At 66.7% G+C, this 56939-nt stretch carries 51 protein-coding genes (2 of these 51 running past the window's edge); 27 read left to right on the plus strand and 24 right to left on the minus strand.

Annotated elements, in window-relative coordinates:
• Positions 1 to 366, minus strand: partial view of an MFS transporter gene (locus G3A50_RS14820; RefSeq protein ID WP_163075986.1) — the start only. 954 nt of this gene lie to the left of the window's left edge; the window shows 366 of its 1320 coding nt (coding positions 1-366); its start codon is at positions 364 to 366; its stop codon lies off the left edge, out of view.
• Between the two features lie 197 nt (positions 367 to 563).
• Here G3A50_RS14820 and cyoA point away from each other — a divergent pair, with 197 nt between their 5' ends.
• The 5 genes from cyoA to G3A50_RS14845 are packed head-to-tail and all read left to right on the plus strand — an operon-like array spanning position 564 to position 5560.
• On the plus strand, positions 564 to 1775 hold the full coding sequence (gene cyoA / locus G3A50_RS14825) for a ubiquinol oxidase subunit II (RefSeq protein WP_163075987.1): 1212 nt from the start codon (positions 564 to 566) through the stop codon (positions 1773 to 1775).
• Between the two features lie 8 nt (positions 1776 to 1783).
• The gene (cyoB, locus tag G3A50_RS14830) at positions 1784 to 3793 is read left to right on the plus strand and encodes a cytochrome o ubiquinol oxidase subunit I (protein WP_246251729.1); all 2010 of its coding nucleotides are present in this window, start codon (positions 1784 to 1786) and stop codon (positions 3791 to 3793) included.
• Positions 3790 to 4422 carry a cytochrome o ubiquinol oxidase subunit III gene (cyoC, locus tag G3A50_RS14835; protein WP_163075988.1) on the plus strand — a complete coding sequence of 211 codons (633 nt, stop codon included), beginning with the start codon at positions 3790 to 3792 and terminating at the stop codon, positions 4420 to 4422. The genes cyoB and cyoC overlap by 4 nt, the downstream gene beginning before the upstream one ends.
• Positions 4419 to 4802, plus strand: a complete 384-nt coding sequence (gene cyoD / locus G3A50_RS14840) for a cytochrome o ubiquinol oxidase subunit IV (RefSeq protein ID WP_163075989.1) — start codon at positions 4419 to 4421, stop codon at positions 4800 to 4802. The genes cyoC and cyoD overlap by 4 nt, the downstream gene beginning before the upstream one ends.
• Positions 4799 to 5560, plus strand: a complete 762-nt coding sequence (locus G3A50_RS14845) for an SURF1 family protein (RefSeq protein WP_425483412.1) — start codon at positions 4799 to 4801, stop codon at positions 5558 to 5560. The genes cyoD and G3A50_RS14845 overlap by 4 nt, the downstream gene beginning before the upstream one ends.
• Before the next feature lie 43 nt (positions 5561 to 5603).
• Here the strand turns inward: G3A50_RS14845 and G3A50_RS14850 are convergent, their stop codons facing one another.
• The 3 genes from G3A50_RS14850 to G3A50_RS14860 form a co-directional block, all read right to left on the minus strand.
• The gene (locus G3A50_RS14850; RefSeq protein ID WP_163075990.1) at positions 5604 to 6830 is read right to left on the minus strand and encodes a nickel/cobalt efflux transporter; all 1227 of its coding nucleotides are present in this window, start codon (positions 6828 to 6830) and stop codon (positions 5604 to 5606) included.
• A 6-nt stretch (positions 6831 to 6836) separates the two neighbouring features.
• Complete coding sequence (locus tag G3A50_RS14855) at positions 6837 to 7118, minus strand: metal-sensing transcriptional repressor (RefSeq protein WP_163075991.1); 282 nt, start codon at positions 7116 to 7118, stop codon at positions 6837 to 6839.
• A 630-nt stretch (positions 7119 to 7748) separates the two neighbouring features.
• A complete protein-coding gene (locus G3A50_RS14860; protein WP_163075992.1) occupies positions 7749 to 9071 on the minus strand; it encodes a UDP-glucose dehydrogenase family protein in 1323 nt (440 codons plus the stop codon).
• 384 nt (positions 9072 to 9455) lie between these two features.
• Between G3A50_RS14860 and G3A50_RS14865 the strand changes: the two genes are divergently transcribed.
• The 8 genes from G3A50_RS14865 to G3A50_RS14900 are packed head-to-tail and all read left to right on the plus strand — an operon-like array spanning position 9456 to position 20433.
• Positions 9456 to 10586, plus strand: coding sequence for an ABC transporter substrate-binding protein (locus tag G3A50_RS14865; RefSeq protein WP_163075993.1), 1131 nt, complete (start codon positions 9456 to 9458; stop codon positions 10584 to 10586).
• Positions 10587 to 10643: 57 nt separating this feature from the next.
• Positions 10644 to 11816 (plus strand): YncE family protein, encoded by a 1173-nt coding sequence (locus tag G3A50_RS14870; RefSeq protein WP_163075994.1) that lies wholly within the window; start codon positions 10644 to 10646, stop codon positions 11814 to 11816.
• Positions 11817 to 11874: 58 nt separating this feature from the next.
• Positions 11875 to 13077, plus strand: a complete 1203-nt coding sequence (locus G3A50_RS14875; RefSeq protein WP_163075995.1) for an isochorismate synthase — start codon at positions 11875 to 11877, stop codon at positions 13075 to 13077.
• Positions 13074 to 14717 carry a (2,3-dihydroxybenzoyl)adenylate synthase gene (locus G3A50_RS14880; protein ID WP_210255146.1) on the plus strand — a complete coding sequence of 548 codons (1644 nt, stop codon included), beginning with the start codon at positions 13074 to 13076 and terminating at the stop codon, positions 14715 to 14717. Before G3A50_RS14875 ends, G3A50_RS14880 begins: the two co-directional genes overlap by 4 nt.
• Before the next feature lies 1 nt (position 14718).
• On the plus strand, positions 14719 to 15351 hold the full coding sequence (locus G3A50_RS14885) for an isochorismatase family protein (RefSeq protein WP_163075996.1): 633 nt from the start codon (positions 14719 to 14721) through the stop codon (positions 15349 to 15351).
• On the plus strand, positions 15351 to 15641 hold the full coding sequence (locus tag G3A50_RS14890) for a phosphopantetheine-binding protein (RefSeq protein ID WP_163075997.1): 291 nt from the start codon (positions 15351 to 15353) through the stop codon (positions 15639 to 15641). Before G3A50_RS14885 ends, G3A50_RS14890 begins: the two co-directional genes overlap by 1 nt.
• A 5-nt stretch (positions 15642 to 15646) precedes the next feature.
• Positions 15647 to 19675, plus strand: a complete 4029-nt coding sequence (locus G3A50_RS14895) for a non-ribosomal peptide synthetase (protein ID WP_163075998.1) — start codon at positions 15647 to 15649, stop codon at positions 19673 to 19675.
• Positions 19657 to 20433, plus strand: coding sequence for a 2,3-dihydro-2,3-dihydroxybenzoate dehydrogenase (locus G3A50_RS14900; RefSeq protein WP_163075999.1), 777 nt, complete (start codon positions 19657 to 19659; stop codon positions 20431 to 20433). The genes G3A50_RS14895 and G3A50_RS14900 overlap by 19 nt, the downstream gene beginning before the upstream one ends.
• Here the strand turns inward: G3A50_RS14900 and G3A50_RS14905 are convergent.
• Both G3A50_RS14905 and G3A50_RS14910 read right to left on the minus strand, forming a co-directional pair.
• A complete protein-coding gene (locus tag G3A50_RS14905; protein WP_163076000.1) occupies positions 20400 to 21230 on the minus strand; it encodes an ABC transporter ATP-binding protein in 831 nt (276 codons plus the stop codon). The genes G3A50_RS14900 and G3A50_RS14905 overlap by 34 nt on opposite strands.
• The gene (locus tag G3A50_RS14910) at positions 21230 to 22297 is read right to left on the minus strand and encodes a FecCD family ABC transporter permease (RefSeq protein ID WP_163076001.1); all 1068 of its coding nucleotides are present in this window, start codon (positions 22295 to 22297) and stop codon (positions 21230 to 21232) included. The genes G3A50_RS14905 and G3A50_RS14910 overlap by 1 nt, the downstream gene beginning before the upstream one ends.
• A gap of 197 nt (positions 22298 to 22494) precedes the next feature.
• Here G3A50_RS14910 and G3A50_RS14915 point away from each other — a divergent pair, with 197 nt between their 5' ends.
• Positions 22495 to 23391 carry an alpha/beta hydrolase gene (locus G3A50_RS14915; protein ID WP_163076002.1) on the plus strand — a complete coding sequence of 299 codons (897 nt, stop codon included), beginning with the start codon at positions 22495 to 22497 and terminating at the stop codon, positions 23389 to 23391.
• Between the two features lie 119 nt (positions 23392 to 23510).
• Entirely contained in the window at positions 23511 to 24035 is a 525-nt protein-coding gene (locus tag G3A50_RS14920; RefSeq protein WP_210255147.1) for a disulfide bond formation protein B, read from the plus strand.
• Between the two features lie 3 nt (positions 24036 to 24038).
• On the opposite strand, the gene G3A50_RS14925 is transcribed toward G3A50_RS14920, so the two are convergent.
• From G3A50_RS14925 to G3A50_RS14940, 4 genes are all read right to left on the minus strand, one after another.
• The gene (locus G3A50_RS14925; protein ID WP_163076003.1) at positions 24039 to 24596 is read right to left on the minus strand and encodes an HNH endonuclease; all 558 of its coding nucleotides are present in this window, start codon (positions 24594 to 24596) and stop codon (positions 24039 to 24041) included.
• A 126-nt stretch (positions 24597 to 24722) separates the two neighbouring features.
• On the minus strand, positions 24723 to 25388 hold the full coding sequence (locus tag G3A50_RS14930) for an alpha/beta hydrolase (protein WP_163076004.1): 666 nt from the start codon (positions 25386 to 25388) through the stop codon (positions 24723 to 24725).
• The gene (locus tag G3A50_RS14935; protein WP_163076005.1) at positions 25388 to 27361 is read right to left on the minus strand and encodes a M23 family metallopeptidase; all 1974 of its coding nucleotides are present in this window, start codon (positions 27359 to 27361) and stop codon (positions 25388 to 25390) included. Before G3A50_RS14935 ends, G3A50_RS14930 begins: the two co-directional genes overlap by 1 nt.
• A gap of 270 nt (positions 27362 to 27631) precedes the next feature.
• Positions 27632 to 28939 carry a PHB depolymerase family esterase gene (locus G3A50_RS14940; protein WP_163076006.1) on the minus strand — a complete coding sequence of 436 codons (1308 nt, stop codon included), beginning with the start codon at positions 28937 to 28939 and terminating at the stop codon, positions 27632 to 27634.
• Between the two features lie 308 nt (positions 28940 to 29247).
• Here G3A50_RS14940 and sdhC point away from each other — a divergent pair, with 308 nt between their 5' ends.
• The 5 genes from sdhC (at position 29248) to gluQRS (ending at position 33662) form a co-directional block, all read left to right on the plus strand.
• A complete protein-coding gene (gene sdhC, locus G3A50_RS14945) occupies positions 29248 to 29640 on the plus strand; it encodes a succinate dehydrogenase, cytochrome b556 subunit (protein ID WP_163076007.1) in 393 nt (130 codons plus the stop codon).
• Between the two features lie 3 nt (positions 29641 to 29643).
• Positions 29644 to 30042: a succinate dehydrogenase, hydrophobic membrane anchor protein gene (gene sdhD / locus G3A50_RS14950; protein WP_163076008.1), complete on the plus strand. Its 399-nt coding sequence runs from the start codon at positions 29644 to 29646 to the stop codon at positions 30040 to 30042.
• Positions 30043 to 30049: 7 nt separating this feature from the next.
• Positions 30050 to 31897, plus strand: a complete 1848-nt coding sequence (sdhA, locus tag G3A50_RS14955; RefSeq protein ID WP_163076009.1) for a succinate dehydrogenase flavoprotein subunit — start codon at positions 30050 to 30052, stop codon at positions 31895 to 31897.
• Positions 31898 to 31981: 84 nt separating this feature from the next.
• Positions 31982 to 32764, plus strand: a complete 783-nt coding sequence (locus G3A50_RS14960) for a succinate dehydrogenase iron-sulfur subunit (protein ID WP_163076010.1) — start codon at positions 31982 to 31984, stop codon at positions 32762 to 32764.
• Positions 32765 to 32783: 19 nt separating this feature from the next.
• Positions 32784 to 33662, plus strand: coding sequence for a tRNA glutamyl-Q(34) synthetase GluQRS (gluQRS, locus tag G3A50_RS14965; protein ID WP_163076011.1), 879 nt, complete (start codon positions 32784 to 32786; stop codon positions 33660 to 33662).
• Positions 33663 to 33742: 80 nt separating this feature from the next.
• On the opposite strand, the gene G3A50_RS14970 is transcribed toward gluQRS, so the two are convergent.
• The 5 genes from G3A50_RS14970 to G3A50_RS14985 form a co-directional block, all read right to left on the minus strand.
• Entirely contained in the window at positions 33743 to 34687 is a 945-nt protein-coding gene (locus G3A50_RS14970; RefSeq protein ID WP_163076012.1) for an AEC family transporter, read from the minus strand.
• Between the two features lie 8 nt (positions 34688 to 34695).
• On the minus strand, positions 34696 to 34989 hold the full coding sequence (locus G3A50_RS14975) for a hypothetical protein (protein WP_163076013.1): 294 nt from the start codon (positions 34987 to 34989) through the stop codon (positions 34696 to 34698).
• A 192-nt stretch (positions 34990 to 35181) separates the two neighbouring features.
• Positions 35182 to 35769, minus strand: coding sequence for a disulfide bond formation protein B (locus G3A50_RS14980; RefSeq protein ID WP_163076014.1), 588 nt, complete (start codon positions 35767 to 35769; stop codon positions 35182 to 35184).
• Positions 35770 to 35779: 10 nt separating this feature from the next.
• Entirely contained in the window at positions 35780 to 35935 is a 156-nt protein-coding gene (locus G3A50_RS22405) for a DUF5993 family protein (protein WP_170308642.1), read from the minus strand.
• Between the two features lie 117 nt (positions 35936 to 36052).
• The gene (locus G3A50_RS14985) at positions 36053 to 38269 is read right to left on the minus strand and encodes a primosomal protein N' (protein WP_163076015.1); all 2217 of its coding nucleotides are present in this window, start codon (positions 38267 to 38269) and stop codon (positions 36053 to 36055) included.
• Positions 38270 to 38426: 157 nt separating this feature from the next.
• Here G3A50_RS14985 and G3A50_RS14990 point away from each other — a divergent pair, with 157 nt between their 5' ends.
• The 3 genes from G3A50_RS14990 (at position 38427) to G3A50_RS22855 (ending at position 40104) form a co-directional block, all read left to right on the plus strand.
• A complete protein-coding gene (locus G3A50_RS14990) occupies positions 38427 to 39416 on the plus strand; it encodes a tyrosine recombinase XerC (RefSeq protein ID WP_163076016.1) in 990 nt (329 codons plus the stop codon).
• 5 nt (positions 39417 to 39421) lie between these two features.
• On the plus strand, positions 39422 to 39856 hold the full coding sequence (locus tag G3A50_RS14995) for a VOC family protein (RefSeq protein WP_163076017.1): 435 nt from the start codon (positions 39422 to 39424) through the stop codon (positions 39854 to 39856).
• Between the two features lie 116 nt (positions 39857 to 39972).
• Positions 39973 to 40104 (plus strand): hypothetical protein, encoded by a 132-nt coding sequence (locus tag G3A50_RS22855; protein ID WP_281355816.1) that lies wholly within the window; start codon positions 39973 to 39975, stop codon positions 40102 to 40104.
• Positions 40105 to 40197: 93 nt separating this feature from the next.
• Here G3A50_RS22855 and lpdA read toward each other — a convergent pair whose 3' ends face one another.
• From lpdA to zapE, 8 genes are all read right to left on the minus strand, one after another.
• Positions 40198 to 41598: a dihydrolipoyl dehydrogenase gene (gene lpdA, locus G3A50_RS15000; RefSeq protein ID WP_163076018.1), complete on the minus strand. Its 1401-nt coding sequence runs from the start codon at positions 41596 to 41598 to the stop codon at positions 40198 to 40200.
• Positions 41599 to 41628: 30 nt separating this feature from the next.
• Entirely contained in the window at positions 41629 to 42270 is a 642-nt protein-coding gene (locus G3A50_RS15005; protein WP_163076019.1) for a LysE family translocator, read from the minus strand.
• 28 nt (positions 42271 to 42298) lie between these two features.
• Entirely contained in the window at positions 42299 to 43543 is a 1245-nt protein-coding gene (gene odhB, locus G3A50_RS15010; protein WP_163076020.1) for a 2-oxoglutarate dehydrogenase complex dihydrolipoyllysine-residue succinyltransferase, read from the minus strand.
• A gap of 70 nt (positions 43544 to 43613) precedes the next feature.
• Positions 43614 to 46580: a 2-oxoglutarate dehydrogenase E1 component gene (locus tag G3A50_RS15015; RefSeq protein WP_163076021.1), complete on the minus strand. Its 2967-nt coding sequence runs from the start codon at positions 46578 to 46580 to the stop codon at positions 43614 to 43616.
• Positions 46581 to 46803: 223 nt separating this feature from the next.
• Positions 46804 to 47532 carry an FkbM family methyltransferase gene (locus tag G3A50_RS15020; RefSeq protein ID WP_163076022.1) on the minus strand — a complete coding sequence of 243 codons (729 nt, stop codon included), beginning with the start codon at positions 47530 to 47532 and terminating at the stop codon, positions 46804 to 46806.
• Positions 47533 to 47857: 325 nt separating this feature from the next.
• Entirely contained in the window at positions 47858 to 48823 is a 966-nt protein-coding gene (gene mdh, locus G3A50_RS15025) for a malate dehydrogenase (RefSeq protein WP_163076023.1), read from the minus strand.
• Positions 48824 to 49076: 253 nt separating this feature from the next.
• A complete protein-coding gene (locus G3A50_RS15030) occupies positions 49077 to 49796 on the minus strand; it encodes a DUF1003 domain-containing protein (protein WP_163076024.1) in 720 nt (239 codons plus the stop codon).
• Positions 49797 to 49880: 84 nt separating this feature from the next.
• Entirely contained in the window at positions 49881 to 51104 is a 1224-nt protein-coding gene (zapE, locus tag G3A50_RS15035; RefSeq protein WP_163076025.1) for a cell division protein ZapE, read from the minus strand.
• Positions 51105 to 51483: 379 nt separating this feature from the next.
• On the opposite strand from zapE, the gene G3A50_RS15040 reads away from it, so the two are divergent.
• From G3A50_RS15040 to G3A50_RS15055, 4 genes are all read left to right on the plus strand, one after another.
• Positions 51484 to 52293 carry a trypsin-like serine peptidase gene (locus G3A50_RS15040; protein WP_246252480.1) on the plus strand — a complete coding sequence of 270 codons (810 nt, stop codon included), beginning with the start codon at positions 51484 to 51486 and terminating at the stop codon, positions 52291 to 52293.
• A gap of 185 nt (positions 52294 to 52478) precedes the next feature.
• Positions 52479 to 53177 carry a GNAT family N-acetyltransferase gene (locus G3A50_RS15045; RefSeq protein WP_163076027.1) on the plus strand — a complete coding sequence of 233 codons (699 nt, stop codon included), beginning with the start codon at positions 52479 to 52481 and terminating at the stop codon, positions 53175 to 53177.
• Between the two features lie 97 nt (positions 53178 to 53274).
• Entirely contained in the window at positions 53275 to 55836 is a 2562-nt protein-coding gene (locus tag G3A50_RS15050) for a DUF3772 domain-containing protein (RefSeq protein WP_163076028.1), read from the plus strand.
• 57 nt (positions 55837 to 55893) lie between these two features.
• On the plus strand, positions 55894 to 56514 hold the full coding sequence (locus G3A50_RS15055; protein WP_163076029.1) for a CAP domain-containing protein: 621 nt from the start codon (positions 55894 to 55896) through the stop codon (positions 56512 to 56514).
• Between the two features lie 22 nt (positions 56515 to 56536).
• Here the strand turns inward: G3A50_RS15055 and G3A50_RS15060 are convergent, their stop codons facing one another.
• Positions 56537 to 56939, minus strand: partial view of a CobW family GTP-binding protein gene (locus G3A50_RS15060; RefSeq protein ID WP_163076030.1) — the final stretch only. The gene runs 725 nt beyond the window's last position; the window shows 403 of its 1128 coding nt (coding positions 726-1128); its start codon lies beyond the right edge, outside the window — the gene reads right to left on this strand; it ends in the stop codon at positions 56537 to 56539.

Consider the following 56939-nt stretch of genomic DNA (forward strand, 5'->3'; position numbering starts at 1 on the left):
CTCATAAGTGGGCAGGAAGGCAATCGCCACGGTGGACGTGCCGAGCAGGAAAAGTGCGGCGGTCAGCTTGGCGCCGCGCCCGTGGTGGCGGTCGATCGCCATGAACAGCGTGGTGCCGAACGGGCGGGCGATGAAGGCCAGCGCAAAGATCGCGAAGGAATAGATCGTCCCCGTGAGCGGGTCGACGAACGGGAACACCAGCTTTGGAAACACCACGACGGAGGCAATGGCATAGACGAAGAAGTCGAAAAACTCCGATGCACGACCAATGACGACGCCCACTGCAATCTCGCCCGGATCCACATCACCGTCATGGGCGTGGATTTGCCGGGCGTTCTGCTCAAGAGTCGTCACTGGCGTCGTCATAGATCTTACCAAAACTGGAATGAATATAAGTCGTATCTGAAAGCCAATTCGGGCATTCCGGACGTGTCATGTACGCTTATCACCGTTGATAAGGGGTCGGGATGCGACACTTCGACATCATTGTCGTGGGTTGATATTACGATTGCTGCGGTGCACCTAGTGCGGCAACGATTCAAACCTAACGGGTGTACCTTCCGTTGCGGCGTCTTTATCTTTTAGCACTGCTCCCACTGGTGACCGCTCTTGGCGGGTGCAACTTCGTTGTACTCGATCCGACGGGCGATATTGCGGCCCAGCAACGCGACCTCCTGGTCATTTCCACGGCGCTGATGCTGCTGATCATCATTCCGGTGATGGCGCTCACCATCTTCTTCGCGTGGAAGTATCGCGCCTCCAACAAGGACGCGCGCTACGAGCCGGAATGGAGCCACTCCACGCAGATGGAGCTGGTGATCTGGGCGGCGCCGCTGCTGATCGTCATCTGTCTGGGCGCGCTGACCTGGATGGGCACGCATCTGCTCGACCCCTATCGCCCGCTCGACCGCATCGCCGCGGGCGAGCCGGTGCCGGACAGTGTGACGCCGCTCGATGTCGAAGTGGTCGCGCTGGACTGGAAGTGGCTGTTCATCTACCCCGACCAGGGCATCGCGACCGTCAATGACCTCGTCGCCCCCGTCGGCCGGCCGATCCGCTTCCGCATCACCTCGTCCTCGGTGATGAACGCCTTCTACATCCCGACGCTCGCGGGCATGATCTACGCCATGCCGGCGATGCGGACCGAGCTGCACGCGGTGGCCAACACGCCCGTCGATACGCGCGGCTTCTCGTCCAACTACAGCGGGGCCGGCTTCTCCGGCATGTATTTCCGCTTCCGCGCGCTCGACGAGGCCGGCTTCGAGAGCTGGGTCGCCGAGGCCAAGGCGAGCCCGGAGCCGCTGACCCGCCAGGCCTATCTCGATCTGGAGAAGCCGAGCGAGAACGTGCCCGCGCGCCACTTCGCCGATGTCGACCCCACCCTGTTCGACGCGATCCTCAATCTGTGCGTCGAGCCGGGCAAGATGTGCATGCACGAGATGATGGCGATCGACGCCAAGGGCGGGCTCGGCATCGAGAGCGCGTCGAACGTGCTGCCGCTGACCTATGACAAATACGCGCGCCGCGGCACGGTGTTCGGCGGCACTGCTGGCTTCGTCGTCGGCATCTGCACCCCCGAGGAACTGGCCAACGCGCTGGCGCTCACCGCCACGGCTCCGGTGTCGCGGGCGTCGAGCGCGCCGGTGCACGGGGCGGGTATGGCGCTGCCGGCGTTCACTCTGCCGGCACTGTCCCGGCCGCTGTCGTTCCTCACTCCGACCCGCCTGCCGCCTGACGAGGCCCTCTCGGGCCCGCGGCGGCCCTCCAACTCCTGACGGCGCCCATGACCGAATCTCCGATGATCGAACCGAACTTCCTGTTCGGCCGCTTCACGCTTGAGGCGATCCCGTACCACGAGCCGATTCTGGTCGCGACCTTTGCCGTGGTGGCGGTCGGCGCCATCGCCGTGCTGGGCGCGCTGACCTATTTCCGGCTGTGGGGCTATCTGTGGCGCGAGTGGTTCACCAGCGTGGACCACAAGAAGATCGGCATCATGTACATGGTGCTGGGCGTCATCATGCTGCTGCGCGGCTTCGCCGACGCCATCATGATGCGGCTCCAGCAGGCCATCGCCTTCGGTGGCAGCGAGGGCTATCTGCCCGCCCACCATTACGACCAGATCTTCACCGCCCATGGCGTGATCATGATCTTCTTCGTGGCCATGCCCATGGTCACCGGCCTGATGAACTTCGTGGTGCCGCTGCAGATCGGCGCGCGCGACGTCTCGTTTCCGTTCCTCAACAATTTCTCGTTCTGGATGACGGTGTCGGGCGCCGTGCTGGTGATGACCTCGCTGTTCGTGGGCGAGTTCGCGCAGACCGGCTGGCTGGCCTATCCCCCGCTGTCGGGCATCGGCTACAGCCCCTATGTCGGCGTCGACTATTACATCTGGGCGCTGCAGATCGCGGGCGTGGGCACGCTGCTCTCGGGCGTGAACCTCATCTGCACCATCGTGAAGATGCGCGCGCCCGGCATGACGATGATGAAGATGCCGGTCTTCACCTGGACCGCGCTTTGCACCAACGTGCTGATCGTCGCCGCCTTCCCGATCCTGACCGCGGTGCTCGCCCTGCTGGCGGCCGACCGCTATATCGGCACCAACTTCTTCACGAACGACTTCGGGGGCAACCCGATGATGTACGTGAACCTGATCTGGATCTGGGGCCACCCGGAGGTCTACATCCTCATCCTGCCGGCCTTCGGCATCTTCTCGGAGGTGACCTCGACCTTCGCCGGCAAGCGCCTGTTCGGCTATACCTCGATGGTCTACGCCACCGTCGTCATCACCATCCTGTCCTATCTGGTGTGGCTGCACCACTTCTTCACGATGGGCTCGGGCGCCAGCGTGAACTCGTTCTTCGGCATCACCACGATGATCATCTCGATCCCGACGGGCGCGAAGATGTTCAACTGGCTGTTCACGATGTATCGCGGCCGCATCCGGTTCGAACTGCCGATGATGTACACGGTCGGCTTCATGCTGATCTTCGTCGTCGGCGGCATGACCGGCGTGCTGCTCGCGGTGCCGCCGGCCGACTTCGTGCTGCACAATTCGCTGTTCCTGATCGCCCACTTCCACAATGTGATTATCGGCGGCGTGCTGTTCGGCATGTTCGCGGGCATCGCCTTCTGGTGGCCCAAGGCGTTCGGGTTCCGGCTCGACCCGTTCTGGGGCAAGATGTCGTTCTGGTTCTGGGTGGTGGGCTTCTTCTTCGCCTTCATGCCGCTCTACGTGCTCGGCCTGATGGGCGTGACGCGCCGCCTGCGGGTGTTCGACGACCCGTCCCTGCACATCTGGTTCGAGCTGGCGGCGTTCGGCGCCTTCCTCATCGCGCTCGGCATTGCCTGCTTCCTGATCCAGATCGGGGTGAGCATCCTGCGCCGCGACACGCTGCGCGATCTCACCGGCGATCCCTGGAACGCGCGCACGCTGGAATGGGCGACCTCCTCGCCCCCGCCGGCCTATAACTTCGCCTTCACCCCCGTGGTGCATGATCTCGATGCGTGGTGGGACATGAAGAGCCGGGGCTATGTGCGCCCGCTGGAGGGCTTCAAGGCCATCCACATGCCGCGCAACACCAGCGCCGGCATGTTCCTGGCCGGCTTCAGCTTCGTGCTCGGCTTCGCGCTGATCTGGTACATCTGGTGGCTTGCGGCGCTGGCTTTCGCCGGGCTGCTGGTCACCGCCATCGGGCACACCTTCAACTACAATCGTGACTTCGACATACCCGCCGACGAGGTCACCCGCACCGAGGACGCGCGCACCAAGATGCTCGCGCAGTTGAACCCATGAGCAGCGCGACCATGACCGAAGCCTCGGGCGAGGTGCCCGTGTTCTACGAGGTCGACGAGCACCCGCACCCGGAAGGCCACAGCACCTCGCTGGGCTTCTGGATCTACCTGATGAGCGACTGCCTCATCTTCGCGGCGCTGTTCGCGATCTACGGCGTGCTGGGCGGCAGCTACGCCGCCGGCCCCGGCCCGCGCGAGCTGTTCGATCTCAACCTGGTCGCGCTCAACACCGCGATGCTGCTGTTCTCCTCCATCACCTATGGCTTCGCCATGCTGACCATGGAGAAGGACCGTGTGGCGGTGACGCTGGTGTGGCTCGCCGTCACTGGCCTGTTCGGCCTCGCCTTCCTCGGCATCGAGCTCTACGAGTTCCACCATCTCATTTCCGAGGGCGCGACGCCGCAGCGCAGCGCCTTCCTGTCGGCGTTCTTCACGCTGGTGGGCACGCACGGGCTGCATGTCACCTTCGGCCTGATCTGGCTGACGACGCTGATGGTGCAGGTCGCCCAGCGCGGCCTCGTCACCGCCAACAAGCGCCGGCTGATGTGCCTCAGCATGTTCTGGCACTTCCTCGACGTGATCTGGATCGGCGTTTTCACCTTTGTCTATCTGATGGGAATGCTGCGATGAGCGCGCACGACATGGGCGCCGCCCACGGCCACCACGACACGCACGGTGCGGAACCGCACGGCTCGCTGCGCGGCTACGTCATCGGCTTCGTGCTCTCTGTCATTCTCACCGCCGTTCCGTTCTGGCTGGTGATGAGCGGGGTGCTCGACAATGCCACCGCCACCGCCTTCGCCATCATGGGCTTCGCCGTGGTGCAGATCGTGGTGCACATGGTGTTCTTCCTGCATATGAACTTCCGCTCGGAAGGCGGATGGACCATGCTGGCGCTGGGCTTCACCCTGATCCTGGTGGTGATCACGCTCGCGGGGTCGCTGTGGGTCATGTACCACCTGAACACCAACATGATGCCGAGCCTCCACGACATGAGACAGATTCCGTGACCTCCCGCCCCGACGGGGCGTTGGGGGAGCGGGAAACCGAGCACGCGCCCGTCTCCGGTGGGGCGCGCATCGCGCTGCTGGCGCTGTGCGTGGTGGGCGTGGCGCTGTTCACCGGGCTCGGCGTCTGGCAGGTCAAGCGCCTGTTCTGGAAGCTCGACCTGATCGCGCGCGTGGAGGCGCGCATCCACGCCGATCCGGTGGCCGCGCCCACGCCCGAAGCCTTCGCCGCCGAGGCCGCCAGTGAGGCGGAATATCGCCGGGTCGGCCTCTCCGGTCATTTCCTCAACGATCGGGAAACGCTGGTGCAGGCGGTGACCGAGCTTGGCGGCGGCTTCTGGGTGCTGACGCCCTTCGTCACCACACGCGGCTTCATTGTTCTCGTCAATCGCGGCTTCGTGCCCCCGGAAAAGCGCGCGCCGGAAAGCCGCGCGGCCGGCACCATCGAGGGGCCGACCTCCCTCACCGGACTGTTGCGGCTGAGCGAGCCGGGGGGCGGCTTCCTGCGGCGCAATGACCCCGGTCATGAGCGCTGGTATTCGCGGGACGTCGCCGCCATTTCGGCGGCGCGCGGGCTGGACGGCGGTGCGGGCTATTTCGTCGACGCCGACCGGGCGGCCGGCATGGCGGGCTTTCCGGCCGGCGGGCTTACCGTGACCCGCTTTTCCAACAACCACTTGGTCTATGCGCTGACATGGTTCGCGCTCGCCGTCATGAGCGCCGTGGGCGCTTACCTGGTCTGGCGCAAGCGCGCGAGGTGAGGGCCGGGGCGCGTCTCGCCCCGGCACGGGATGGGTCAGGTATTCAGCCCGTATAGGGCGCGGCCAGCGCGGCGGTCGGTGCCGCGTTCAGCGCGCGGATGCCGCTGTAGCCGTGCCATCCGACATAAAGCCCGACCGCGACCAGCAGGGCGCCGGAGAGATAGGGCGCGCGGCGTGCGGCGCCGGAGAACCAGCTCCAGCGCTTGGTGGCATGGCGCACGCTCAGCGCCGCCACGGCCCCGACCGCGACCAGGGTGATGGCAAGGCCGATCGAGAAGCACAGCACCAGTCCGAAGCCGAGCGAGAGCTCCTTGAGCTGAAGGCACAGCAGCAGCACGGTAATGGCGGCCGGGCAGGGGATGAGCCCGCCGGTGAGGCCGAACAGCACGATCTGCCAGGTGGTGACCTCCCGATCGGCGAACCGCCGGCGGATGTCGTTGGCGTGAGCCAGCTCGTGGGCGTCCTGATAGCCGTCCGTGCCGACATCCAGCCCGCGCAGTTCCTCGTGCAGATGGTCGTGGCCTTCGGTGCTCTTCAGGAACGACACGTCGAAGTCGTGCGAATGGTTGCCGTGGCCAAGCGCGAGGCGGACCATGAAGTCGAACGGGGCCGGGATCGCCTCGACGCTCTCGATGTAATCCCCGCGTTCGGCAAAGGCGAAGCTCTGGACGCGGCCATCGGCCCGTTCGGTCGTCAGCTTCACCTCGCCGGCCGCCCATGGCTTGCCGCGCTCGGGACGGAAGCGCCAGTGCGCGTCGCCATGCCCGTGGTCGTGCAGTTCCAGCTTGTGCAGGCCATGCCCGGTATCGATCATCCGCACGTCCGACGCCGCATGTCCGTGCTCGTGGCCATGGTCATGATCGTGATCATGCCCGTGGTCGTGGACCGCCCCGTGATCGTGCCCCAGCGCGGCCTTGGCGCGCTGCTGGTCCTCATGGGTGCGCCAGAGCATCCATGACGCCATGGCGATGATGATGACGGCGGAGACGAACTGGAGGTAGGGCTCGAAGGTCTCAGGGGCGATGCCCTGCCACAGATACATGCCGCCGAGCGCGATGGCCCAGACCACCATGGTGTGCGACACCGTCGCTGCCAGCCCGAGCAGCACGGCCTGTGTGACCGTGCCCCGCACCGCGACGATGAAGGCGGCCATCATCGTCTTGGAATGTCCGGGCTCCAGTCCGTGAAGGGCGCCGAGCAGGATCGCACTGGGGATGAACAGCCAGGCGTGAGTGGTACTTTGCTGAATCAGCTCGGCGAATGTTGGCATGGATCCTCAGAGATATTTGATGATGTCCTTGAAATCGTCGAGCGAGCGCCGCTGATCCCCTTCAAGCGGGGACACCACGTCATCAAGGCAATGGTCGAGATGGTCCTGGATCAGGGTCTTCTTGGCCTGACTGATCGCCTTCTCCACCGCGTGGAGCTGCTGGGCGATGTCGAGACAGGTCCGACCCGATTCCAGCATCTCGATCACGGTGCGCAGATGGCCGTGGGAGCGCTTGAGGCGCTTCACGATCTGCGGGTGGCTGGCGTGGACGTGCAGGTGCTCGCTCATGTCTCTCTCCTATCCCCCCTGGGGGGTTATGTACATCCCCCCAGGGGGGATAATTTGCGTGGATGCGGCCGGCAGCGCCGGCGCGTGTCGGGTGCACATAACCCGCGCACCGGACCTGCCGCCACTTTCCCGGTGACGAAGGGCACCAGGGGCCCGCAAACCTCTGTGACTATGTAGGGGTGGGGAGGCGCCGGCCGTGCGCAGGCGGGGCGCGCGTGCGGGGGCATGGTTGAGGACGGCTCAAGGTCTCTCGCGCCCCCTCGCGCGCCTGTCGCTCTCCGCCATAGGGCGGAGCAACCCGTGCCGGGTTGTCAGTGGGGCGGTATCCCGGAAGGCGAGGGCGCCTAACCAGGAAGGCGCTTGCCGGCCGTGCGCCGGGCGCCGTCTCGCGTGGCCGCCAGTTGGCCCGGCGCGGGGTATCCGTTGCCGCTCACGCCAACGCTCAATCCGCGATGCGGGATGCGGGATGCGCCCGCGCGCGGTGCTGCCGTCAAATTGGGGCGCCGGAAAGTCGGGCGCCGGCCTGTGCCCGCACCGGCAAGTCGGGTCCGAGGCTCCGGAAGGGACATCCCCGGATCCCGCCCGCTTTTCCGGCCCGGCCGTCGGCCGAGCGGTTCGGCCTCCCGCCGATCAGACGGCGATGGAGCTGCCGCGGCCGACGCCGATATATTTGAAGCCGCGGCTGGCAAGGTCGGCGGGTGGGTAGATATTGCGCAGGTCCACCACGGTCGGCGTCTTGAGGATCGTCTTCAGGCGGTCGAGATCGAGCGCGCGGAAGGCATCCCATTCGGTGATGATCACCAGGCAGTCCGCGCCCTCGGCGCATTCATAGGCGCCGTCGGCGTAGATCACGCTGTCGGGCAGCACCTTTCGGGCCTCATGCATGCCCACCGGGTCGTAAGCGCGCACCTTGACCCCGCGGTCGAGCAGCGACTGCACGATGTTGATCGCCGGGCTGTCGCGCATGTCGTCGGTGTTCGGCTTGAAGGTCAGGCCGAGCACGGCGACGGTGGCGCCACGCGGGGGGCAGTCCAGCGCTTCCAGCACCTTGCGGCCCATGGCCGCCTTGCGGGTCTCGTTGACCGTGGTGACGGTCTCGATCAGGCGGATCGGCGCGCCGGCCTCCTGAGCGGTGCGCGTCAGCGCCAGCGTGTCCTTGGGAAAGCAGGAGCCGCCATAGCCGGGGCCGGCGTGCAGGAATTTCGAGCCGATACGCCCGTCGAGGCCGATGCCGCGCGCCACTTCCTGCACGTTGCCGCCGACCTTCTCGCACAGGTCCGCCATCTCGTTGATGAAGGTGATCTTCATCGCCAGGAAGGCGTTGGAGGCATATTTGATCAGTTCGGCGGTGTTGCGCTCGGTGAACAGGATCGGCGCCGCGTTGAGCGAGAGCGGGCGGTAGAGCGCCGCCATCACTTCGCGGGCGCGCGGGTCGTCCGTGCCGATCACGACGCGGTCGGGACGCTTGAAGTCCTCGATCGCCGCGCCCTCGCGCAGGAATTCCGGGTTGGACACCACGGCGATGTCCGCCTCCGGCGCCGCGTCGCGGATGATGTGTTCAAGGTCGGAGCCGGTGCCGACGGGAACCGTCGACTTGGTCACGACCACGGTGAAGCCCTGCGCCACGGCGGCAATCTCGCGGGCGGCGGCGTGGACATAGGACAGGTCGGCATGGCCGTCGCCGCGCCGCGAAGGGGTGCCGACGGCGATGAACACCACGTCGGCGTCACGCACGGCCTGGGTCAGGTCGGTGTCGAACTGAAGACGCCCGGCCTCCACATTGCGGCGCACGAGTTCATCAAGGCCGGGTTCGAAGATGGGGATCTCGCCCTTCTTGAGCCGCTCGATCTTGGAGGCGTCCTTGTCGATGCATGTCACATCGTGCCCGAAGTCGGAAAAACAGGTCCCGGAGACGAGGCCAACATAGCCGGTACCAATCATCGCAACGCGCATAGAGAACCCTAACCTGTTCCTGATCTGCCGTTATCCGCCCATGAGGCGGCAATGCCGGCCCTGCTTATCAATTAACCGGTTGGGCAGCGAGTCGCTGGCTCGCGGGTGCGGTATTTTGTTTGCACTGCGACAATCTTGCAGTGGCCGGCGAGCGGCCGTCAGCCGCCGCCGGAGAAGCGCCGCGCGGCCCCTCGAATCCAGGTCGCCGGTAGTCAAGCTTCCGCGAAGTAAAGTAAAAGAGTTCGTATCCGCAATATATCCAAAATTAGACTAATTAAAAAGTAGCTGCCACAAATTGTTTAGTTGACATCATGCGGCATGAGTACGATTAGGCGACGGCAACATAGTTCCTGAACCTGCCCACTCTGGCCAGTTGTCACGTCCATGCATCTCCATTTCCAGTCCAGCCTGCGCGCGGTGACCAAGCTCGGTGTGCTTGTGTGCGCGGTTGTTGCGCTGCTGGCAGGTGCTCGCCCGGCGGCGGCGGACATCGCGCTCACCGACGTGACCGGCCGCGAGGTCCATATCCAGGCGCCCGCGCACCGGCTGCTGATCGATGACGGCCGCTTCCTCATCGCCCTCGCGCTGATCCATCCCGACCCGGTGAGCGTGCTGGCCGCATGGCCGCGCGACATCAATCGCATCGGCACGCGCACCTTCGAGGCATACCGGGCGAAGTTCCCCGCCATTGACGATCTGGCAAAGGTGGCGAGTTCGGCCGGGGCGCTGTCGGTGGAGCAGGTCATCGCCGCCCGCCCGGACCTTGCCGTGTTCTCGCTCGGCTCCCAGCCCTCGGAAGAGGAGCGCGGGCGCATCGAGGCCGCCGGCATTCCGGTGGTGGTGATCGACTTCTTCACCCACCCGCTGGCCAATCTCGAACCGAGCCTGCGCCTGCTGGCCGCCGCCACCGGGCGCGAGGCGCAGGCCGACGCCTTCCTCGCCTTCCGCCGCGCGCGTCTGGACGCGGTGAAGGCCCGGCTCGTCGGTCTCACGGCGGAGGAGCGCCCGCGCGTCTTCCTTGAGCCGCATGCCGCGATGACGGCGGATTGCTGCAACTCGCCCGGTCGCGGCAATGTCGGCGACATCATCGAAGCCGATGGCGGCACCAATATTGGCGCGGCGGTCATCGCCCGCGCCTTCGGCAAGCTGAACCTCGAATATGTCGTGGCGCAGAACCCGCAGGTCTATGTCGCCACCGGCGGCAGCCACATGGAAGGCACGGCCGGTCTGCTGATCGGGCCGGAATACAGCGTCGAAAAAGCGCGGGAAACGCTGGCGCGGGTGGTCTCGCGACCGGGCTTTTCCGGGTTTGCGGCGGTACGCGAGGGGCGGGTCCACGGCCTGTCGCACCAGATGCTGAACTCGCCGCTGGACATCTTCACCGTCGAGATTCTGGCGAAGTGGATCCATCCGGAGCGCTTCGCCGATCTCGATGTCAATGAAACCGTGCGCGAGGTGAATGAGCACTTCCTCGCGGTGCCCCTCGAAGGCCCGAACTGGGTCGATCTGAAGTGATGCGCGCCGGTCGCCGGGGCCGCCGCGCATTCCTGTTTCCTTCAACGGAGAAACGCCATGCTGATTGACGCGACTTCCGCCCGGCTTCGTCCGCGGCTCTTTGCTTCCACCGCCTTCGCCGCCGCGGCCCTTGTCGCGCTGGCCGGCGCCGCGTCGGCCGAGCCGCAGTTCGTCACCTCGGCCAAGCCCGGTCCGGGCCTGTACGAGCTGGTCTTCAGCGCCCCGATGAACCGCGTCTATGTGGCCGCCGCCGGCTCGCGCGGGGCCACCGACACCAGCGTGGTCGCGCTCGATCCGACGACGCTGGAAACCAAGGAGACCATCGCGCTCGGCGACAATCCGGTGTTCGGCCTCGCCATCAACAACACGACCAAGACGCTCTACGGCACCCAGACGCGCGACGGCCACATCGCCGTGGTCGATCTGGCCTCCGGCAAGGTGGTGGCCGAGATCGCCAATGGCGAGAAGGCGCATGTGCGCGAGCTCGCCGTGGATGAGGGCGCGAACCGCGTCTACGTCACCGTTACCGGCCGGCGCGACACGCCGAGCGCGGTGTGGATCATCGACGGCGCGACTAACAAGGTCGTCGGCACCATCGACGACCTGCCCGGCTCCGTCACCGGCATTTCGCTCGATGCCAAGGGCAAGCGCCTGTTCCTCTCGGCGATGGAGAGCAACGAGGTCCACATTGTCGATCTCGCCACCAACAAGCTGGTGAAGTCGTTCCCGTCGGGGGGCGAGAGCTCGATCAACCTGACCTATGACGCCAGCGGTGATCAGGTGTTCGTGGCCAATCAGGGCTCGGACAACGTCACCGTGCTGGACGCCAAGGACGGCACGCTGATCAAGACGCTGCCCACCGGCGGCGGCGCGCTGAGCCTCGCCATCGATCCCGAGCGCAGCATTCTCTACGTCGCCAACCGGCAGGGCGGCTATGTCTCGCTGGTGGACACCAAGACGCTGGAGCCGATCGCCAATGTCGTGACCGGGTCGATGCCGCAGACCATCGCGGTCGATGCCGCCTCCGGCAATGTCTATGTCAGCAACAAGCTCAAGGTGCCGATGCGTCCGCGCCCGCCGGCCCGGCCCGCCGACGGCGCACCGGCCGCCGCCCCCGGCGCCACGCCTGTTGCCGCCTCGGCCGGCAGCCCGCCTCCGGCCGCGCCGCGTGGACCCCGCGTGCCCATGATCGACCCGTTCGGCGACACCGTCTCTCTGATCAAGCCCTGATCAGAGAGGCCAGACACGGACCTTCCCGATGACAGCTCGACCTCAGGGAGCGACGCGGATGCGCGATGCCGAAGAGCAGGCGGCCTTTGCCCCGAGCCTGCCTTTCGCGCTGGTGTCCGACCGCGAGACCGTTGTCGGGAAGGGGTGCCTGGGCATCGTGGCGCCCGGTGCGGGCGCGCTGGAAGGGCGGGTGCGGGGCTATTTCGCCGCGCGCCCGGAAGGCCCGCGCCTGCTGCTCGGCGCGTTGCCGTTCAGTGCCGGGGCGCGGGAGCATCTGTACCAGCCCGCCGATGTGGTGCGCGGGGCCGGGCGGGCCGGCTTTGCCGCCGCTTTCCCCCCGCCCGCCCTGGTGCGGAGCCCGGTTCCCGCCCGCACCTGGACGGTGGTGCCTGAACCCCCGGTGGCGGCCTATCGCGCCGCGGTGGCGCAGGCGCTGGAGCATCTGGCGCGCGGTGATGAGGGGCTGCGCAAGGTCGTGCTGTCGCGCAGCCTGCGCCTCACCTCCGACCGGCCGATCGACTGTTTCGAGGTGCTTCGCGGCCTCGCTGAAGATCCCGCCGTCACCGCCTATTGCGTGCCGCTTGCCGCGCGCGATGGCTCGCCTGCGAGCGCACGCGTTCTGGTGGGGGCGACGCCGGAGCTTCTTCTGGCGAAGGACGGTGCGAGCGTCACCTCACGCCCGCTGGCGGGTTCCGCCCGTCGCTCGGCGGATGCGGGCGCCGACCGCGCCGCCGCGCAGGCGCTTTCCGCATCCGACAAGGACCGGCGCGAGCACCGGGAGGTCGTGACCGCCATTCTCGACCAGCTCGCCCCCTATTGCGCCGAGCTGGGTACTCCCGAGGGCACGAGCCTGACCTCCACGGCCTCGATGTGGCATCTGGGCACGCGCATCGTCGGCCGCCTGCGCGATGCGTCGGTGTCCAGCGTTGAACTGGCGGCGCGGCTGCATCCCACCCCGGCGGTGTGTGGCACGCCGCGCGCGGCGGCGGCGAAGCTGATCGCCGAGCTGGAGGGTTATGATCGCGGTTTCTATGCCGGCGCGGTCGGCTGGTGCGAGGAAGGCGGCAACGGCGCCTGGCATGTCGCCATTCGCTGCGCCGAGATCGAGGGCGCCGGGGCGCGGCTCTATGCCGGTGCCGGCATCGTTCCCGGTTCCGATCCGGCTGGCGAGGGCGAGGAGACCGCGGCCAAATTCGCCGCGCTGCTGCGGGCGCTGGGTGTCAGCGAGCAGTACGCGGCGGGGGTGGAGGACGCGGCATGACGTCCACCACGCTGAAGCCGCTGGCGCAGGTCTGGCCCGCCGCCTTCGCCGAACGTTATCGCGCCCGCGGCTACTGGCGCGGCGAGACCTTCACGCGGATGCTGCGTGAGAGGGCGCAGCGCCTGCCGGACCACGTCGCCGTGGTCGGTGGGGAGCAGCGCTGGACCTATGCCGAGCTGGAGAGCCGCGCCGCGCGCCTCGCCGCCGGCTTCATCGCCCTCGGTTTCCGGCCGGGTGACCGCGTGGTGGTGCAGCTGCCCAACATTCCCGAATTCCTCTCGGTGGTGTTCGCCCTGTTCCGGGCACGGCTGATCCCGGTCTACGCACTTCCCGCCCATCGCAGTGTCGAGATCGTTCATTTCGCCCGCACCGCGCAGGCGCGGGGCTACATCATCGCCGCTCGCCACGACGGCTTCGATTACCGCACCCTGGCCGGGCAGGTGCTGGCCGAAGTGCCGGAGATCGCGCATGTCGTGGTGGTGGGCGAGGCCGGGCCGTTCACCGCTCTGGACGCGCTCTCCGGGACGGCGGCCGCGCTGCCGGAGGACGCCGACCCGTCCGAGGTGGCGTTCCTGCAGATTTCCGGCGGGTCGACGGGGCTTTCCAAGCTGATCCCGCGTACCCATGACGACTATATCTATTCGTTCCGCGCCAGCGCCGAGATCTGCGGCCTGACGCCGTCCAGCGTCTATCTCGCCGCGCTGCCGGTGACGCATAATTTCCCGATGAGTTCGCCCGGCGTGTTCGGCGCGCTTTATGCCGGTTCGCGGGTGGTGATGAGCCCCTCGCCAAGCCCGGAGGTCGCCTTCGAGCTGATCGCGCGCGAGAAGGTGACCATCACCGGTCTGGTGCCGCCTCTGGCGCTGCTGTGGTTGCAGGCGGCGGCCACGACGACGCACGATCTTTCCTCGCTGGAAGTGCTGCAGGTCGGTGGTGCCAAGTTCATGCCGGAGGCGGCGCGCCGCGTGCGCCCGGTGCTGGGCTGCACGCTCCAGCAGGTGTTCGGCATGGCCGAGGGGCTGGTGAACTACACCCGGCTCGACGACCCGGAGGAGACCATCGTCTCCACGCAGGGGCGCCCGATCAGCGCGGATGACGAGGTGCTGATCCTCGATGACGCCGGCAACCCCGTGGAAGAGGGCGAGCCCGGCAATCTGCTGACGCGCGGGCCCTACACCATCCGCGCCTATCACAACAATGACGGCGCCAATGCGCGTGCCTTCACTTCGGACGGCTTCTACCGCACCGGCGACGTGGTGAAGCGCACGCCCGAGGGCTACCTCGTGGTGCAGGGCCGTGCCAGCGATCACATCAACCGCGCCGGGGAGAAGATCTCGGCGGAAGAGATCGAGGACCATCTGCTCTCGCACCCCAGCGTGTTCGACGCCGCCGTGGTTTCGCTGCCCGACGAGTATCTGGGCGAGCGGTCCTGCGCCTTCGTCATCGCGCAGGGCGAGAAGCCGAAGGCGGCGGCGCTGAAGGCGTGGGTGCGCGGGCGCGGCCTCGCCGATTTCAAGGTGCCCGACCAGGTGGTGTTCGTGGACGCCTTCGAGACCACGGCGGTCGGCAAGGTGTCGCGCAAGGAGCTGCGTGCCAGCCTGCGCCGCCGCTTCCTCGAAACCGCCGACATGGAGGGCTAGCATGGGCCTGCCGACCATCGCCCCCTACGACCTGCCGCGCGCGGACGACCTGCCTGCCGCGCGTGCGCCGTTCCGGCTGGAGCGCGCCCGCGCGGCGCTGCTCATTCACGACATGCAGAACTACTTCCTGCGTGTCTTCACCCCGGACGTCGCGCCCATCGCCCCGGTGATCGCCAACATCGCGCGGCTGGCCGCCGCCGCGCGTGCCGCCGGCGTGCCGGTGTTCTACACCGCGCAGGAGGGCGGGCAGGACCGGCGCGATCGCGGCCTTCAGGCGGAACTGTGGGGGCCGGGCATGAGCTGGGCGCCCGAGCACCAGCCGATCGTCGGCGCGCTTACCCCCGAGACGGGCGACATCGTGCTGGTGAAGCACCGCTACAGTGCCTTCCAGCGCTCGAATCTCGAGACGTTGATGCGCGCGCGCGGCCGCGACCAGCTCATCGTGTGCGGGGTCTACGCCCATATCGGCTGCACCCTGACCGCCGCCGACGCCTTCATGCGCGACATCGAGCCTTTCCTTGCCGCCGATGCGCTGGCGGACTTTTCCCGCGCCAAGCACGACCTCGCCCTCTCCTATGTGGCCGATGTGTGCGGCGTGCCGCTGACCACGACGCAGATAGTGGAGCTGCTGTGATGGCGATCGAACCCGCCGACATCCGCCGCATCGTCACCCCGGTGGCGCCGGTGACGCGCGAGAAGATGCGCGCCGACATCGCGAAGATGCTGCACGAGGACCCGGACGAGATCGGCGACGACGACAGCCTGATCGATCTCGGCCTCGATTCCATGCGGGCGATGAACCTCGTGCTGATGTGGAGCGAGGGCGGGCTGGAGCTGGAGTTCTCCGAATTTGCCGAGAACCCGACGCTGTCTGGCTGGTGGCAGCTGGTGGACGCCCGGCAGCGCGCGCGGGCGGGCGCCTGATCTTGATGGAACAGGGCGCCGCATCGAGGGAGGGGGCGTATCCGCTGACCGAGGCGCAGTCCGGCCTGTGGTACGCGCAGCGCCTCGACCCGGCGAACCCGCTGTTCAACACCGGCCAGTTTATCGAGCTTCACGGCACGCTCGACCGGCCGGCCTTCGCGGCGGCGCTGGCGCAGGCGGTGGCCGAGGCCGGGGCGTTGTCGCTGCGCATGGTCGAGACGCCGCAGGGGCCGCTCCAGTTCATCGACCCTTCGAGCCGGCCGGCGCTTGAGATCATCGACGTCTCCACCCTGCCGGACCCTCGGGCTGCGGCGCTGGAGGCGATCGCCCGCGATATGGCGCGCGCCATCGATCCGGTGCGGGAGCCGCTCGCGCGCGAAGCGCTGTTCGTGCTCGGCCCGGCGCATCACATCTGGCAGCAGCGCGTGCATCATCTGGCCATCGACGGCTACGGGATGATCCTGCTCACCCAGCGCGTCGCCGAACTCTACAACGCCCACCGGCGCGGGGCGCCCGCCGGCAATCCCCCGCCGGGCGTCGATGTGGTGCTGAAGGAGGACGCGGACTACCGCGCCTCGGCCCGGCGCCAGACGGACGGCGATTACTGGCGCGCCCTGTTCGCGGACCGCCCGGACGTGGTGAGCTTCACGGCGGGGGCGCCGGCCAGCGCCTTCTCGTTCCATCGCGCGGCGGCCGAGATCGATCCGCCGGCCTTCGCGGCCCTGCGCGACATCGCCGGGCGTACCTCGATCCCCTGGCCCGACATCGTCACCGCCCTGGCGGCGGCCTATCTTCAGCGCCATCTGGCGACGCCCGAAGTGGTGGTCGGCGTGCCCTACATGGCGCGGCTCGGCAGCCCGTCGGCACGGGTGGCGGCGATGCTCATGAACGTGCTGCCGGTCCGCGTGGCGGCGCCGGGAAACCTGGCGCTGGACGCGTATCTGGCCACGGTGGCGAAGAGCCTGGTGCGCGCGCGCCGTCACGGGCGTTACCGCAGCGAACAGCTGCGCCGCGACCTCCGGCTCATCGGCGGGCAGCGCCGTCTTCACGGCCCGCTGGTCAACCTGCTGCCTTTTGACGAGACCCCGCGCTTCGACGGGCTGGACAGCCGCCTCGAAGTGCTCTCCACCGGGCCGGTGGAGGACATTACCTTCACCTTCCGTCTGCACGGCGCGGAAGGGCTGCGGCTCGAAGTCGACGCCAATCCGGACCTCTACGGGGAAGCCGAGGTCGAGGCCCACGCGGCGCGGCTGAAGGTGTTCATCGCGCGCGCGCTCGGGGCCGACACGCTCGACGCCGTGCCGCTCGCCACGCCCGAGGAGGCCCATCGCCACGTCGTCACGCTGAACGCCACCGGCCATGCGCTGCCCGATGTCACGCTCGCCGCGCTGATCGAGCGGGCTCTCGCGGCAACGCCGCAGGCCCCGGCGCTTCGTTTTTCCGGCCGGACGATGAGCTATGGCGAGCTTGATGCCCGCGCGGGCGCGCTTGCCGGCGCGCTGGCCGAACGCGGGGTGTCGCGCGGCGACATCGTCGCGGTGGCGCTGCCGCGCTCGTTCGAGCTGGTCGTCGCGTTGATCGCGATCCTGCGCGTGGGCGCGGCCTATCTGCCGCTGGATCTCACCCATCCCGATGAGCGGCTCGGGCGCATTCTCGTCTCCGCCGCGCCGCGCCTGGCGCTGAGCCGCGCACCGGACCTGCCGCGTTTTGCCGGCAGGGTCGATGTCCTCGCCCCGGAGGACTGGCCGGCCGCGCCCTCCCTTGGAACGCCCGCCCTTGCAGCGCCCGCCCTCACGCCGCCGGAGCCGGACGACGCGGCCTATGTGATCTACACCTCGGGCTCGACCGGGGAACCCAAGGGTGTCGTCATCGAGCACCGGGCCATCGTCAACCGGCTGGAATGGATGCGGGCGCATTACGGCTTCCAGGCCCATGACCGGATTCTGCAGAAGACCCCGGCAACCTTCGACGTCTCGGTGTGGGAGTTCTTCCTTCCCTTCCTCGCCGGCGCCTGCCTCGTCATCGCCCCGCCCGACGCCCATCGCGATCCGGTGGCGCTGGCGCGGCTGATCGTCGACGAGGGCGTGACCACGGCCCATTTCGTGCCGTCCATGCTCGCCGCCTTTCTCGCCGAGCCAAGCGTCGCCGAGCCAAGCGTCGCCGAGGCCAGCGTCGCGAAGCCACCCGTGAAGGGGTTTGGCCTGACGCGCGTGTTCTGCTCGGGCGAGGAACTGCCGGCGGAGCTGCGCGCGCGCTTCCACCGCACGCTGGCGGCGGAGCTGCACAATCTTTATGGGCCGACCGAGGCGGCGGTGGATGTCAGCTACTGGCCCGCGGGGCCGGACGATCATTCCCGCCCGGTGCCGATCGGCTTTCCGGTGTGGAACACGCGGCTCTATGTGCTGGACGATCGCGGCCGGCCCCAGCCGCCGAATGTGCCCGGCCATCTCTTCCTGGCCGGGGTGCAGCTCGCGCGCGGCTATCTCGGCCGGCCCGATCTCACCCGCGAACGCTTCGTTCCCGACCCCTTCGTGCCGGGCGAGCGGATGTACCTCACCGGCGACCTCGCCTTGTGGCGGACGGACGGCGCTGTGGTGTTTCTCGGCCGCTCGGACCACCAGATCAAGATCCGGGGCCTGCGCATCGAGCTTGGCGAGATCGAGGCGGCGGTGATGTCCTGCGCGCGGGTACGGCAGGCCGCGATCCTTGCCCGCGAGGATGGCGGTGTGAAGCGCATCATCGCCTATGTCGTGCCTGAGCCCGGCATGGATGAGCAGAGCCTGCGCACCGATCTCGCCACCCATGTCGCCGCGCGGGTGCCGGACTATATGGTGCCGGCCGCCTTCGTGGCGCTGGACGCGCTGCCCGTCACCGCGAATGGCAAGCTCGACCGCGCGGCACTGCCGGCGCCGGACTTCACCGGTTCGGGCCAGCGCCCGCCGCACACTCCCACCGAGCACCGTCTCGCCGCCCTGTTCGCCGAGCAGCTTGGCAGCGAGGGGCCGATCGCGGCGGAGGATGATTTCTTCTCGCTCGGCGGGGATTCGCTTCAGGCCGTGGCGCTGCTGCTGCGCGTGCGCGAGGCGTTCGGCTGCGATCCTGGCCTCGGCGCGCTGTTCGCCCAGCCCACCCTGGCGGGTTTCGCCGCGCTGATCGACGCCGAGGCCGGCGAGGCCGATGTCGGGCAAACCACTATCGGGAAGCCCGAGGCGGGACTGGGACCGCTCATCACCCTGGTCGAGGCAGATGCCGACCTTCCCCCGCTCTTCGCCATTCATCCCGCCGGCGGGATTTCCTGGTGCTATGGCCGGCTGGCGCGTTCGCTGTCGCCGCGCCGCACGGTCTATGGCGTGCAGGCGCCCGCTCTGGCGCCGGGCATTACGCCGCCCGCGCGCATGGAAGACCTCGCCGCCGACTATGTCGCCCGCATCCGGACCGTCCGTCCGCAGGGGCCGTACCATTTGGTCGGCTGGTCGGTGGGGGGCATCATCGCACAGGCGATGGCGGTGCAGCTGCGCGAGGCCGGCGCTGAGGTCGGGGTGGTTGCGATGCTCGACGCCTACCCCGCCGATGTCTGGCGCGGCGAGCCTGATCCGGGCGAGAACGGCGCGCTGAAGGCGCTGATCGCCATTGCCGGCCACGACCCCGACCGCCTGCCGGGGCTCGCCCTGACGCGCGAATCGGTGCGGGTCTTCCTGCGCGCCACCGACAGCCCGCTGGGCCAGTTGCCGGATGCGGCGCTTGACGGCGTGGTGCGGGTGGTCGCGGGCAACAACCGGCTGGTGCGCGGCCATCACCATCGTCGCTACGACGGCACGCTCCTGCATTTTCGCGCGGCGCTTGATCATGCGGGCCGCGATCTCTCGCCGGCGCAGTGGAAAAGCTATGCCCGGCATGTCGAGGTGATCGACATTGCCGCGCTTCACGCCCATCTCACCGGCCCGCAAGCGAGTGCCGCCATCGCCCCCCTGCTGGGGCAGGCGCTGGCAATGGCCGAACAGGGAGAGCAACAGCCATGCGTGACAGCGGTCTGAGCGGCAGGCTCGCCCTCGTCACCGGGGCGGCGGGCGGCATCGGCGCCGCCGTGGTCCGGCAACTGGTCGAGGAGGGCGCGCGCGTCGTCGCCACCGATGTGGAAGAGGCCGGCGTCGTGGCGCTCGCCGCCGAGCTCGGCAGCGCGGTCACGCCCGCCGGTCTCGACGTGCGCTCAAGCGCGAGCGTCACGCGCCTCATCGACCACATCGAACACCACATCGGCCCCATCGACCTGCTGGCAAACGTGGCCGGTGTGCTCTCCCATGTGCCGGTGGTCGACGTGACCGATGAGGAGTGGGAACGCGTGCTCGACATCAACGCGACCGGCGTTTTCCGGGTGTCGCGGGCGGTGGCGAGGATGATGCAGCCGCGTGGACGCGGCGCCATCGTCACGGTCAGTTCGAACGCCGCCGGCATTCCCCGCCACGCCATGGCCGCCTATGCCGCCTCCAAGGCCGCCGCGACCATGTTCACCCGCTGCCTCGGGCTGGAGCTGGCACCGCACGGCATACGCTGCAACATCGTGGCGCCGGGCTCGACATTGACCCCGATGCAGACCGGCATGTGGGCGGACGAGCACGGCGCGGCACGGGTGATCGCGGGGTCTCCCGAAACCTTCAAGTCCGGTATCCCGTTGGGAAAGCTGGCAAAACCTGAGGATGTCGCGGACGCGGTGGTCTATCTGCTGTCCGACCGGGCCGGGCACATCACCATGGCCGACCTCTATGTCGACGGCGGCGCGACGCTGAGGGCCTGAGCTGCGGGCGCCGCATCCAGCGCGCCGTCGACCATGATCTGCAGGAAGCCGTGCGAGCAGCGCTCGACGCGCGCCTCCACCTTGTAGACCTCGGCCAGCATGGCGGGGGTTATCGCGGCCTCCGGCGGACCATCGGCGGCGACAGTGCCTTGTTTCAAAACGACAATTCTGTGCGCGTAGCGCGCGGCCTGGGCAATGTCGTGCAGCACGATGATGACGATGATGCCGCGTTCCTGCGCCAGTTCACGCACGAAACGCATCACCCGAAGCTGGTGGTGAATGTCGAGAGCGCTGGTTGGCTCGTCCAGCAGCAGCACGCGCGGCTCGCGGACGATGGACTGGGCGAGAGAGGCGAGCTGGCGCTGGCCGCCGGAAAGCTCGTCGAGACCGCGCATGGCGAGATCCGAAATCCCGAGCCGTTCCAAGGTGTTGAGGGCATGCACCCGAGCTGTCGCAAGGTGGCTCGCGGTCCCGCCGGAGGACATCAGCGCACTCAGCGTGGCTTCCAGCACGGTCAGTGCCACGCGCTGGGGCAGGGCCTGCGGCATGTAGGCAACGCGGGAGGCGTGGGCGGTGACGGACAGCCCGTTCAGTTCCTCACCGTCGAGGCGGATCGTCCCCCTTGCCGGCACGAGGCCCGCAAGTGCCCGCAACAACGTGGTTTTCCCCGCCGCGTTGGGGCCGATAAGCGCGGTGACGCCGCCCCCCTCGATCGCGGGAAGGCTGAGGTCGGCGATCACCCGGCGCCGGCCGTAACCGACTGAAATATTTTCGATTTCAAGGCGTGGATGCGCCATCACAGCCTCTCGCGGCGGGAGAAGACCAGGGCGACGAAGAACGGTACGCCGATCAGCGCCGTGACGATGCCGACCGGCAGCAGCGTGCCGGGGACCAGCACCTTGGAGGCGAGTGAGGCGAACGACATGATCACGGCGCCTGTCAACATACTGGCCGGCAAGAAGAATCGGTGATCCTCGCCCACCAGCAGCCGCGCGATGTGCGGCGCCACCAGCCCGATGAAGCCGATAGTGCCGACAAAGGCGACCGAGGTCGCCGCCAGCAGGCTCACCCGCAGCAGCGCCAGGAAGCGCAACCGCTTGACCGAGATGCCGAACGAGCGCGCCCGGTCCTCGCCGAGCCTCAGCGCGGTCATACGCCAGGAGGCGGCCAATGAGAACGGTGTGGTGGCCAGTATGACCAGTGAGAGCACGCCCAGCTTGTCCCACGTCGCCCGCGACAGGCTGCCCATGGACCAGAACACAAACTGCTGCAGCGCCTCCTGCGTGGCGACGAACTGCACCAGCGCCACCAGGGCGTTGAAAGTGAAAACCAGCGCGATGCCGAACAGCACCAGCGTCTCCACCCCCGTGCCGCGCAGGCCCGCCAGCATCTGCAGCAGCAGCACCGAGCCGAAGGCGAAAATGAAGGCGAAAGCCGGCAGGTTCCAGCCTGCTGGAAGCAGCGGCAGGGCGATGCCCAGAACCAGCGCCAGTGCGGCCCCGAAGGAGGCGGCGGAGGAGACGCCAAGGGTGAAGGGGCTGGCGAGCGGGTTGTTCAGAATGGTCTGCATCTCCGCCCCCGCCAGTGCCAGCGCGGCGCCGATCAGCGTCGCCATCAGGGCATAGGGCAGGCGCACATCCCAGATGATCACACGAGAGGGGGCATCCAACGCGGCGGGGTGGAAGATGCCGGCGAAGACGTCGGACAGCGGCAGGTTGGAAGGGCCGGTCGCGATGTCGAACAGCATCGCCACCATCATCAGCACACCGAGTCCACCCAGGATCGCCAGGCGACGGCGGACGAGGCGCGCATAGGCCGAGAGCTGGGCGGCATGGTGCGGCAATTGGGGGGAGAGCTCGGACATCCCATCTCCGACGGCGCCTCGCGCCCGAAAGACCGGGAGGGTGCGGCCGCCAAGGGTTCTGCATGAGCGTCGAAGGCGGGTCAAGCGTCTGTCGTGCCTGCGAATTTCCTTGGAATCATTTCATTCTGGCGCCGCCTGGCTTGCGTGCCCGCGCCCATGCTCTAGAGGTGGCAATGACGCCGCCGCCGTGGACACCGATGAATCCTGTCCTGCTGCCCGATGCCCAGTGGTTCGACCTTGAACCCGAGACCCGCGCGCCGATGGCGGACGGGGCGCCCTACCGCATTTTCGTCGCGCTTCCACGCACGCCCGCGCCGGCCGGCGGGTTTCCTGTCGTCTACATGCTCGATGCCAATGCCGGGTTCGCCAGTCTTGTCGAGGTCATGCGGCGTGGCGCGGTGCGCCCGCAGGCGACCGGCATCGAGGAGGCGGTCATCGTCGGCATCGGCTACCCGGACGGGGATGACCATCGCGCACGGCGCAGCTTCGACTACACGGCGGGACCGAGTCGTGAGGCGCCGGGCCATGGTGCGCCGGGGCCAGACGGCGCGCAGGGCGGGGCCCAGGAGCGCCGCTTTGGCGGGCGCGATGGTTTTCTCGGCTTCATCGAGAACACGCTGAAACCTCGGATTGCCACGCTGGCGGCCATCGATACGGCGCGGCAGACGCTGTTCGGGCATTCTCTTGCCGGGTGGTTCACCCTCGATGTGATGACCCGCGACACCGACGCCTTCGCCACCTATGTCGCCGTCAGCCCTTCGATCTGGTGGGATGAGGCGCGACTTATCGAGGGGCTGGGCGCCTTGACCGGCCGGCCGGTGCGGCTGGCGCTGATGGTGGGGGAGTGGGAGCAGGCGCTCGCGCCATGGCAGGAGAGCCACCCGGAAGCGGGCGAGATGTCTCAGCGCCGCGCGCGCAGGGCCATGGTGGACCGGAGCCGTGATTTTGCCGCCCGCTTCGTGCAGACGGTCGTCACCAATGGCGACGGCGTGCCGGGCGAGGTGCGGTTCGAGCTGCTCGCCGGCGAGGACCACGCCTCCGTGCTCGCCCCGGCGATGGCGCGGGCGCTTCGCTTCGCCCTCGCCAGGGGCTGAAGAGCCTGCCCTTGCGAAAGCTGCTTCAGACGTGACTTGCGTCAGGCGACAGGGCCGCTAGTGGTAACCGCGAACATCAACGACGTTTCTTCCCAGCGACGCCCCAACGGACACGACGCATGACCGACACCGCATCCGACCGCCCCGCCGCTTCGCCCAATCTGCGTTTCGTCCAGATGTCGTCGGCGCTCACCGTCGCGGTAGTCGGTGCGGCAACGCTTGGTGGTGCGTGGTATTTCCAGCTCGTCGTCGGGCTGGCGCCGTGCCCGCTGTGCCTCGAACAGCGCGTTCCCTATTATGCCGGTGTGCCCTTCGCGCTGCTGGCGCTGCTGTGCGCGGCGGTGGGAAATGCCAAGCTGACGCGTGTGCTGCTGGCGGTAACGGGCGCGCTGATGGCCACGGCCGCCGCGCTGGCCGTCTACCATGCCGGCGTTGAATGGGGGTTCTGGACCGGGCCCACGGCCTGTTCGGGCTCGGGGCCGGCGCTCTCTTCCGGCAATCTGCTGCAGAGCCTCCAGCAGGCGCGGGTGGTGCGCTGCGACGAGGCGCCGTGGCGCCTCATCGGCATCTCGCTCGCCGGCTGGAACGCGCTGATCGCCACCGCGCTGACCTTCGTCGCATTTCGCGGCGTGGCGGCGCGCTGAGCGCTACGGGTCGAGTTCGGTATCCCAATAAAGATAGTCGACCCAGCTGTCGTGCAGGTAGTTGGGTGGGAAATGCCGCCCATTCTGGTGCAGGTCGAACACCGTGGGCTGGAACGGGCGCTGCCGGGGAACCATGCGCGCCGCTTCCGGCATCATGCTCCCTTTGCGCAGATTGCAGGGCGAGCAGGCCGCGACCACGTTCTCCCACGTGGTCTGACCGCCGCGCGAGCGCGGGATGACGTGATCGAACGTCAGGTCCTCGCGCGACTCGCAGTACTGGCAGGTGAAGCGGTCGCGCAGGAATACGTTGAAGCGGGTGAAGGCGGGCTGCCGCGAAGGGCGGATGAACGTCTTCAGCGACACCACGCTCGGCAGGCGCATCTGGAATGTCGCGCTGGAAACCTGCCGTTCGTAATATTCGACGATGTTCACGCGATCGAGGAACACCGCCTTGATCGCGTCCTGCCACGACCAGACAGACAGAGGGTAGTAGCTCAACGGCCTGTAATCGGCGTTGAGCACGAGGGCAGGCCAGGCACCCGGAGACAATGTCGCCGTCAACACTCGCTCCCTGATTGGAGCGCCGGCCCGACGACGAGCGCCGCGCGACGCACGGCGATACTCTATAGGTAGCGTGTCAGTCTTGTGAAGCGCTCGTATGTGCGCCCGGGCCGCGGATCACCCTAATCAGGGCGTACCGAGGATCTCACCCAGGAAATTGCCGGCGAGCAGCAGCCCGGTCTGGTCGATTCCGTGCCCGAGCCCGTTCGAAAGGTGTCCGCGCACCGCTATGCCCCGCGCCTCCAGGCTCTCCATCGCCTGCGGCAGGGCCTGCGGGGGAATCACTTCGTCGCGGTCGCCGTGAATGAGCAGCACCGGGGGACGGCTGGTGATCGCGGCATCGAAGGTCTCGATCTCGCGCTCGCCGGGCACGATGTGCATTCCGGAAAAGCCGACGATGCCGGCCGGGGCCTGGGCGCGGCGCAACCCGGTATGCAGCGCCATCATCGTGCCTTGGCTGAAGCCGACCAGCGCCAACCGCGAATCGGAAAGGCCGAGCCGGGTGAGTTCGGCATCGAGAAAACTGTCGAGGGCGGCATGGGCCGCCTGCACACCGGTCCAGCGTTCGCGATCGTCGCGCTCGACATAGCCGAACCACTGCCGGCCGACCGGGGTGAGGGCGCACGGCTCGGGGGCATGCGGCGACACGAAAGCGGCGCCGGGCAGGAATGGCGCCCAGAGCTGGCCGAGATCGATGAGGTCGCGCCCGTCTGCGCCATAGCCGTGCAGCAGCACGACAAGTGCGTCGGCGGGGCCGCCGGAGGCGGGTGCAAGGCGGGGACCGTCAAGCATCAGTTGGCATCGTCGCCGCGCCCGCCGGCGCCGGAGGCGACCTTCGACATCGCGTTGTGATTGAGAAGGCTATCGATGCGCTCACGCTCTTTCGCGAAGTCCGCGAAGATCTTGCCGTCGAGAGCCCGCCCGCGCGGGAGGCGAATGCGCATCGGATCCACAAAGCGGCCATTGACCAGCACTTCGTAGTGCAGATGCGCGCCGGTGGAGAGGCCGCTCGATCCGATGTAGCCGATGACCTGACCCTGCCGCACGCGCACGCCCGGACGGATGCCCTTGGCGAAGCCGGACTGGTGCGAATAGGTGGTCACATAGCCATTGGCATGCTGGATTTCGGTGTGGCGGCCATAGCCCGAGCTCCAGCCGGCCTTGGTGATGACGCCGTTGCCGGCGGCATAGATCGGGGTGCCGACGCGATCGGCCCAGTCGACGCCCGAATGCAGCCGGCTGTAGCCCAGGATCGGATGGCGCCGCATGCCGAAGCCCGAGCGCAGCACGCCGCCCGAAAGCGGCTTGCGGACCAGGAACTTCTTCGCGCTCTTGCCGCTCTCGTCATAGAAATCGATGAGGCTGTCATCGGGGGTCTGGTAGCGATAGTAGCGCCGCTCCTCGCCGCCGACGGTCAGGCCGGCATAGATGACGCCATTGGCGCCGCCGCTCTCGTCGGGTTCATACAGAACCTCGAAGGAATCGCCGGGCCGGACGCGGCGCTGGAAGTCGACGTCAAACGAATAGACGCGCACCAGGCTCTCGATCACCGGACGCGGCACCTCGTGGCGCAGGGCGGTTTCCCAGATGCTGTCATAAAGCGTGATGCCGCCCCGGCCGGTGCCGTCGTCATCGGTATCGTCGGGGCTGATATCGGCGAACTGGACATCGGTGGGTTCCTCCACGGCGAGGAACTTGTCCCTGTCGGAAAGCGCCACCGTGCCCTTGTGCCCGCTCTCCGCGAAGACGGCGACGCGCACCGCCACGTTGGTCTCGCCGCGTTTCTCCATCAGAATCTTGAGACGAAGACCTTCGTCGAGCTGGCCGCGCAACGCGCGGTCATCGAACGCATCGGCGGCAGCGCGGGCGGATACCTCCGGTACGCCGAGACCGACGAGAACCGACACGACGGTGTCGCCCTTCTTGGCGACCACCGTGCGCTCGTCCCAATTATTGCCGCCGGTGGCATCGTCGGCGGACTTGTCGATGGTGCTCACATTGTCGGGCCTGGCCGCGAGATTGAGCGGGTCGATGGCCCCGGCCGGTGCGAAGGCGAGCGCCCGGCCGAAGCCGCCGGCGGTGAGCGGGGCGTTGTCCGCCGTGGGAAGGCTGAACTCGGCGGTCTCGCGTACTTTCATCAGCACGTCTTCCATCGGAAGCTCGGCCGCAAATTTCGTGCTGGGCGGAAGATTGGTGATGTCGCGCATCACCAGGGTCAGGTCGCCGGTGGGCTCGGCCTGTGGCGCCTCGCCATCATCATTCGAGGATTCGGCGATGAGCTTTGCGGGGTTGAAGCGCGGCACGTCGGAGGAGGCCGAGGTGACGGATTGCGCGAGGTTGGATTCCACCTTGGTGACGGCGCGGACCTTAATGACCTCGCGATCGCCGTCTTTCGTGGCGGTGGATAGGCGCAGCGTCTGCTTGGCGCTGAAGCTCTCGGAGAGCAGCGACATGCGGTCGCCCTTGCGTGCGACATTCGACGGGCGCTCGCCCGCCGCCAGCGCCCCACGCAGCGCCGAGCGTACGGTCTCCGGATTCTGCGCGAATCGGTACTCTCCATCGAGCGCGGCATAGACCGCCCCGCCCATCAGCGCGGCACCGCAGATGCCTGTGAGCAGGGTGGCCATCAGCCAGCGGATCGAGATGCGACGGCGGTTGATTGGCTCTTCCGCATCGCCGTCGACGCCGAGCGGTGGCTCGTCGCCGAGATCGAAAGCCGCCAGGCGGCCCCGCCTGACGTTGCCTGATCCGCGCCTGCTCTCCAACAGCCCTTCCCCCTTGGCGTTCCTTGCCTTGGCCGCGTTCCTGCGGCCGGACGCCTTATACGCCAACGGGCATCCGCCTCGGCGAACGCCCTGATTCGATGGTGCGACGCTACCCAAGGCCGCTTGCGGCCGGGACGATGGCTTGTGCGCCCGTCACCGTCAACCCGAACGCGCGCGGGCGTCGACTCAAGCCCTCGCGCGCAATGCGTGGCGATATAGAACGGTGTCTCGCGGCAAAAGCATGGCCGTTCCCCGATCAGGGGGAAGAGTTCACCACGCGTCGGCAGATTTCTGCCGCATCGGCGAGGGCGTCGGCCGGGGCGCCCGTGCCAGATCCGCCGTGCCCTGCGGCGAGGAAAAGCCGGACTGCAGCGGCATCGGGGCGCCGCTGGCGATCGGTTGATACGCGCTGGCACCCGGAGCCACCGCCGAAGCGGTGACATGGCCGGGTTGCACCACGGCGCCGCCACTGGGAGCGATGCCCTGCCAGGCCGTGGCGAAGGAATCCGGGTTGCTGAGTATGGGCGCACCCCCCGCGTGTGCCGGCATCCGCGCCGGGGCCGGAGCGGTCAGCGGCGCCGTGGTGGTGATCATCGGGGCGGCGAGCGCGGGGGCTGTCGTTGCGACCATGGGCGCGTCGGCGGTCGGCGGGGCGATGATCGGATCGCTGAAACGCTTGAAGAAGGTCCATATCTCCTGCGGCGCATCAAGGCCGGAGCGGCGCGGCCCGAGCACGACCGCCGCCAGCGCGTCCATTGCGTCGGTCGATTGTGAGGGTGGCTGGTGGCCGCCGGCGATCTCATAGAAGGCGACGGCCGATCCGGCCGCACATTGATCCCAGCGCAGGACGCGGGCATGCGGCGCCTTTGTTTCCACCGGCGGCGCGCAGCCATTGAGGCGGGCGAACAGTTCGGCGCTCTCGGTCGCTGACATCAGCCGGGCACCCGGCGTCGGGCGGCCGAACATGGGGACGATGGGATCATACGTGCCGTTCATCATCAGAATGGGCACCGGCCGCGATGGCTGGCAGGACGAGGCATAGCCGACCGGGACCGTCATCATCATCGTGGCGAAGGCGGCAAAGCGGTCCGCATAGCGGCAGGCCATGTAGGCGGTGAGAAAGCCGCCATTGGAGAAGCCCATAAGATAGGAGCGCGAGGTATCGGCCAGGCCTTCCCGCTCCAGCGTGTCCAGCACGTCGAGCACGAAGCGCCCGTCATCACGCTGGAAAAGAATCGGTATGAAGCCGGCGACCGAGCTGCGTCCATCGTTCCACAGCAGATTGATGCCCTTGGGATAGGCCACCACGAAGCCCTCGCGATCGGCGATGGCGTCGAGATCGAGATAGCGTTGCATCACGCTGGCCGGCTGCAGCGCGCCGTGCAGCGCGATCACCAGCGGCTTCGGGCCTGGCGGGGCATCCTTGGGAACATGGAGGATGAATTCGCGCTGGCGACCGCCGGATGTGATGGTGCGCTCGCTGTCCTCGCCGCGCGACTGGGCGTGCGCTGCCGGGCAGAGGTTCCACAGGCCGAGCAACAATGCGCCAAGCAGGAGGCAGGGTTTCGCGAAATGCATACGCTACGCAACCTTGGAGCGGCGGGGTTGGCGTCAACCCCACAATGACAGCGCCTTTCGGTCAAATAAAAGGCGAATATGGTTAATGAAGCGTCAGCGCCGGTAAAGTCAGTGCTTCGGCGAAAAGCGCCATCTTGGCGAAAAGGGGTACGAACCGGACAGGGCATCGGCTAGTGTGCGCCCGCTGCGGTGCAACCGCGCTGCGCTGCGCCGCGAGCAACGATAGAAATCGCCTTTGGAATGATTGCGAACTGCAATCGTTTCCGCTACGCACAAATGACATTCCTGAGTGATCTGGGGATACCGATATGTCAGGAGCGGCCCAGCGGCCTCTTTCCCCGCACCTGCAGATTTACCGCCCGATGCTCACGATGATGATGTCCATCGTGCACCGCATCACCGGCGTCGCCCTCTATTTCGGCACGCTGCTTCTCGTGATCTGGCTGGTTGCGGCCGCGAGCTCGCCCGAGAGCTTCGCCTTCGTCAACGGACTTTACGGCAGTTGGCTCGGCATCCTTGTGATGGTTGGCTACAGCTGGGCGCTGATCCACCACGCGATCGGCGGCGTACGTCACTTCGTCTGGGACTTTGGCTACGGCTTCGGGCCGGAATCGCGCGAGTTGCTCGCCAAGGTCACCATCGGCGGTTCGATTGGCCTGACGGTGCTGCTCTGGATCGGCATCTGGCTGGTGAAGGGCTGAACCATGAGCGTCACTTCCGGTCCTTCCATGCGTACGCCGCGCCGCGCGGTGTCCGGCCTCGGCTCCGCCCGCTCGGGCACGGGGCATTTCTGGCGCCAGCGCGTGACCGCCGCGGCCAATCTTCTTCTCGTCCTGATCGCCGTGCCGGTCTTTGTCTGTGTCGCCGGGCAGGATCAGGAGACCGTTCGCGCCACGCTGGGGCACCCGCTCGTCGCCATCGCACTGCTTCTGCTGCTGCTGTCGACCGCGGTGCACATGCGCATCGGCATGCAGGTGGTTATCGAGGACTACGTTCACTCCGAGGGGCTCAAGATCCTCGCCCTCATTGCCAATACCTTTTTCACGATAGCGGTTGGCTGCGCCGGAGCGTTCGCCATCCTCAAAATCAGCTTCGGAGGCTGAGAGACCTATGGCCGAGACCATCTCCGCCAATGGCGCTTCGAATGGTGCCGGATCTGGTGTGAACGGGGCCGCGTACCCGATTATTGACCACTCCTATGACGTCGTGGTGGTGGGCGCTGGCGGCGCCGGCCTTCGTGCCGTGGTCGGCTGCTCGGAAGCGGGCCTGCGCACGGCCTGTGTCACCAAGGTTTTTCCGACCCGCTCTCACACCGTCGCGGCGCAGGGCGGCATCGCCGCCTCGCTCGGCAACATGAGCAAGGATGACTGGCGCTTCCACATGTACGACACCGTCAAGGGGTCGGACTGGCTGGGCGACCAGGACGCCATCGAGTATCTCGTGCGCCACGCGCCGGCCGCCGTTTACGAGCTGGAGCACTGGGGCGTGCCGTTCTCGCGCACCGAAGAGGGCAAGATCTATCAGCGCCCCTTCGGCGGCATGACCACGGATTATGGCAAGGGCACCGCGCAGCGCACCTGCGCCGCCGCCGACCGCACCGGCCACGCCATCCTGCACACGCTCTACGGCGCCGCGCTGAAGCACTCGGCCGAGTTCTTCATCGAGTATTTCGCCCTCGATCTGATCATGGACGATGACGGGCGCTGTCGGGGCATCGTCGCTCTGAAGATGGATGATGGCACCATCCATCGCTTCCGGGCGCAGACGGTGATTCTCGCCACTGGTGGCTATGGCCGGGCCTATTTCTCCGCCACCTCGGCGCACACCTGCACCGGGGACGGCAATGCCATGGTGCTGCGCGCCGGCCTGCCGCTGCAGGACATGGAGTTCGTGCAGTTCCACCCGACCGGCATCTACGGCTCGGGCTGCCTGATTACAGAGGGCGCGCGCGGCGAGGGCGGCTATCTCACCAATTCCGAGGGCGAGCGCTTCATGGAGCGCTACGCCCCCTCCGCCAAGGACCTCGCCTCGCGCGATGTCGTCTCCCGCTCCATGACCATGGAGATCCGCGAGGGACGGGGCGTGGGCAAGTCCAAGGACCACATCTATTTGCACCTCGACCATCTCGACCCGGCGATCCTTCACGAGCGGCTGCCGGGCATCTCCGAGAGCGCGCGGATCTTCGCCGGTGTCGACGTGACCAAGGAACCGATCCCGGTGCTGCCGACCGTGCATTACAACATGGGTGGCATCCCGACGAACTTCCACGGCGAGGTCGTCACCAAGAAGGGCGGCAATGCCGACCACGTGGTGCCGGGCCTGATGGCCGTGGGCGAATGCGCCTGCGTGTCGATCCACGGCGCGAACAGGCTGGGCTCCAATTCGCTCACCGACCTCGTGGTGTTCGGCCGCGCGGCTGCGCTGCGCTGCGCCGAACTGCTGACGCCGGGCGACAAGCAGCCGGAGCTGCCGGCCACGTCTGCCGATCTCGCGCTCTCGCGCCTCGACCATTTCCGCAATGCCGATGGGGGAACGCCCACCGCCGAGCTGCGGCTGTCGATGCAGAAGGTGATGCAGAACAACTGCGCGGTCTATCGCACCGGCGAGGTGCTGGAGGAGGGCCGCAAGCTCATCGCGGACGTGTTCGCCGGCACCGATGACATCGCCGTCACCGACCGTTCGCTGGTGTGGAATTCCGACCTCATCGAGACGCTCGAATACGACAACCTGATCGCGCTCGCCAGCGTGACCATGGAAAGCGCGGCGGCCCGCACCGAGAGCCGCGGCGCCCATGCGCGCGAGGACTTCCCCGAGCGCGACGATGCCCAGTGGATGAAGCACACGCTCGCTTTCGTCGATTTCGACACGCGCGCGGTGAAGCTCGACGACCGGCCGGTGCACACATACACGTTGTCGAACGACATCCAGTACATCGAGCCGCGCAAACGCGTTTACTGAGTACCGCGTCCGCGCTCCGGCGCGGGCGACCACGTCCGCCCAGGATGTCCGTCCAAGATCCCTCTGCTGAGGACAAGCCCAGTCATGGTCCAGCTCACGCTTCCGAAGAACTCGCAGCTCACTGAAGGCAAGGTGTGGCCGAAGCCTTCCGGAGCCAACCGGCTGACCGAGTACCACATCTACCGCTGGAACCCGGATGACGGGAAAAACCCGGCCGTGGACACCTATTTCGTCGACCGAGACGACTGTGGGCCGATGGTGCTGGATGGTCTCATCTGGATCAAGAACAAGGTCGACCCCACGCTGACCTTCCGCCGCTCCTGCCGCGAGGGCATTTGCGGTTCGTGCGCGATGAACATCGACGGCACCAACACGCTCGCCTGCCTCAAGAGCATGGACGACGTCACCGCAAAGTCGGTCAATGTCTACCCGTTGCCGCATATGCAGGTGGTGAAGGACCTCGTTCCGGATCTCACGCAGTTCTACGCCCAGCACGCTTCGGTCGAGCCCTGGCTGCACACCGAGACTCCGGCTCCGGAGAAGGAGTGGCGTCAGGCGCGCGGCGATCGCGAGAAGCTTGACGGGCTTTATGAGTGCATCCTGTGCGCCTGCTGCTCGACCTCCTGCCCCAGCTACTGGTGGAACGGCGATCGCTATCTCGGCCCGGCGGCTCTGCTCCAGGCCTATCGCTGGCTGATCGACAGCCGCGACGAGGCGACCGGCGATCGGCTCGACGACCTGGAAGACCCGTTCCGGCTCTATCGCTGCCACACCATCATGAACTGCGCCAAGGCCTGCCCGAAGGGGCTCAATCCGGCCAAGGCGATCGCCGAGATCAAGATGATGATGGTGGCGCGCCAGTTCTGAGCCGCTACATGTGCGGGCGATGAACGCTCTCGCCCGCCCCACCTTCCGCTTCGCGCCGAGCCCGAACGGGCTGCTGCATCTGGGCCATGCCCGATCGGCGCTGATGAATGCCGCGATGGCCAAGGCTATCGATGGCCGCCTGCTGCTTCGCATCGAGGACATCGACGCGGCGCGCTGCCGGCCTGATTATGAGGCGGCGATCCATGAGGATCTCGCCTGGCTCGGCCTTGACTGGGAGCGCCCGGTGCGCCGGCAGTCCGAGCATTTCCCCGACTACCGCGCGGCGCTGGACAAGCTCCTCGCCATGGGTTTGGTCTATGAGAGCTTCGAGAGCCGTGCCGAGATCCGCCGTGAGGTGGAGGAACGACCCGGCTGGCCACGTGACCCGGACGGTGCGCCGCTATTTCCCTTTGCCCGCGAGACGATGAGCGAGAGCGAGCGCGCCAGTCGCCGTGCGGCCGGTGAGCCTCATGCGCTGCGGCTCGACATGAGGCGGGCGGCGGCGATGGCGGGCCCATTGGGCTGGCGCGAGGTCGGCGGGGCCGGCCCGGACGCCGCCGACACTCTGGTGGCCGATCCACTGGCGTGGGGTGATATCGTCATCGCCCGCAAGGATGTGCCCACGAGCTATCACCTTGCCGTTGTGGTTGATGATGCGCTGCAGGGGGTAACCTATGTTGTGCGCGGGAGTGACCTGAAGGCCGCCACGTCGGTGCACCGGCTGCTGCAGCTTCTACTCGGCTTGCCAGAGCCGCTCTACACGCACCACCCGCTGCTGCTGGACGCGGAGGGGCGCAAACTCTCGAAGTCGATCGGCTCGGAGAGCCTGCGGGCCCTGCGCCAGGCGGGTGTGAGCGCGGGAGAGGTGCGCCGCAGGGCTCTCGGCCCGTCCGCCTAGCGGGTGTCACGGGGCGGATACCACGTGGGCAGGAGGTGGGGGCGAGTGCTTGCGAGCTGAACGTCTCCCGGTCGGGCGTCTCACCCAACCCCGAGAATCATCAGCCAGATCGTGACGGTGAACAGGCTGACAGCGGTGGAGAGCGACACCGCCCCCGCCGAGGCGGCGACACCGACGCGATAGCGCTGTGCCAGAAGATAGGCGTTGATCCCGCTTGGCATGGCGGCGAACACGACCGCCACATCGGCCCATACCGGAGGCATCGGCAGAAGGCGGGTCAGCACATAGACGATGGCCGGATGGACGATCAGTTTCAGCGCCGTGATCAGGACCGCAGGGGCAAAATCACCGCGGATCGGGTAGCGATGCAGGGCGAGGCCCAGCGAGACCAGCGCGCAGGGCACGGCGGAAGCGGAGAGCATGTCGGCGATCTGCTTGAAGATCCCGCTCAGCTCGAAGCCCGTGAGCTTGGCGATGCCGCCGGCATAGATGCCGATGAGGATCGGGTTGAAAGCCAGCAGGCGCAGGAGCTTCTTAAGCCCCGCCGCCGAAAGGCCGCCATGCACACCCTCCGTCAGGACTGTCGCAACGACCATCATGATAGGCAGATGGACCGCGATGAGCAGGAACAGCGGCACCGCGCCCTCCGGCCCGTAGGCCTGGAGAATGAGCGGCACGCCGACGAAGACGGTGTTGGCCTGTGCGGAGGTGAATCCGTGAATCACCGTCTCGGTGTAGTCGCGGTGAAAGAGCCGACGCGCCGCCAGCATGCCGAGCGCGAAGACGATGAAGGCGCCGGTGAAATAGGCGATCCAGTAGCCCCAGGGCTGGCCTTCCTCTGGCAGGCGCGCGCCCGCCAGAGTCTTGAAGATCAGCACCGGAACCGCGAGGCCGAACACATATTCCGACAGCCCCTCGGCGGCGCGCTCGCGCAGGTGACCGCTGACAGAGGCTAGAAAACCGAGCCCTATGAGCCCGAAGACCGGCGCCACGATGAAGGTTATGGCGCTGAGCTGGGCGAACATGAAAGGACTTAGGCCGCCACTTCGGAGGACGCGCTGGACACCAGATGGGAGGTGCGCACCGGCACCATCACGTCGATGCGCGCCCAGAGGCGTTCGGCAAGTTCAACGGGCGCCACGAATGCGATTTCGGCGCGCATGTTGCCGAGATTGGCGGGATCGATCTTCCCATCCGGCGGGCCGTCGAGGCGGATCCGGGTCGGCTGCACGTCATGGATCGCGAAGGGTTCGAGCAGGCGCAGCATCAGATTGGGATGAGCATCAGCCTCGACAACGAGGCGATGACGGAGAGGGCCGGAGAACATGGCAAATTCCCATGACGAAGGAGAGATAGGGCAGGCGCGTCAGCTATCCCGGCCGAACTGTTCGGCCGGGCGGCGAATTCGCCGTGCCGCGCGGATGCGCTTGTTCTCGTTGGTCCACATCGTCATGGCCGGCAAGCTATGCGCCGAATGCAGCCTCGTCAATGGGGTGAGATCGGAACCGCACGCTCACCGTCACGGCGCGGGCGGAGCGTCCTGAAGCAGGAGATAGTGGGTCGGATTGTCCGGGCAAAGCCCGCCGCCGCATTCCAGAACGGTGGAGACGCCGTTGGCAAGAGTGAGTAGCGCGACCAGCCCGAAGGCGCCGAACGCAAACGCGCCGAACGCACGAGGTGGGCTGTCGGACGGTTCAAACTGGCGGTCGAACAGCAGAAGCAGTGCGCAGCCCACGACAATGAGGCAGCTCAACACCACGCCCCAAGTATAGAAGTGAAGTCCGAAGAAGGCTTCGCCATAGGTGCCCGTGCCCGGCACGATGTGCAGGAGCGTCTGGCGCACGGAAATATCCCCGCCTGCGACCGCGGAGAGGATCGCGACGCCGTAATGGCTCGGGCGCGGGCCGAAGCGCAGGTTGAGCGCCAGACCGAAGCCGACACCGACAAAGCCCACGCGCTGAAGGATGCAGAGAGGGCAGGGCAAGTCGCCGCCGACGAACTGATCGAAGAAGGCGAAGACCAGAACGGCCGAGATGGCGAGAACGCCAAGCCCGTTGAGAACGCGCGCGCGCTCCGGTGTCAGAAAGGTGTTTGCCGCGTCTGTCATGAAAGGCCCCTCACAACACCACGTCGAGCGCGTCGGTGCTGTGGCTGCGGAAGAGCAGCAGCAACACCACCATGGACAGTGCCCAAAGCAGGAGGGCGGGGCCGCGCCGTCCGCCTCCCGCGAGAAGGAAGGCGGCGAAGATCCCGAAAAAGGGAAGGCTCATCATGGGGAAAACCCGATCCGTTGATCGTCGGCGGCGTCGCGACGGTATGCCAGCACAGCAGGAAGCCGCCCTAAAGTCACGCTGCACCGCATCGCCTGGGGATAGCTTCGCGGGGGATGGCTACAGGAAGCTCTGCGGATCGATGTCGATCTGAACCTTCAGGCTGCCGGTCGCGCGGGGGGCGCCGGCCATCCAGGCTCGGACATAGGACGACAGGTCGAAAGCGCGCTCGGAGCGCGCCAGCAGGCGGAAGCGGTGCCGTCCGCGCACGAGAGCCAGCGGCGCCTCGGCGGGGCCGAGCACACGCACTTCCGATGTGAAGGGCGCACAGGCGGCCAGCGCACGGGCATGAGACTGGGCGGCGTGATTGTCAGTGCCGGAGACGATGAGCGCGCAGAATCGGGCGAAGGGCGGCAGATGCGCCTCCTCGCGGATCGCGATCTCCTGATCGTAGAAGGCATCACGGTCGCCCGCGACCAGCGCCTGCATCACCGGATGCTCGGGTATGTAGGTCTGGAGGAAGGCGCGACCTTCCACATTGGCGCGTCCCGCACGTCCGGCGACCTGGTGCAGGAGCTGGAACGTGCGCTCCGCCGCGCGCGGGTCGCCATGACCGAGCCCGACATCGGCGTCGATCACGCCCACCAGAGCGAGGCCGGGAAAGTTGTGCCCCTTGGCGACGAGCTGGGTGCCGACCACCACGTCGACCTCACCATCCTCGATCGCTTTCAGCTCGGCCCGCATACGCTCCACCCCACCGGCGAGATCGGAGGAGAGCACCTGCACGCGTGCGTTCGGCATCAGCCGGACGACTTCCTCATGCAGCCTCTCGACGCCCGGCCCGCAAGGAATGAGTGCGTTCGGTTCGTGACAGGCCGGGCATTCGCTGGGCACCGGCATGGCATAGCCGCACTGGTGGCATTCGAGACGTCGGCGGAAACGGTGTTCCACCAGCCAGGACGAGCAGGACGGACAGCGCAGGCGATGCCCGCAGGCGCGGCAGAGCGTGAGAGGGGCGTAGCCACGCCGGTTGAGGAACAACAGGCTCTGGCCGCCGGCCTCCAGCGTGCACTCCATCTCCCGCGCGAGGCGCGGGGCGACCCACTGGCCGCGCGGCGGTCCTTCCTTGCGCAGGTCGATCGGCTCGAGGCGCGGCACGCGGGTACCGGTAAAGCGCTCGGGCAGGTGCAGGCGGGTATAGCGTCCGCGCCGGGTGTTCACTTCCGTCTCAAGCGACGGCGTCGCCGAGACGAGGGCGATCGGCGCCTCCTCCAGCCGAGCGCGCAGCACCGCCATGTCGCGCGCATGGTAGTGGACGCCGTCTTCCTGCTTGTAGGCGCCGTCGTGCTCCTCATCGACAATTATCAGCCCGAGGTCGCGAAACGGCAGGAACAGCGCCGAGCGGGCGCCCGCGACGACGCTGACTTCGCCCGAGGCGACACCCTTGAACAACTTCCCGCGCCGCTTCGAGCTGACAGCGGAATGCCACTCGGCGGGAAGCACGCCGAAGCGGCGGGCAAAACGATCAAGAAACGCCTGGGTGAGGGCGATTTCAGGCATCAGGATAAGGGTCTGCTGCCCTTGACGGATCGCCTGTGCCACCGCTTCGAAATAGGTCTCGGTCTTGCCTGATCCGGTGACGCCATCGATGAGCGTCGGCGCGAATGCGCGGGCCTTCACGGCATCCACGAGCCGGGCGGCGGCCTCGCTCTGCGCGGGCGAAAGATCGGGGCGGGAATGCTCGGGATCGGGCACCTCGGCGGCCGGCTCGGGCGGAAGCACGACCGTCTCCAGCACGCCGTCATCGATCAGTCCGTCGACCACGGAGGCGGAGACGCCGGCCTCGCGCGCGGCTTCCGACTTGGAGCGCACGAACCCGTCGAACAGAGCCTCGACGACCTTGGTGCGCGCCTTGGTCAGCCGCTCGGGGCGCCTGTCGGTGAGGTACACGCCGGTGCGCTCGCGGCCGATGCCTGCGCTTTCGTCGTGGCGCAGGGCGAGGCGCAGCACCATGCCGGGTGGCGTCACCGTGTAGTCCGCCATCCACTCGATAAAGGCGAGCATCGCCGGCTGGAGCGGGGCGACGTCATATCGGCGCTTGATCGATTTCAACTTGGCGGGATCGACGGCGGGCGCGCCGCCCGCGCGCGGCCACACGCAGCCCAGAACCTCGCGGGTGCCCAGCGGCACTACGACGATATCGCCCGGCGCGAGCTCCATGCCCTCCGGCACGCGGTAGGAATAGGCCGCGCCGATGGCGAGCGGCAGCAGCACGTCTACGACGCTTTCGCGCGAAGGAAACAGGGAGGGGGAATCGACGGGGCTTGGCTTGGTCATGCGAGGCTCTTCATAGCGCATCGCGGCGCCGTGCGTCGCGCGGCACGGCGCCGGATTTTTCGCCGGCGCCGGACGGGTGCGAAGGGCGACGAAACGTAAATCATCCCATGCCACCATTACGGCGATTCGCGAGAGGCGGTCTTCGCGGGAGATAGTCATGGCAAGCACGGATGCACAGAAGGCGGCTCGTGCCGAGCGCTCGCTTCTGGCCGGCGCGGCACCCGATGTCGCGGCGGCGGCGAGGGGCTGGCTCGACCGGCTCGGCCATGAGCGCCGGCTCTCGCCCAAGACCCGCGAGGCCTATGCCCGCGACGTCTCCACCTTTCTTGGCCTGCTCGCGGCCGATCGCGGTGGCAAGCCGGACCTTGCCGCGCTGGCCGCGCTGACCCCGCGCGAGGTGCGCGCCGTGATCGCGGCGCGGCGTGCGGAAGGCATCGAATCGCGCACCCAGATGCGGTTCCTCGCAGCGGCCCGCTCCTTCGGACGCCACCTGGAGCGCGAAGGGCTCGGCAAGGTCGGGGCACTCGCGGCAGTGCGCGCGCCGCGCATTCCACGCACCCTGCCGCGCCCGCTGCTCCCGGAGGACGCGCTGGCGATGACGAACCCAGCGACGCGCGCCGGCGACGCGCGCGAGCCGTGGATTCTCACCCGCGATGCTGCCGTGCTGGCGCTGCTCTACGGCTCGGGACTGCGTATTTCCGAAGCGCTCGGCCTGATGCGCCGCGACATGCCCGAACCCGGGCGCGGCGATCAGATCATCGTCCATGGCAAGGGCGGCAAGACACGCATGGTGCCGGTGCTGCCGGCCGTGCTGTCGCTGATCGACGCCTATGCCCGCGCCTGCCCCTATGATCTGGAACCGACAGCCGCGCTTTTTCGCGGCGCCAAGGGCGGCCCGCTCTCGCCGCGTATCGTCCAGCTGGCGGTGGAGCGGATGCGCGGTGCGCTGGGCTTGCCCGACAGTGCCACGCCACATGCGCTGCGCCATTCCTTTGCCACCCATCTGCTGGGGCGCGGTGGTGATCTGAGGTCGATCCAGGAGCTTCTTGGCCACGCCTCGCTTTCCACCACGCAAATCTACGCGGCGGTGGATTCGACGGCCCTCATGGCCGCCTGGCGTTCCGCCCACCCGCGCGCGGGCAGGTGAGGCCCATGACCCCCGTTCGCCCCATGATCGAGCATATGTCGATCGGCGTGAGTGACTTCGCCCGCTCGCTCGCCTTCTATGATGCGGTGCTGGCGTCGCTTGGTTTCGTGCGGGTGATGTGCTTTGCCGAACCAGAGGGCGAATCCGCCTGCTGGGGGCCTGAGGGTGAACTCCCTTCGCCCGAGGGCACCCCCGGCGCGGCGCCGTTCTGGATCCAGCACCGCAGCGCTGCCGTGATCCCGCCGCCCGGCTTCCATCTGTGCTTCATGGCGCCGGATCGCGCGGCGGTGCGGGCGTTCCATGCCGCCGGCGTTGTGAGCGGAGGACGCGACGAAGGCGCGCCGGGGCTGCGTCCGCATTACGGCGAGGGGTATTATGCGGCCTTCCTGTTTGATCCCGACGGTTGGAAAATCGAGGCGGTGACCTACACGGCTGCGTGAGAACAGGTGGCTTGCCAGTATTTGGTGCAACCCGATACCGGTGCCGGGCTTTTAATCATGGCGTGTGTGAGTGACACTTTCCCTATCGGAAGTCATGTCGATGAGGAGAGTGTCTGATGAAGCGTATCGCCACCTTCGCCTGCGCGTTCGCCCTCACCCTTGCCGCGACCGGTGCGGCGCTGGCTGACTGTTCCCCCGGCCATACGGCGTCGACCCCGCCGGTGCAGACGGACACCAAGGACAGCTGACGGCTCCCTGTCGGGCTTGAACTGAAACGGCCCGGAAGGTGACTTCCGGGCCGATTTCGTTTTCGCTCGGTGTGGTTCCGCCAGCGATGGTTCTCACATGTGGATGGAACGCTTCTCCACCGCCATCGCCGCTTCCTTCACCGCTTCGGAACGGGTGGGGTGGGCGTGGCAGGTGCGGGCGAGGTCTTCGGACGAGCCGCCGAACTCCATCAGAACCGCCGCTTCGTGGATCATCTCGCCCGCTTCCATGCCGATAATGTGCACTCCGAGCACCTTGTCGGTGGTCTCGTCGGCCAGAACCTTCACGAAGCCCTCGGTCTCGTCATTGGCCTTGGCGCGTCCATTGGCGAGGAAGGGGAACTTGCCGACCTTGTAGGCGATGCCTTCCGCCTTCAGCTCTTCCTCGGTCTTGCCGACCGAGGCGACTTCCGGCGAGGCATAGACCACGGCGGGAATGACGTCGTAGTTCACATGACCCGCCTGGCCGGCCAGCAATTCGGCGATGGCGACGCCTTCGTCTTCCGCCTTGTGGGCGAGCATCGGTCCGGTGATGACGTCGCCGATGGCAAAGATGCCAGGCACGTTGGTGCGGTAGTAATGATCGGTGACGATCCGCCCGCGCTTGTCCTTCTCGACACCGAGCGCCTCAAGCCCCAGCCCTTCGGTGAACGGCACGCGACCGATGGCGACCAGCACCACATCGGCCTCCAGCACCTTCGCCTCGCCGCCAGCGGCGGGCTCCACCGAGACCTTCAGCGTCTTGCCGGAGCTGTCGACGCCTGTGACCTTGGAACTGAGTGTGAACTCGAAGCCCTGCTTCTGCAGGATGCGCTGGTAGGACTTCGCCACGTCGAGGTCCATGCCGGGCAGGATGCGGTCGAGGAATTCCACCACCGTCACCTGAGCGCCCAGGCGCCGCCACACGCTGCCGAGCTCCAGCCCGATCACGCCGGCGCCGACCACGACCAGCTTGCCCGGCACTTTTTCAAGTGTGAGCGCGCCGGTGGAGGAGACGATTCGTGTCTCGTCGATCTCGATCCCCGGCAGCCGGGCGACGTCCGAGCCGGTGGCGATGACGATGGCCTTGGTTTCCAGCGACTGGGCCGAACCATCGTCCATCGCGACATCCACCTTGCCCGGCGCAGCGATGGTGGCGGTGCCATGATAGGTGTCGATCTTGTTCTTCTTCATCAGGAAGGCGACACCCTTGGTGTTGCCCTCGACCGCCTGGTCCTTGAAGCCCAGCATCGCCTTTATGTCGAGCTTGGGTGTGCTCACACCGATGCCCATCTTGGCGAAGGAGTGGCCGGCCTCCTCGAAGAGGTGTGAGGCGTGCAGCAGTGCCTTGGAGGGAATGCAGCCGATGTTGAGGCAGGTCCCGCCGAAGGTGGCGCGCTTTTCGACAACAGCGACCTTGAGGCCGAGCTGGGCGGCGCGAATGGCGCACACATAGCCGCCGGGGCCGGTGCCGATGACAACAAGATCGTAGGACATGGGAGGCAGTTTCCTTGAATCCCTAAGGTGTCAGCCCGCCTTCTGGACGGCAAGGCGAAGGCCGAGCAGCACGAAGGTCGCGCCGGTGACCCGGCTGAACCAGCGACCGCAGGCGTTGAAACGCGCCCGCACCGCAGGGTTGGTGAAGAACAGCGTGACGCAGGCGAACCAAGCGATGAGCGCACCGGCCATGCCAAGGCCATAGACAAACACCACCGGGACGGGCGTTTCGTGGCTCACAATGGCCGAGAACAGCGAGAGGAAGAACAGCACCGGCTTGGGGTTCAGCGCGTTGGTCAGGAACCCCATGCCGAAGCACGCCGGCAGCGAGGCGCGGCGCACGGTGCCCGCCTCACGCGCCAGGGCGGGCTCGTCGAGGCGGATCGGCTTCTCGAAAAAGGAACGCAGGCCGAGATAGAGCAGATAGGCGACGCCGCACCACTTGATCAGCGCGAACAGCGCCAGCGACTGCGACACGATGAGCCCGATGCCCAGGATGGTGTAGGAGATGTGGAACAGCAGCGAGGCGCCGATGCCGAAACTTGTCACCAGCGCCGCGCCGCGCCCGTGCAGCACGCTCTGACGCACGACGAGGGCGAAATCCGCCCCCGGCGCCACGATCACGACCGCGAACACCGCCATCAGCGCGGCGAACTCGTTCAGATAGTTCATGCTGCCCTCCAACCGGGCCGTTTCCGGATCACAGATCCAGCACGAGGCGGGCCGGATCCTCCAGCGCTTCCTTCACGCGGACGAGGAACGTGACGGCGCCCTTGCCGTCGACGATGCGGTGATCATAGCTCAGCGCCAGATACATCATCGGGCGGGCGACGATCTGGCCCTTCACGACAACCGGGCGCTCCTCGATGCGATGCATGCCGAGAATGCCGGACTGCGGCGCGTTGAGGATCGGCGTCGACATCAGCGAGCCGTAGATGCCGCCATTGGTGATGGTGAAGGTGCCACCCTGCATATCCTCGATGCCGAGCTTGCCATCGCGCGCCTTGCGGCCGAGACCCGCAATGGTCTTCTCGATGCCGGCGATGGACATCTGGTCGGCATCGCGCACCACCGGCACGACAAGGCCCTTATCGGTGCCGACTGCAATGCCGACATGGTAGTAATTCTTGTAGACGAGGTCCTGGCCATCGATCTCGGCGTTCACCTCGGGCACGTCCTTCAGGGCCTGGATCACCGCCTTGGTGAAGAAGCCCATGAAGCCCAGCTTCACGCCGTGCTTCTTCTCGAACACATCCTTGTACTGGGCGCGCAGGCTCATCACCGCCGACATGTCGACATCGTTGAAGGTGGTGAGCATCGCCGCGGTGTTCTGCGCGTCCTTCAGCCGCCGGGCGATGGTCTGGCGCAGCTTGGTGATCTTGACGCGCTCCTCGCGGGAAGCGTCGTCGGGAGCGGAGGGCGCGCGGGCCACGGTCGGGGCCGGAGCGGGGGCCGCAGGCGGGTTGGCGAGGGCTTCGAGCATGTCGCCCTTGGTCACGCGCCCGTCCTTGCCGGTGCCGGCAAGCATGGCGGGGTTGAGGCCGGACTCCGCGGCGATCTTCGCCACCGCCGGGCCATTGGCGCCCGCCGCCGCCGAAGCTGGCGCGGCGGCCGGAGCGGCGGCCGGGCTGGCTGCCTTGGCAGGCTCGGCCTTCGGCGCTTCGGCCTTGGGGGCCTCGACCTTGGCGGGAGCGGCCGCCTTGCCGGCGCCCTCGCCGATGGAACCAAGCAGGGCGCCGACGCCCACGGTTTCACCGTCCAGGGCGATGATTTCCGAGAGCACGCCGGCGGCGGGTGCGGGCACCTCGATCGTCACCTTGTCGGTCTCAAGCTCGACAAGCGGCTCGTCGGCGGCGACGGCGTCGCCCGCCTTCTTGAACCACTTGCCAATCGTCGCCTCGGTGACCGATTCGCCCAGCGTCGGGACGCGGATCTCGGTTGCCATTGCTCTTTCTTCCCTACCTGAGCCGGCCCGGGGCCGGCGATCCCTCGAATATGTTCGAAATCGTCACGCGTCAGCCCAGAGCGTCCGCGAGGAATGCCTTGAGCTGGGCGAGGTGCTTGGACATGAGCCCGGTTGCGGTCGCGGCGGAGGCCGGGCGGCCGGTGTAACGCGGCCGCGCCGAAGCCGAGCCAACCTGTTCCAGCACCCATTCCAGATAAGGTTGGACGAAGGCCCAGGCGCCCTGGTTCTTCGGCTCTTCCTGACACCAGACGATTTCGGCCTGCTTGAAGCGTGACAGTTCCTGCACCAGCGTCTTCAGCGGGAACGGGAACAGCTGCTCCACGCGCAGCAGGTAGATGTCGTCGACACCGCGCCGCTCACGCTCCTCATAGAGGTCGTAATAGACTTTGCCGGTGCACAGCACGACGCGGCGGATCTCGCCGTCTGCCTTTAGGTCGATCGAATCCGGTGTCTTGTGGCCCGAGGAGGCGTCGGCATCGTCCCACAAAATGCGGTGGAAGGAGGTGCCGGCAGCCATTTCGGAAAGCCGGGAGACCGCCCGCTTGTGGCGCAGCAGGCTCTTCGGTGTCATCAGGATCAGCGGCTTGCGGAAGTCACGCTTCAGCTGACGGCGCAGCGCATGGAACAGATTCGCCGGCGTCGTGCAGTTGGCGACCTGCATGTTGTCTTCGGCGCACATCTGCAGGAACCGCTCAAGCCGGGCCGAGGAATGCTCGGGGCCCTGGCCTTCATAGCCATGCGGCAGCAGGCAGACGAGCCCCGACATGCGCAGCCACTTGCGCTCGCCGGACGACAGGAACTGGTCGAAGATGACCTGCGCGCCATTGGCGAAGTCGCCGAACTGGGCTTCCCACAGAGTGAGCGCGTTCGGTTCCGACAGCGAGTAGCCATATTCGAAGCCGAGCACCGCTTCCTCCGAGAGCATCGAATTGATGACCTCGTAGCGGGCCTGGCTTTCGGCCAGATGGTTGAACGGCGTGTAGCGGTCCTCGGTCTCCTGATCGATCAGCACCGAATGGCGCTGCGAGAAGGTGCCGCGCTCGCAGTCCTGACCCGAGAGGCGCACCGGGTGGCCTTCGAGCTGGAGCGTGGTAAAAGCCAGCGCCTCGCCGGTCGACCAGTCGATGCCTGCGCCGTCGTCGATGATCGCCTTGCGGCGGGCATCGAGGAAGCGCTGGATGGTGCGGTGGACGTGGAAGCCCTCCGGCACCGTCGTGATCTTGGTGCCGATGTCACGCAACACGTCGAGATCGACGCCAGTGACGCCGCGGCGCGGGTCATCCTCGGCATTGGCGACCTTGAGGCCCGCCCAGCGCCCGTCCAGCCAGTCCGCCTTGTTGGGCTTGTAGGCCTGGCCTGCGTCATATTCCCCGTCGAGCCGCGAGCGCCATTCGGCGCGCATCGAATCGATTTCGCCCGGCACCAGCACGCCCTCGGCTTCGAGCTTCTTGGAGTAGATCTCGAGCGTGGTGGGGTGCTTCTTGATGGCCTTGTACATCAAGGGCTGGGTGAAGGCTGGCTCGTCGCCTTCATTGTGGCCGAAGCGCCGGTAGCAGAACATGTCGATGACCACCGGCTTGTGGAACAGCTGGCGGAACTCGGTGGCGATCTTGGCGGCGAAGGTCACGGCCTCAGGGTCGTCGCCATTCACATGGAAGATCGGCGCTTCGATGGTCTTGGCCACGTCCGAGGGATACGGCGAAGAGCGCGAGAAGCGCGGGTAGGTCGTGAAACCGATCTGGTTGTTGATGATGAAGTGGATCGAGCCGCCGGTGCGGTGCCCCTTCAGCCCGGACAGACCCAGGCATTCCGCCACCACGCCCTGGCCGGCGAAGGCCGCGTCACCATGCAGAAGCAGGGGCAGAACCTGGGTGCGGTCGGTATCGGCAAGAAGGTCCTGCTTGGCGCGCGACTTGCCAAGCACCACCGGATCGACGATTTCCAGATGCGAGGGATTGGCGGTCAGCGACAGGTGCACCTGATTGCCGTCAAACTCGCGGTCCGATGAAGCACCAAGGTGGTACTTCACATCGCCCGATCCCTCGACCTCGTCAGGGGCCCATGAGCCGCCCTTGAATTCGTGGAAAAGCGCGCGGTGCGGCTTGCCCATCACCTGGGTCAGGACGTTCAGGCGGCCGCGATGGGCCATGCCGAACACGATCTCCTTCACGCCGAGATTGCCGCCACGCTTGATGATCTGTTCCAGCGCCGGGATCAGGCTTTCGCCCCCGTCGAGGCCGAAGCGCTTGGTGCCGGTGTAGCGCACGTCCAGAAACTTCTCGAAGCCCTCGGCCTCGACAAGCTTGTTCAGGATGGCGCGCTTGCCCTCGCGGGTGAAGGTAATCTCCTTGTCCGGGCCTTCGATCCGCTCCTGGATCCACGCCTTCTCCTCGGGGGAGGAAATGTGCATGAACTCGACGCCGAGGGTGGCGCAATAGGTGCGCTGGAGGATCGCGATCATCTGCCGGACGGTGGCGAACTCCATGCCCAGCACGTGGTCGATGAAGATCGGCCGGTCGAGATCCGCCTCGCGGAAGCCATAAGACGCCGGGTCGAGCTCGGGGGCGGAATGCTCGGGCTCGAGGCCGAGCGGATCGAGCCGTGCATGAAGATGGCCGCGCATGCGATAGGCGCGGATCATCATCAGGGCCTTGACGGAGTCGCGCGTCGCCTGCTGCACGTCCGCCGAGCTCAGCTCGACGCCGGCCTTCTGGGCCTTTTCCTTGACCTTGTCGGAAGTCTTCTTCTCGACCTCGATCCAGTTACCGTCCATGGCCGAGACAAGCTCGCCATTGGCGTGGATCGGCCAGTTGTCCTTCTTCCAGGAAGCGCCGCGCGCACTTTTCTCGACGTCGGCGGGGGTGTCCTTCAGCCCGCCGAAGAAAGCCTGCCACTCGGCGTCCACCGATGTGGGGTCTGCCTCGTAGCGGGCATACAGATCTTCGATCCAGGCCGCGTTGGCGCCGTAGAGGAAGGAAGTATTGAGAAAAGCTTCGTTCAGATCCGCACGTGCCATGGGTTCATCCCTGGTGGTCGGTCGAGCCTGGATTTCCCTGCGTCATCCGGCGCGAAAATCCAAGCTAGTTAAAAGTCCTACGAACGGCGCGCCGACCACTGCAAGTTCGCGCGCTGTCCGTTGTGTCTGCGTGGTTCCCAGTCGAATTGGCCGTGCGAACAACAACTACGCAAAAGCGACGAGAGGAAGACGCCCCCCGGCGGCTGGCAAATGAGTCATCGCCTCACTCCGTCGAACGGGCCTCGAACAAATAGTCATGGAACGTCAACGTGTCCTTCAAGTCGTACCATGGTTTCAGATAGGCCTCGACCTCCGGCGCCTGCTCGGTCTCGACCAGGATGTAGCGCGGCCGGTGGGTATCGAAATCCAGCCCCTGAAGCACCGGAAGCTCGAACCCCTCGACGTCCAGCGAGAAGAAGTCGACCTTGCTTATGCCGTGCTCCGTCAGCAGTGCTGAAAGGGCGCGGATCGGCACCGTGATCTGTTTCGCCGCTGCCCCGCTCCGGTCCTTCTTGCCGTTTGCAACCGTGGTGGTGAGGTCCGACACGCTCAGCGTCAGCGTGTCGCCATCGCTCGCCATCGCCCCCAGTGCCACATTCGCCACGGGCGTCTTGCGGAAACGCTTGGCCAGCTTTGCCAGCTCCGGCACAGGCTCGATCAGCAGGCCCGACCATCCGCGATAGGCTTCGAGGTACCAGGTATTTGATTGTGAAATGCCGTCGTTCGCTCCGACCTCGATGAAGGTTCCGTTGGTCCCGGGAAGGTATTTCAGCATTTTGCGGTCGATATCGAACAACGCGGGAAACGCGTCACGCCCGATAGCGGCCATGCTCCTAAAGTACATGTATTTCAGGTATTTCTTTTGCCAAGGACTGATCGGCAACTTTCGGAACAGGTAACGCAGCATTGAAATCACAGCCCCCAGGATTGGCCGCCCGACCGGCACGGCCATCGACTGCAATCTTGCAAGGGAATGGCTGCTCAGCAACCATTCGACGCCTACGATCGCCGAATTACGGCGCACCGTCCGATATCTAGGCATTTGGCGCGCCGATCTCGCAACGCGCCTTACCGAGGGGCGGCTTCTTGCCAAATGCGCGCGGACGTTCGGGAGAACGTCGCGGACAGGGGCTGACCTCACCGACGCGCGGTCAACGACCGCATGCGCGGGATTGGAGCCTCGTTGCGCTGGCAGGTTCATTGCCACTTTCCCGGTTGCCGAAGCTGGCCGCGCGAGCCGGCTTCGGCGTCTTCATCGGCGGCGATGCCGCCTATCCTCACGCACCCAGGTCGGGCGCGATCTTCCGGCACTCGGCGACCAGTTCCTGGACCGAGGCAATGGACTTGTCGAGCATGGCGCGCTCGCTCTTGTCGAGGCTGATCTCGACCACGCGCTCCACGCCCTTCGCCCCGATGATGACCGGTACGCCGAGGTAGAGGTCCTTCACGCCATACTCGCCGGAAAGGAATGCGGCGGCCGGCAGAAGGCGCTTCTTGTCGCGCAGATAGGAGGTCGCCATCTCGATGGCGGACGCTGCCGGCGCATAGAAGGCTGAGCCGGTCTTGAGCAGGTTGACGATCTCGCCGCCGCCCTTGCGGGTGCGATCGACGATGGCATCCACGCGCTCCTGGGTGGTCCAGTTCATGGCGACCAGGTCAGGCAGCGGGATGCCGGCCACGCCGGAGTAACGCACCAGCGGCACCATGTCGTCGCCATGGCCGCCGAGCACGAAGGCCGTCACGTCCTCGACAGAGACGTCGAATTCGTCCGCCAGGAAGTAGCGGAAGCGGGCCGAGTCCAGCACGCCGGCCATGCCCACGACCTTGTGGGTCGGCAGGCCAGAGGCCTTCTGCAGCGCCCACACCATGGCGTCGAGCGGGTTGGTGATGCAGATCACGAAGGCGTCGGGGGCGTATTTGGCGATGCCCGCGCCGACCTGTTCCATGACCTTGAGGTTGATGCCGATGAGATCGGACCGGCTCATGCCGGGCTTGCGCGGAACGCCCGCGGTGACGATGACGACGTCGGCGCCTTCGATCACTTCATAGCTGTTTGTACCAGAGAGCTTGGCATCGAAGCCCAGCACCGGGGAGGCCTCGGCTATGTCGAGGCTCTTGCCCTGCGGAATGCCCTCGGCCACATCGAACATGACGATGTCGCCAAGCTCCTTGAGCCCCGCGAGAAGGGCCAGAGTGCCGCCGATCTGACCAGCCCCGATCAGTGCAATCTTTGCTCGAGCCATGAGATTTCCTGACGTTTCGAAGAAGGTGCGGCGGACTGCCGCGCGGGGACGGATAGCCCTTATCGACGGTGCGTTCAAGCTGTGAAGAGCGTTGATGTTAACAGGCGGCCTAAGACTTTTCGCTCATTACTATGGCATACGAAATACACGATGCCTGGCGACGTAAATGAACGTGAAAATCCCGTCTGATCTGCGCTGGGGACATAGCAGATAGGCTGAAACGTCGGATCTGTTCGGTTCGCTAACCGCGCCTTCACCGCTGGCGCGAGGCGAGTTCTTCCATCAGCTCGATCTGTATCTCCTGGATCTCTGCCAGGCGCTCCCACTGATGGGTGAGCATGTGATCGATCTTCTCGTGCAGATGCCGGATTTCGAGCTCGGCCTTGAGGTTTACCCGGTAGTCGTTCTCCGACCTCAGCCGGTCTTTCTCTTCCTGTCGCTTCTGGCTCATCATGATCACAGGGGCTTGAAGCGCGGCGACGCAGGAAAGCACCAGGTTGAGCAGGATGAAGGGGTAGGGGTCGAAAGCCCCGATCAGCCCGATCAGGTTCAGTGTCATCCAGAATGAGATGAAGACCATGAAGGAGATGATGAAGACCCAGCTCCCGCCGAACTTGGCGATGGTATCGGCCGCCCGTTCACCAAGGGTGCGATCGTTGTCGATCTCCTCTTCGACGTTCTGGGTCAGGATGTCATTCTGGGCGAGGCTGTCGATGACGTCGTGGTCAAGCTGGCTGAGGTCGCCGCGCTCGGCTTGCAGCGTGGCGGCGATATAGGCGGCGCGTTCCTTCGCCAGAGCCGAACGCGAGATCACGGCATCGGCCCGCAGTTCGGGATGGAGCGAACGGATATGATCGGCAAGCGCGGGGCGCAGCAGGTCGAGGCGAACTCCGTCCCTGTCGGACACGATCTTGCCCGTGAGGGCGCATTCGTGCGTGGCGTTGCCGGCGTGCCTGCGTTTGCTTCTGGTCATTACGTCCGCCCGTTACTGCCGCGTCGCTGTCGCCTGTCTTGATTGCCTGTTGAAGACCTGAAGAGCCGGTGGGCGGTTCCCCGGTCAGGTTTCGACCAGTCCCGTGGTGTTGCCGCTGGCCTCGGAATCGCCGCGTCCATGGGGGCGTGCGATATAGTCGGACGAGCGCATTTCATGCAGCCGCGAGACGGTGCGCGCCCACTCGAAAGCCTCCGCGCCTTCGGTGCCGGAATAGAGTGTTTCGGGCTCGGCCTCGGCGGAGGCGATCAGCTTCACGCCCTTCTCGTAGAATTCGTCGATCAGGGTGATGAAACGCTTGGCTTCGTTGCGCCGGTCCTGGTCGAGTTGCGGCACATGCTCGATCAGGATGGTGTGGTAGCTGCGGGCGAGGCGCAGATAGTCGGCCGCTCCCAGAGGGGTGCCGCAGAGCTCCTCAAAGCTGAACCGGGCGGCGCCACCGCCGGCGAACGGAACGTGTATCGTGCGTCCCGCCGAAGCGATGTTCGCAGGCGCCCCGCCATCGGCACCGGCCACGCGCCGCCAGATGATGTCCATGTCGTGATCGATCTCGGCCATGGTCTGCTGCGGACCGGCGACGTACCAGGTGCGCACGCCGCCCAGTTTCTCCATGCGGTAGTCGGTGGGCGATTCGATCTTCACCACTTCCATGTGCTCTTCGATCATGGCGATGAAGGGCAGGAACAGGGCGCGGTTGAGCCCGCCCTTGTAGAGGTCCTGGGGGGCCACATTCGAGGTGGCGACGATGACGACACCGAAGCTGAACAGCTTCTCGAACAGCCGGCCGAGGATCATGGCATCGGCGATATCGGTTACGTGGAACTCGTCAAAGCAGAGCAGCCAGGCTTCCTCGTAGAGCGCGGCGGCCACGATGGCGATCGGGTCGCCTTCCTTGATCTTTCCGGCCTTCATGTCACTGCGCACCTGGTGGATGCGCGCGTGTACGTCGATCATGAATTCGTGGAAGTGAGCGCGGCGCTTGCGTTTGCGGACCGCAACGCTTTCGTAGAACAGGTCGACCAGCATCGTCTTGCCGCGGCCGACCGACCCGTGAATATAGAGGCCGCGCACGCGGGGAATGGTCTCCTCGCGGCGGGCGAAGAGCCAGCCGAGCGCAGACGACTTCCGGGCGAGACGGCGCGTGGCGATACGTTGTTCGAGTTGGGCCAGCGCCGCGACGATTCGAGCCTGGCCGGGGTCCGGGGCAATGTCCCCGGCAGCCATGCGCGCGACGTAGCGCGCCGCGAGCACCGATCCACCAGCTTCTGCCGACAGCGCTATGTCCGCCATATCGGACCACTCCCAAGTGTGCAGCGCACGCTTAACGGGCGCATTGCGGCGCCGCAAGCACAGCCGGGCGGTCTTCGACGAAGGTGGCGCCCGGTTCGCGGGGATTTGCACCCGAACTCAGGGGAATGCAACGCCGGGCTCTCTCGCTGCCTGCCGGCAAGGCATCTTCGCAAGGCCGGGGGCGGGACATCCGCCCTACGGCGTGGCGGCCTCCATAAAAATACTGGGACGAGGGAACCTTTCGTCGAGCGCCGCGTTTTCGTCTCCAAGCCTTGACCATGCCCCATTGCTGTCGGCACTCTTTCGCCACCGAGAGATGGGCGGGGCGTGAATGCGGCGGGGCAGTCTTTTCAGCACCCTTGGGGGACGCTTGCTTGTTGTGCTGACGTTGGCGGCGGTGCCGGCGTCGGGGCACGCATTCGAGCGGAAGAATCCGGCCACGGTCAGCTTGTCGCCCTCCGCCATCATGATCGATGCCGACAACCGGCTGACACCTGCCGACTTTGCGCGCTCAAATGGCCTGTCCTCGGCGCAGCTTGCGGCGCGATTTGGCGCGACGGGCATCGTGCGCTGCGGGGCCGCCGTTGGAACCGGGCAACTTGTCGGCGCCGACAATGTGGTGGTCACGGCCGCGCATGTGCTGTTCGCGGCGGGCGGGAAGCTGCGCCATTCGGATTGCAGCTTCTCGATCCATGCCGGAGGACGGCGGCAGGTGGTCGCGTTGCAGCTCGACAAGGTCGTCAGCGGCAGCCGGTCGCCCTATGCCGAACCGGCCGTGAAGGACTGGGCCGTGGCGCCGCTGGCCCGGCCCGTTCTGGATGCGCGCCCCTACGCGCTTGCCGGCTCCATGAGCGTGCCCGGTACAATCGTGCTGTCCGCCGGGGCACGCGGGACGCATGAGCTTCCCTCACTCCAGCGCTGTCAGGCACGGCAGGTGACGGCCGCCGCCGGGGGACTTCGCGAGGTGGCGATCGACTGCGATGCCGAGGGCGGCACCTCGGGCGCTGCGCTGCTCACCGAGCGTGGCGGCTTCATCGGGCTCTATGTCGGCTTCCGCTCGACCCATCCCGGCACGGCGGGGCCGTTTTCGATGTCCCATTACAATTTCGGCCTCACCGCCGAGGGCGCGCTGCACGCTGCCATCCTTGACGTGGCACGCAGTGGAGAGCAGCGCAGCGCCAGCCGCTGAGCGCGGCCGCTCTTCGCGCTGTTACGCATTGCCAGTGCGACAAATGGGGCGCACCTTTGCCGGGGCTCGATGTGCGTGCATGCGAGCCATGCAGATGCGGACGTTGTCTCATGTTGCGATGCGTCTATGTGTGCTGCGTCGCAACATAGATCGGCGGCATGTTAGGTTATTTATCGAGATCCGACATGATCACGGCCAAGACGATGCCCATGAGTGAAAGCGCCGAGAACTGCGTCGCTCGTGGCGCTGCGCCCGCCCGCTCCCCCCACCTGGAGATTGTCCGTCCCGCGCGCCATCGTCCGGCGTTGGGCGAGGGCCATATCCGCAAGCTGCTTCCGGCCGAACGCCATCTTCTACTGGAGCATTTCCTCCGGCTCGACCCGCTCAGCCGTTTCATGCGCTTTGGTGGCGTCATTTCCGACTCCGCGCTCTCCCGCCATGCCACGCGCGTGACGACGGGCGACGCGCTGGCGCTGGGCTATTTCGTGGATGGCGAACTGCACGCGGTAGCCGAACTGCATCCCCTGCCGAAGCGCGAGGGAAAGCCCTTGTCCGCCGAGGCGGCGTTCAGTGTCGAGCGTCCCTGGCAGGGCAAAGGCGTCGGCTCGGCCATGATGGAGCATCTGGTGATGCTCGCGCAGAACCGCGGCATTGAAGAGCTTCAAGTGGTGTTCCTTCCGAATAACGGTCGAATGAAGCGTCTGGCAGTTCATGGCGCGGCCGATTTTTCGGTGGATGATGAAGAGGTTGTGGGACGCATGAAGGCCCCGCATGCCACGGTTTTCTCGCGCATGCGGGAGCTTATGGGCGACGTGTTCTCGGTCTGCTCATCGGCCTTCGACCTGCAGGAACGTTCGCTGCCGCCTTCGCTGCGGGGCAACTGACGGCGACCGCACGCTGGCGGGGCTCTGATGGTTGCCTTGACTTGGCCGTGATCGAGCCGGAGACAGAGGGCATTCTGGCTCAAAACCGCCCGTGATCATGGCTTCTCCTGCAATTCGCCCCGCCATCGGCATGCTGCCGCGCCATGGCGCCGCTCTACTCGCCGTTCTGGTGTTCATGCTGCTCTGCCTGCTCGCGGGTGGACCCGCGGCGGCGCAACTGCCTTCCGACCAGCAGTCCGTCCAGGAGCAACTTATCGGCCAGCGGGCGGTCGTGGACAGCGTCGAGCGGGCATTGGGGCGTGATGGCCTGCGCCCCGGCGACCTCGATGAACTGCGCAGCCAGCTCGATCCGGTGCGCTCGCAACTTGCCAACGCCATCTCGGGGCTGGAGCCGCAGCTCGCTGAACTCAACCGGCGCACACAGGAAATCGGCATCAAGCCTGCCGCCGACGCGCCTCCCGAGGATGCGTCCGTAACCCAGGAGCGCGATACGCTCCTGGCGCAGGTGAGCGCACTCGACGCGGTGCTGAAGCAGGTGCGGCTGGTCAAGCTGCGCGCGGACCAGGTCGCGGACCGCATCACCGGCCGGCGGCGGGCGCTCTTCACGGACACACTGCTGGCGCGCTCGTACAGCGTCTTGAATCCCGATCTGTGGATCTCCGCAGCCACGGCATTGCCGATCGAGGGGCGGGGCATCGGCTATCTGATTGGCGACTGGCGCGCCTATGCCGACGCCCGCATGTCAGCCGTCGGACAGATGGCGACGGCACTCGCGGGCATCGCTATCGTCATCGTCATCTTTGTTCTCCAGTTCATCTTCGCGCGACCGCTGCACCGGGCGGACCTTGCCGGCCCAGGCGAGCCGCTGGGCCGGCTGAAGGCCACGGCGCTTTCGGCACTGACTGCCAGCCTGAGCTCGGCGGCGGCCCCGATCGCGACGCTTACGGTGATCGCCCTGTTCAATAGCGTCGACCTCCTGCCGCCGCGTGTGAACGAGATCGCGCAGGGGTTTGCGCTGGCGGTCACCATCGTCGCCGTCGGCCGTGGCTTGCTCATCGGCGCGCTGGCGCCGGGCGAGCCGCGCCGCCGGGTGATGCCGGTCACGGACGATGTCTCCGCCCTGATCTACCGCCATGCCATGCGTGGGCTGTGGATCCTGGCCGTCGCGTCGGCCCTGCACACGGTGCACCGGGCGCTGGTGGCGCCTCTGCCGCTCACCGTGGCGACCAGTGCGATCATGTCGATCGCGCTGATCCTGGTGGCCATGCGGGGCATCCGTGCGCTGACCGCGGTTGCCGATGGCGAGGAAACCGATGGTAGCGGCGAGGCCGGGACGGCGGCAGCGAACCCGCTGCAATGGATCCGGTTCCCGTTCTGGGTGCTGAACGCCTTGATCATCGTCGTGCTGGTGGCCGGCTATGTCAGCATGGCCTCCTTCCTCTCCTCCCGCGCGCTGATCGCGGTGGTGATGGGGTGCACGTTCTATCTGCTGGCGGCGCTGATCAACGCGCTGTTCGTCGACAGCCTTGCCGGCGGCCCCCGGGTGCGCAGCGTCGCCAAGACCCTGGGCGTGCGTCCCGCGAGCGTGGAACTGCTCGCGGTGCTGGTGGCCGGCGTGTTGAAGGTGGTGGCCCTGATCGCTGTGCTGCTGCTGACATTTGGCACCTTCGGCACGTCGACCGGCGACCTCCAGGACATCCTCAATCGAACGACCCTTGGCTTCACCATTGGCAGTTCGATCATCACTGTCGGCGACGTCCTGAGCGCGGTGCTGTTCCTCGTTATCGGGATCATACTGGCGCGGGCGGTGCAGCGCTGGGTCGCGGTGGCGATCCTGCCGAAGACGTCGTTCGACACCGGGCTTCAGAACTCCATCGCCACTATCATCGGCTATATGGGCTCGATCGCGGTGATCGCGATGGCGATGGGGAGGATCGGGCTCAACCTCGAGAATATCGCGCTGGTGGCCGGCGCGCTCTCGGTTGGTATCGGCTTCGGTCTCCAGTCCATCGTCTCGAATTTTGTGTCCGGGCTGATCCTGCTTGCGGAGCGCCCGATCCGGGTTGGTGACACCATCTCGGTGAAGGGTGAGGAAGGTTATGTGCGCCGCATCAGTGTGCGCGCGACGGAGATCGAGACCTTTGATCGGGCGGCGGTCGTGATCCCCAATTCCGACCTCATCACCGGCATGGTCAAAAACTTCACCCACGCCAACACCACCGGTCGGGTGATCGTGGCTGTTAATGTGGCCTATGATTCGGACGCCGACGAGGTCCGCGATCTTCTCGTGGGATGTGCGTGCGATCATCCACAGGTGCTGCGAAGCCCGCCGCCGAGAGTGTTTCTGATGGCGTTCGGCGACAGCTATCTGAAGTTCGAACTGCGGTGTGTGGTCGCCAATGTCGATTATGCGCTGACCGTGAAGAGCGACCTGCACTTTGCCGTGCTGGAGAGGCTGAAGGCCGCGCGGATCGGGATTCCCTACACGCCGTGGAACCTCTACCGCGGTGGCAGGATTGGCCCGCCCGAGAATGAAGAGCCGGAAGCCGACACCCCGGAAGCCGATGAGCCCGGGGTTGACGAAACGAAGGCCGATAAACCTAAAGCCGACACGCCCAGAGCCGACAGGCGTGGGGCGGCCGGTTCCGGTACGGCCTGATCTGCCGACCCCCTGTCCCACCAGTTCCACGACGTCGTGGACCCACAGAGTTTCCCAATGCCCGCTCCACTCGCCAAGCGCCTTGCCGGAGCCTTCCTTTTCTCCCTGCTTCTGGGGGGATGCGCGGCCGGACCGAGTTTGGTGCCGGTCGACGAGACCTTCTATGCGAACATTGCCAAGGGCGGCACGCTCGATCCCGAAGCGGCGGCCTCGCTGCTCAGCGATTACCGCAAGGGGCGCGGCCTGCCGGCGGTCACCATCGATCCGACGCTGATGGTGGTGGCTGAGCGCCAGGCCAAGTCGATGGCGGCTGCCGACCAGCTGTCCCACGACATTGGCGGTCGTTCGCTGACCACCCGTCTCAAGGCGGCCGGCTTTACCGGTCTTCGGGCGGCTGAGAATGTCGGTGCCGGTTACCACACGCTCGCGGAGGCCTTCTCAGGCTGGCGCGACTCGCCCTCTCACAACAAGAACATGCTGCTTCCCGGCGCGACCAAGCTCGGCATCGCCGCCGTGCGGGCGCCGCGTAGCAAATATTCAGTCTATTGGGCGATGGTGATCGGCATCCCCGATCCCAAGGTCGAGGCCGCCGCCGCTGCTGCCGCCCAAGCCACGGAGCCGGCCGCCGACGGCAGCACCCAGGTGCTCATAAACGGAGCCCCGGCGCCGGGGCAGTGAGAGCCGGCATGTTTCCAGCCGGTCAGCGCCGCAGGGTGGCGGGCGCGAGCGGGTTGTCGGTCAGCGCTGTCCCATCAGGCTGATCGGGCATCGGCAGACCCATGAAGGCGTCGAACAAGCGGCGGATCACCGCGGGTTCGACGTCGCGAACGATCATGACCAGGCGGGTGCGGTGGTCGTCGTCCGGCCACGCGGCAAGCTGGCTCGGCGGATGCAGGACATGCTGCACGCCGTGAAGAACCAGCGGCCTTTCGGGATCCTCCGCCAGCTTCACAATGCCCTTGAGGCGAAGCAGCTTGGGGCCATGGGTGCCGCGCACGAGTTCCAGGAACATATCGATTGCCGCTGCCGAGACGGGGGCCTCGGTGGCAAGGGTGAAGGCGCGGATGCGTTCATCGTGGCGGTTCGGATCGTGCGTCCGGCCA

This window comes from Ancylobacter pratisalsi (assembly GCF_010669125.1).
Taxonomy (GTDB): domain Bacteria; phylum Pseudomonadota; class Alphaproteobacteria; order Rhizobiales; family Xanthobacteraceae; genus Ancylobacter; species Ancylobacter pratisalsi.

Excerpts from the sequence above, each read along its gene's own strand:
- cyoB (WP_246251729.1), top strand. The coding sequence starts at position 1,784 with ATGACCGAATCTCCGATGATCGAACCGAACTTCCTGTTCGGCCGCTTC.
- cyoC (WP_163075988.1), top strand. The coding sequence starts at position 3,790 with ATGAGCAGCGCGACCATGACCGAAGCCTCGGGCGAGGTGCCCGTGTTC.
- cyoD (WP_163075989.1), top strand. The coding sequence starts at position 4,419 with ATGAGCGCGCACGACATGGGCGCCGCCCACGGCCACCACGACACGCAC.
- G3A50_RS14850 (WP_163075990.1), bottom strand. The coding sequence starts at position 6,830 with ATGCCAACATTCGCCGAGCTGATTCAGCAAAGTACCACTCACGCCTGG.
- G3A50_RS14855 (WP_163075991.1), bottom strand. The coding sequence starts at position 7,118 with ATGAGCGAGCACCTGCACGTCCACGCCAGCCACCCGCAGATCGTGAAG.
- G3A50_RS14860 (WP_163075992.1), bottom strand. The coding sequence starts at position 9,071 with ATGCGCGTTGCGATGATTGGTACCGGCTATGTTGGCCTCGTCTCCGGG.
- G3A50_RS14865 (WP_163075993.1), top strand. The coding sequence starts at position 9,456 with ATGCATCTCCATTTCCAGTCCAGCCTGCGCGCGGTGACCAAGCTCGGT.
- G3A50_RS14870 (WP_163075994.1), top strand. The coding sequence starts at position 10,644 with ATGCTGATTGACGCGACTTCCGCCCGGCTTCGTCCGCGGCTCTTTGCT.
- G3A50_RS14875 (WP_163075995.1), top strand. The coding sequence starts at position 11,875 with ATGCGCGATGCCGAAGAGCAGGCGGCCTTTGCCCCGAGCCTGCCTTTC.
- G3A50_RS14880 (WP_210255146.1), top strand. The coding sequence starts at position 13,074 with ATGACGTCCACCACGCTGAAGCCGCTGGCGCAGGTCTGGCCCGCCGCC.
- G3A50_RS14885 (WP_163075996.1), top strand. The coding sequence starts at position 14,719 with ATGGGCCTGCCGACCATCGCCCCCTACGACCTGCCGCGCGCGGACGAC.
- G3A50_RS14890 (WP_163075997.1), top strand. The coding sequence starts at position 15,351 with ATGGCGATCGAACCCGCCGACATCCGCCGCATCGTCACCCCGGTGGCG.
- G3A50_RS14895 (WP_163075998.1), top strand. The coding sequence starts at position 15,647 with ATGGAACAGGGCGCCGCATCGAGGGAGGGGGCGTATCCGCTGACCGAG.
- G3A50_RS14900 (WP_163075999.1), top strand. The coding sequence starts at position 19,657 with ATGCGTGACAGCGGTCTGAGCGGCAGGCTCGCCCTCGTCACCGGGGCG.
- G3A50_RS14905 (WP_163076000.1), bottom strand. The coding sequence starts at position 21,230 with ATGGCGCATCCACGCCTTGAAATCGAAAATATTTCAGTCGGTTACGGC.
- G3A50_RS14910 (WP_163076001.1), bottom strand. The coding sequence starts at position 22,297 with ATGTCCGAGCTCTCCCCCCAATTGCCGCACCATGCCGCCCAGCTCTCG.
- G3A50_RS14915 (WP_163076002.1), top strand. The coding sequence starts at position 22,495 with ATGAATCCTGTCCTGCTGCCCGATGCCCAGTGGTTCGACCTTGAACCC.
- G3A50_RS14920 (WP_210255147.1), top strand. The coding sequence starts at position 23,511 with ATGACCGACACCGCATCCGACCGCCCCGCCGCTTCGCCCAATCTGCGT.
- G3A50_RS14930 (WP_163076004.1), bottom strand. The coding sequence starts at position 25,388 with ATGCTTGACGGTCCCCGCCTTGCACCCGCCTCCGGCGGCCCCGCCGAC.
- G3A50_RS14940 (WP_163076006.1), bottom strand. The coding sequence starts at position 28,939 with ATGCATTTCGCGAAACCCTGCCTCCTGCTTGGCGCATTGTTGCTCGGC.
- sdhC (WP_163076007.1), top strand. The coding sequence starts at position 29,248 with ATGTCAGGAGCGGCCCAGCGGCCTCTTTCCCCGCACCTGCAGATTTAC.
- sdhD (WP_163076008.1), top strand. The coding sequence starts at position 29,644 with ATGAGCGTCACTTCCGGTCCTTCCATGCGTACGCCGCGCCGCGCGGTG.
- sdhA (WP_163076009.1), top strand. The coding sequence starts at position 30,050 with ATGGCCGAGACCATCTCCGCCAATGGCGCTTCGAATGGTGCCGGATCT.
- G3A50_RS14960 (WP_163076010.1), top strand. The coding sequence starts at position 31,982 with ATGGTCCAGCTCACGCTTCCGAAGAACTCGCAGCTCACTGAAGGCAAG.
- gluQRS (WP_163076011.1), top strand. The coding sequence starts at position 32,784 with ATGAACGCTCTCGCCCGCCCCACCTTCCGCTTCGCGCCGAGCCCGAAC.
- G3A50_RS14970 (WP_163076012.1), bottom strand. The coding sequence starts at position 34,687 with ATGTTCGCCCAGCTCAGCGCCATAACCTTCATCGTGGCGCCGGTCTTC.
- G3A50_RS14975 (WP_163076013.1), bottom strand. The coding sequence starts at position 34,989 with ATGTTCTCCGGCCCTCTCCGTCATCGCCTCGTTGTCGAGGCTGATGCT.
- G3A50_RS14980 (WP_163076014.1), bottom strand. The coding sequence starts at position 35,769 with ATGACAGACGCGGCAAACACCTTTCTGACACCGGAGCGCGCGCGCGTT.
- G3A50_RS22405 (WP_170308642.1), bottom strand. The coding sequence starts at position 35,935 with ATGATGAGCCTTCCCTTTTTCGGGATCTTCGCCGCCTTCCTTCTCGCG.
- G3A50_RS14985 (WP_163076015.1), bottom strand. The coding sequence starts at position 38,269 with ATGACCAAGCCAAGCCCCGTCGATTCCCCCTCCCTGTTTCCTTCGCGC.
- G3A50_RS14990 (WP_163076016.1), top strand. The coding sequence starts at position 38,427 with ATGGCAAGCACGGATGCACAGAAGGCGGCTCGTGCCGAGCGCTCGCTT.
- G3A50_RS14995 (WP_163076017.1), top strand. The coding sequence starts at position 39,422 with ATGACCCCCGTTCGCCCCATGATCGAGCATATGTCGATCGGCGTGAGT.
- G3A50_RS22855 (WP_281355816.1), top strand. The coding sequence starts at position 39,973 with ATGAAGCGTATCGCCACCTTCGCCTGCGCGTTCGCCCTCACCCTTGCC.
- lpdA (WP_163076018.1), bottom strand. The coding sequence starts at position 41,598 with ATGTCCTACGATCTTGTTGTCATCGGCACCGGCCCCGGCGGCTATGTG.
- G3A50_RS15005 (WP_163076019.1), bottom strand. The coding sequence starts at position 42,270 with ATGAACTATCTGAACGAGTTCGCCGCGCTGATGGCGGTGTTCGCGGTC.
- odhB (WP_163076020.1), bottom strand. The coding sequence starts at position 43,543 with ATGGCAACCGAGATCCGCGTCCCGACGCTGGGCGAATCGGTCACCGAG.
- G3A50_RS15015 (WP_163076021.1), bottom strand. The coding sequence starts at position 46,580 with ATGGCACGTGCGGATCTGAACGAAGCTTTTCTCAATACTTCCTTCCTC.
- G3A50_RS15020 (WP_163076022.1), bottom strand. The coding sequence starts at position 47,532 with ATGGCCGTGCCGGTCGGGCGGCCAATCCTGGGGGCTGTGATTTCAATG.
- mdh (WP_163076023.1), bottom strand. The coding sequence starts at position 48,823 with ATGGCTCGAGCAAAGATTGCACTGATCGGGGCTGGTCAGATCGGCGGC.
- G3A50_RS15030 (WP_163076024.1), bottom strand. The coding sequence starts at position 49,796 with ATGACCAGAAGCAAACGCAGGCACGCCGGCAACGCCACGCACGAATGC.
- zapE (WP_163076025.1), bottom strand. The coding sequence starts at position 51,104 with ATGGCGGACATAGCGCTGTCGGCAGAAGCTGGTGGATCGGTGCTCGCG.
- G3A50_RS15045 (WP_163076027.1), top strand. The coding sequence starts at position 52,479 with ATGATCACGGCCAAGACGATGCCCATGAGTGAAAGCGCCGAGAACTGC.
- G3A50_RS15050 (WP_163076028.1), top strand. The coding sequence starts at position 53,275 with ATGGCTTCTCCTGCAATTCGCCCCGCCATCGGCATGCTGCCGCGCCAT.
- G3A50_RS15055 (WP_163076029.1), top strand. The coding sequence starts at position 55,894 with ATGCCCGCTCCACTCGCCAAGCGCCTTGCCGGAGCCTTCCTTTTCTCC.